At 25.4% G+C, this 57,671-nt stretch carries 49 protein-coding genes and 1 riboswitch (1 of these 50 running past the window's edge); of the genes, 9 read left to right on the forward strand and 40 right to left on the reverse strand.

From position 1 onward, the window contains the following. Nucleotides 1–213 precede the first annotated feature (213 nt). Together AZI32_RS02905 and AZI32_RS02910 are read right to left on the reverse strand one after the other, a co-directional pair. Nucleotides 214–1,041: a RelA/SpoT domain-containing protein gene (locus AZI32_RS02905; protein ID WP_061994489.1), complete on the reverse strand. Its 828-nt coding sequence runs from the start codon at nt 1,039–1,041 to the stop codon at nt 214–216. A gap of 125 nt (nt 1,042–1,166) precedes the next feature. Next, a complete protein-coding gene (locus AZI32_RS02910; RefSeq protein WP_061994407.1) occupies nt 1,167–1,841 on the reverse strand; it encodes a hypothetical protein in 675 nt (224 codons plus the stop codon). A 701-nt stretch (nt 1,842–2,542) separates the two neighbouring features. Here AZI32_RS02910 and AZI32_RS02915 point away from each other — a divergent pair. Both AZI32_RS02915 and AZI32_RS02920 read left to right on the forward strand, forming a co-directional pair. Next, nucleotides 2,543–3,946, forward strand: a complete 1,404-nt coding sequence (locus AZI32_RS02915; protein ID WP_061994408.1) for an alanine/glycine:cation symporter family protein — start codon at nt 2,543–2,545, stop codon at nt 3,944–3,946. Between the two features lie 560 nt (nt 3,947–4,506). Next, on the forward strand, nt 4,507–5,910 hold the full coding sequence (locus AZI32_RS02920; protein ID WP_061994409.1) for an alanine/glycine:cation symporter family protein: 1,404 nt from the start codon (nt 4,507–4,509) through the stop codon (nt 5,908–5,910). A gap of 173 nt (nt 5,911–6,083) precedes the next feature. On the opposite strand, the gene AZI32_RS02925 is transcribed toward AZI32_RS02920, so the two are convergent. The 17 genes from AZI32_RS02925 to AZI32_RS03005 all read right to left on the reverse strand — a co-directional run bounded on the left by AZI32_RS02925 (nt 6,084) and on the right by AZI32_RS03005 (nt 29,147). Further along, on the reverse strand, nt 6,084–7,559 hold the full coding sequence (locus tag AZI32_RS02925; protein ID WP_061994410.1) for a hypothetical protein: 1,476 nt from the start codon (nt 7,557–7,559) through the stop codon (nt 6,084–6,086). A gap of 356 nt (nt 7,560–7,915) precedes the next feature. Further along, nucleotides 7,916–8,746, reverse strand: coding sequence for an energy-coupling factor transporter transmembrane component T (locus AZI32_RS02930; protein ID WP_061994411.1), 831 nt, complete (start codon nt 8,744–8,746; stop codon nt 7,916–7,918). Further along, nucleotides 8,746–10,449: an ABC transporter ATP-binding protein gene (locus tag AZI32_RS02935; RefSeq protein ID WP_061994412.1), complete on the reverse strand. Its 1,704-nt coding sequence runs from the start codon at nt 10,447–10,449 to the stop codon at nt 8,746–8,748. Before AZI32_RS02935 ends, AZI32_RS02930 begins: the two co-directional genes overlap by 1 nt. 403 nt (nt 10,450–10,852) lie before the next feature. Further along, nucleotides 10,853–11,410 (reverse strand): ECF-type riboflavin transporter substrate-binding protein, encoded by a 558-nt coding sequence (locus AZI32_RS02940; RefSeq protein WP_061994413.1) that lies wholly within the window; start codon nt 11,408–11,410, stop codon nt 10,853–10,855. A 214-nt stretch (nt 11,411–11,624) separates the two neighbouring features. Beyond that, nucleotides 11,625–12,218: an energy-coupled thiamine transporter ThiT gene (gene thiT / locus AZI32_RS02945; RefSeq protein ID WP_061994414.1), complete on the reverse strand. Its 594-nt coding sequence runs from the start codon at nt 12,216–12,218 to the stop codon at nt 11,625–11,627. Nucleotides 12,219–12,316: 98 nt separating this feature from the next. Beyond that, nucleotides 12,317–12,976 carry a thiaminase II gene (tenA, locus tag AZI32_RS02950; protein ID WP_061994415.1) on the reverse strand — a complete coding sequence of 220 codons (660 nt, stop codon included), beginning with the start codon at nt 12,974–12,976 and terminating at the stop codon, nt 12,317–12,319. 120 nt (nt 12,977–13,096) lie between these two features. Then, nucleotides 13,097–13,198: riboswitch (TPP riboswitch) on the reverse strand. 446 nt (nt 13,199–13,644) lie between these two features. Then, entirely contained in the window at nt 13,645–14,298 is a 654-nt protein-coding gene (gene trmB, locus AZI32_RS02955) for a tRNA (guanosine(46)-N7)-methyltransferase TrmB (protein WP_061994416.1), read from the reverse strand. Between the two features lie 250 nt (nt 14,299–14,548). After that, nucleotides 14,549–16,054: a DUF1846 domain-containing protein gene (locus AZI32_RS02960; RefSeq protein ID WP_061994417.1), complete on the reverse strand. Its 1,506-nt coding sequence runs from the start codon at nt 16,052–16,054 to the stop codon at nt 14,549–14,551. 335 nt (nt 16,055–16,389) lie between these two features. Continuing rightward, on the reverse strand, nt 16,390–18,753 hold the full coding sequence (locus AZI32_RS02965) for an ATP-binding protein (protein WP_061994418.1): 2,364 nt from the start codon (nt 18,751–18,753) through the stop codon (nt 16,390–16,392). A 230-nt stretch (nt 18,754–18,983) separates the two neighbouring features. Beyond that, complete coding sequence (locus AZI32_RS02970; protein WP_061994419.1) at nt 18,984–19,751, reverse strand: APH(3') family aminoglycoside O-phosphotransferase; 768 nt, start codon at nt 19,749–19,751, stop codon at nt 18,984–18,986. A gap of 264 nt (nt 19,752–20,015) precedes the next feature. After that, nucleotides 20,016–22,358, reverse strand: coding sequence for an HAD-IC family P-type ATPase (locus AZI32_RS02975; protein ID WP_061994420.1), 2,343 nt, complete (start codon nt 22,356–22,358; stop codon nt 20,016–20,018). Between the two features lie 512 nt (nt 22,359–22,870). Continuing rightward, the gene (locus AZI32_RS02980; protein ID WP_061994421.1) at nt 22,871–23,530 is read right to left on the reverse strand and encodes a hypothetical protein; all 660 of its coding nucleotides are present in this window, start codon (nt 23,528–23,530) and stop codon (nt 22,871–22,873) included. A 28-nt stretch (nt 23,531–23,558) separates the two neighbouring features. Then, nucleotides 23,559–24,245 (reverse strand): NAD(P)H-hydrate epimerase, encoded by a 687-nt coding sequence (locus AZI32_RS02985; protein ID WP_061994422.1) that lies wholly within the window; start codon nt 24,243–24,245, stop codon nt 23,559–23,561. Nucleotides 24,246–24,417: 172 nt separating this feature from the next. After that, nucleotides 24,418–25,530 (reverse strand): GGDEF domain-containing protein, encoded by a 1,113-nt coding sequence (locus AZI32_RS02990; RefSeq protein ID WP_061994423.1) that lies wholly within the window; start codon nt 25,528–25,530, stop codon nt 24,418–24,420. 329 nt (nt 25,531–25,859) lie between these two features. After that, complete coding sequence (locus AZI32_RS02995) at nt 25,860–26,576, reverse strand: EcsC family protein (protein ID WP_061994424.1); 717 nt, start codon at nt 26,574–26,576, stop codon at nt 25,860–25,862. A gap of 227 nt (nt 26,577–26,803) precedes the next feature. Then, nucleotides 26,804–27,928 carry an SEC-C metal-binding domain-containing protein gene (locus AZI32_RS03000; RefSeq protein ID WP_061994425.1) on the reverse strand — a complete coding sequence of 375 codons (1,125 nt, stop codon included), beginning with the start codon at nt 27,926–27,928 and terminating at the stop codon, nt 26,804–26,806. Nucleotides 27,929–28,316: 388 nt separating this feature from the next. Next, nucleotides 28,317–29,147 (reverse strand): MerR family transcriptional regulator, encoded by an 831-nt coding sequence (locus tag AZI32_RS03005; protein ID WP_061994426.1) that lies wholly within the window; start codon nt 29,145–29,147, stop codon nt 28,317–28,319. A 110-nt stretch (nt 29,148–29,257) separates the two neighbouring features. On the opposite strand from AZI32_RS03005, the gene AZI32_RS03010 reads away from it, so the two are divergent. Continuing rightward, on the forward strand, nt 29,258–30,583 hold the full coding sequence (locus tag AZI32_RS03010) for an MATE family efflux transporter (protein WP_061994427.1): 1,326 nt from the start codon (nt 29,258–29,260) through the stop codon (nt 30,581–30,583). 125 nt (nt 30,584–30,708) lie between these two features. Here the strand turns inward: AZI32_RS03010 and AZI32_RS03015 are convergent, their stop codons facing one another. Together AZI32_RS03015 and AZI32_RS03020 are read right to left on the reverse strand one after the other, a co-directional pair. Further along, nucleotides 30,709–31,437, reverse strand: a complete 729-nt coding sequence (locus tag AZI32_RS03015; RefSeq protein ID WP_061994428.1) for an ABC transporter ATP-binding protein — start codon at nt 31,435–31,437, stop codon at nt 30,709–30,711. A gap of 16 nt (nt 31,438–31,453) precedes the next feature. Beyond that, on the reverse strand, nt 31,454–33,007 hold the full coding sequence (locus AZI32_RS03020; protein ID WP_061994429.1) for an ABC transporter permease/substrate-binding protein: 1,554 nt from the start codon (nt 33,005–33,007) through the stop codon (nt 31,454–31,456). Between the two features lie 199 nt (nt 33,008–33,206). On the opposite strand from AZI32_RS03020, the gene AZI32_RS03025 reads away from it, so the two are divergent. Then, a complete protein-coding gene (locus AZI32_RS03025; protein WP_061994430.1) occupies nt 33,207–34,049 on the forward strand; it encodes a patatin family protein in 843 nt (280 codons plus the stop codon). A gap of 102 nt (nt 34,050–34,151) precedes the next feature. Further along, a complete protein-coding gene (locus AZI32_RS03030; RefSeq protein ID WP_061994431.1) occupies nt 34,152–34,763 on the forward strand; it encodes a methyltransferase in 612 nt (203 codons plus the stop codon). An 83-nt stretch (nt 34,764–34,846) separates the two neighbouring features. Here the strand turns inward: AZI32_RS03030 and AZI32_RS03035 are convergent, their stop codons facing one another. From AZI32_RS03035 to AZI32_RS03065, 7 genes are all read right to left on the reverse strand, one after another. Next, nucleotides 34,847–36,337, reverse strand: a complete 1,491-nt coding sequence (locus AZI32_RS03035; RefSeq protein WP_061994432.1) for an STM4011 family radical SAM protein — start codon at nt 36,335–36,337, stop codon at nt 34,847–34,849. Beyond that, nucleotides 36,334–37,608, reverse strand: a complete 1,275-nt coding sequence (locus tag AZI32_RS03040) for an STM4012 family radical SAM protein (protein ID WP_061994433.1) — start codon at nt 37,606–37,608, stop codon at nt 36,334–36,336. The genes AZI32_RS03035 and AZI32_RS03040 overlap by 4 nt, the downstream gene beginning before the upstream one ends. A 30-nt stretch (nt 37,609–37,638) precedes the next feature. Further along, on the reverse strand, nt 37,639–38,496 hold the full coding sequence (locus AZI32_RS03045) for an STM4013/SEN3800 family hydrolase (protein ID WP_061994434.1): 858 nt from the start codon (nt 38,494–38,496) through the stop codon (nt 37,639–37,641). Continuing rightward, nucleotides 38,480–39,484, reverse strand: coding sequence for an STM4014 family protein (locus AZI32_RS03050; RefSeq protein WP_061994435.1), 1,005 nt, complete (start codon nt 39,482–39,484; stop codon nt 38,480–38,482). The genes AZI32_RS03045 and AZI32_RS03050 overlap by 17 nt, the downstream gene beginning before the upstream one ends. Before the next feature lie 7 nt (nt 39,485–39,491). Next, nucleotides 39,492–40,340 (reverse strand): STM4015 family protein, encoded by an 849-nt coding sequence (locus tag AZI32_RS03055; protein WP_061994436.1) that lies wholly within the window; start codon nt 40,338–40,340, stop codon nt 39,492–39,494. A 211-nt stretch (nt 40,341–40,551) separates the two neighbouring features. Further along, nucleotides 40,552–40,740, reverse strand: coding sequence for a hypothetical protein (locus AZI32_RS03060; RefSeq protein ID WP_061994437.1), 189 nt, complete (start codon nt 40,738–40,740; stop codon nt 40,552–40,554). Nucleotides 40,741–40,929: 189 nt separating this feature from the next. Continuing rightward, entirely contained in the window at nt 40,930–41,085 is a 156-nt protein-coding gene (locus AZI32_RS03065) for a zinc-ribbon domain-containing protein (RefSeq protein WP_061994438.1), read from the reverse strand. A 308-nt stretch (nt 41,086–41,393) separates the two neighbouring features. Here AZI32_RS03065 and AZI32_RS03070 point away from each other — a divergent pair, with 308 nt between their 5' ends. Further along, entirely contained in the window at nt 41,394–42,218 is an 825-nt protein-coding gene (locus tag AZI32_RS03070) for a TraX family protein (protein ID WP_061994439.1), read from the forward strand. 837 nt (nt 42,219–43,055) lie between these two features. Continuing rightward, a complete protein-coding gene (brnQ, locus tag AZI32_RS03075) occupies nt 43,056–44,342 on the forward strand; it encodes a branched-chain amino acid transport system II carrier protein (RefSeq protein WP_061994440.1) in 1,287 nt (428 codons plus the stop codon). Nucleotides 44,343–44,725: 383 nt separating this feature from the next. Here the strand turns inward: brnQ and AZI32_RS03080 are convergent, their stop codons facing one another. The 6 genes from AZI32_RS03080 to AZI32_RS03105 all read right to left on the reverse strand — a co-directional run bounded on the left by AZI32_RS03080 (nt 44,726) and on the right by AZI32_RS03105 (nt 50,313). Continuing rightward, entirely contained in the window at nt 44,726–45,112 is a 387-nt protein-coding gene (locus AZI32_RS03080; RefSeq protein ID WP_061994441.1) for a hypothetical protein, read from the reverse strand. 26 nt (nt 45,113–45,138) lie between these two features. Next, on the reverse strand, nt 45,139–45,804 hold the full coding sequence (locus AZI32_RS03085; RefSeq protein WP_061994490.1) for an ABC transporter ATP-binding protein: 666 nt from the start codon (nt 45,802–45,804) through the stop codon (nt 45,139–45,141). A gap of 4 nt (nt 45,805–45,808) precedes the next feature. Further along, the gene (locus AZI32_RS03090; protein ID WP_061994442.1) at nt 45,809–47,224 is read right to left on the reverse strand and encodes an ABC transporter permease; all 1,416 of its coding nucleotides are present in this window, start codon (nt 47,222–47,224) and stop codon (nt 45,809–45,811) included. Between the two features lie 363 nt (nt 47,225–47,587). Then, complete coding sequence (locus AZI32_RS03095; RefSeq protein ID WP_061994443.1) at nt 47,588–48,253, reverse strand: ATP-binding cassette domain-containing protein; 666 nt, start codon at nt 48,251–48,253, stop codon at nt 47,588–47,590. Nucleotides 48,254–48,484: 231 nt separating this feature from the next. Further along, nucleotides 48,485–49,654, reverse strand: coding sequence for a HAMP domain-containing sensor histidine kinase (locus AZI32_RS03100; protein WP_061994444.1), 1,170 nt, complete (start codon nt 49,652–49,654; stop codon nt 48,485–48,487). Continuing rightward, the gene (locus tag AZI32_RS03105) at nt 49,642–50,313 is read right to left on the reverse strand and encodes a response regulator transcription factor (RefSeq protein WP_061994445.1); all 672 of its coding nucleotides are present in this window, start codon (nt 50,311–50,313) and stop codon (nt 49,642–49,644) included. The genes AZI32_RS03100 and AZI32_RS03105 overlap by 13 nt, the downstream gene beginning before the upstream one ends. A gap of 420 nt (nt 50,314–50,733) precedes the next feature. Here AZI32_RS03105 and AZI32_RS03110 point away from each other — a divergent pair, with 420 nt between their 5' ends. Then, complete coding sequence (locus AZI32_RS03110) at nt 50,734–51,456, forward strand: hypothetical protein (RefSeq protein WP_061994446.1); 723 nt, start codon at nt 50,734–50,736, stop codon at nt 51,454–51,456. 123 nt (nt 51,457–51,579) lie between these two features. Here AZI32_RS03110 and AZI32_RS03115 read toward each other — a convergent pair whose 3' ends face one another. The 6 genes from AZI32_RS03115 to AZI32_RS03135 all read right to left on the reverse strand — a co-directional run bounded on the left by AZI32_RS03115 (nt 51,580) and on the right by AZI32_RS03135 (nt 56,659). Further along, entirely contained in the window at nt 51,580–52,188 is a 609-nt protein-coding gene (locus AZI32_RS03115) for a hypothetical protein (protein WP_061994447.1), read from the reverse strand. Nucleotides 52,189–52,284: 96 nt separating this feature from the next. Further along, a complete protein-coding gene (locus tag AZI32_RS03120; protein WP_061994448.1) occupies nt 52,285–54,720 on the reverse strand; it encodes an insulinase family protein in 2,436 nt (811 codons plus the stop codon). Beyond that, nucleotides 54,681–55,214 (reverse strand): insulinase family protein, encoded by a 534-nt coding sequence (locus AZI32_RS03125; protein ID WP_061994449.1) that lies wholly within the window; start codon nt 55,212–55,214, stop codon nt 54,681–54,683. Before AZI32_RS03125 ends, AZI32_RS03120 begins: the two co-directional genes overlap by 40 nt. A 412-nt stretch (nt 55,215–55,626) precedes the next feature. Beyond that, nucleotides 55,627–55,809: a hypothetical protein gene (locus AZI32_RS18255; RefSeq protein ID WP_157450830.1), complete on the reverse strand. Its 183-nt coding sequence runs from the start codon at nt 55,807–55,809 to the stop codon at nt 55,627–55,629. A gap of 94 nt (nt 55,810–55,903) precedes the next feature. Next, on the reverse strand, nt 55,904–56,239 hold the full coding sequence (locus tag AZI32_RS03130) for a hypothetical protein (RefSeq protein WP_061994450.1): 336 nt from the start codon (nt 56,237–56,239) through the stop codon (nt 55,904–55,906). Between the two features lie 3 nt (nt 56,240–56,242). Continuing rightward, complete coding sequence (locus AZI32_RS03135; protein ID WP_242865255.1) at nt 56,243–56,659, reverse strand: cupin domain-containing protein; 417 nt, start codon at nt 56,657–56,659, stop codon at nt 56,243–56,245. 495 nt (nt 56,660–57,154) lie between these two features. On the opposite strand from AZI32_RS03135, the gene AZI32_RS03140 reads away from it, so the two are divergent. Continuing rightward, nucleotides 57,155–57,671: the 5' portion of a Crp/Fnr family transcriptional regulator gene (locus AZI32_RS03140; RefSeq protein ID WP_061994451.1), read on the forward strand. Its footprint extends 140 nt past the window's final position; only the first 517 of its 657 coding nucleotides appear in the window; the start codon lies at nt 57,155–57,157; the stop codon falls past the right edge of the window.

Raw genomic sequence — 57,671 nt, forward strand, 5'->3', positions numbered from 1 at the left:
CCTCCACAAATTGACTTAGTAGTCGCACTGAATCATCTACTGGTATTATGCAATCAATATTTATTGGAAGTTTTAGTTGATAAAACTTCTGATTAACGGTATAATCTTTTTGTAAAATATTATTTTGTTGCATAAATATATTTTACTATAAATCTCAAGCTTATAGAGTTTGAGATTTATTTTTTTGCAAAAATAAAGCTGTGCACTAATTATTTAGTGCGACAGCCCCTTTTTTTCAAAAGAACAAATCTTTTCTTTCAATAGCTTAATTTCTTCTTCTTTTTCTTTTAAAACTTTATTATATTCACACTTTACGCTACCTAAATTATCATTTAATAAATTAATAAATGAAGCCATTTCATCAGCACTTCCAGCAATACGATTAAATAATAATAAATTTGCTTCTAATACCTTAGGTATTTCTTTATGTGAATACCTAAGCTGGTGATCTATTTCCCCATATCCTTCTTCAAATATAGTTCTTACTTGAATTTCTGCTATAACCTTTTGACTAGTTGGATAAAATTCTATCAAATAGTGCACTGATCTGTATCCTGATTTTCTTGAATGAATTTGTATTCCCAATTCTTCAAATCTACTTGTATCATCGCCCTCTCTAACATTAGCTGTCATTTCTGTAACTTTCCATGTATTAAGTATAAATTCATGTATACTTTCCCACTCTTGCTTAAATATATGTATAGCCCTAATTCCTATTAAATCATTTATTTCATCTTTATAATTTTCTATAGTGAATTTAAACCCTTCACCATACTTTTCTTTTCTATCTCTTGTTTTTCTAATAATTTTTTCTATTAATCTTTCTGTATTTTTAACTCTAGCCTTAACAGTATGAACATTACATGCACTTTTTACTATATTAGAAATAAATTCTGCTTGTGTTTCATAATTTTCTCTAGATTTCATAAAATCGTTATATATTTCATTTAAATCGTTCCAATCAATATTGTTATTTTCAATTTCCTCTACTGCAAAAGGGTACTTTTCAAAAAAAACTTTTTTATCAATGTTATTTTTCATAGACATAACACTCTCCTATATTCAATAATCCCAAAGAAGCTTCTACATTTATTATATATCAAATTTAAAATAATTAATTAATCTATTTTAATATCTAATAAAAAGTAGTCCTAAAATAGAACCAATTAAAATTCTACTTTAGGACCATTTGTACTCTTTCTATATACATTATAATTGCACATATAAATGTATTCCCTTATCATAATTTTATTTTCTATATTTAATATTATAGATTTTTCCTTTAAATTGTCATCCATACAATTTTCACAAAAATTATATACTTTTCTATTGGGAAATATTATATATTTAATTATATTTAAATCTAACTTTACGTAATTTCTAATAAAATATTTTTCATTTTTTAAACTCATAATTTTTTCATTGTCTAAATATATTCTAATTCCGGGATAGTACTTTAAATATTTAATATCTAAATCCTTTTCATCTTGTAAGTTAAGTATACTAACTTCTGATTTTGTTGAAAATTGATTATAGAAATTGAAATAATCTTTATCTTCCTTAAATTTATATAATATACTATTATTTAAAATTTTAATTTCATTTTTTAAAAGATGAATATAATCTTTTATTGTTAACGATCGGCATAAAAAACTATACTCTGTATTATCTTCACAATTAAATTTATAATGCATCTCATTTTTTATATCCTTAGAATTTTTTTTACTTTTTTCTTCTCCAAACTCCTTCATTAATTTATAGAATTTATTCATATTTTCAATATTTTCAAATATATAGTTATTCTTTTCAAAAAACTCTTCATTATTATTTAAAGATTCCAAATTTTACTCCCCCCAAATTACAATAAATTATCTCCACTCATTAATTTGATTTAAACACGTAAAATACCTTTATTTTTCTTTTAAATTTCTGTTAATTTATGTGTATATACATTTATGTTTACATTTTTCTATTTGTTAAAATTTAAATATAAATTATTTTAGTTATTTTATTGAAAATTGATTTTTTTCTGACTTTTTTGTATACTTATATACATATAATTACTTTTTGTTATTATTTTTATATTTTTTATATTTATTTCTATTTACTTTTTTATAAATTACAAAATCTATCTCTAAGTTTATATATTTAAGATTTTGATTTTCAAAAGAGTTATAAGGTTAAAATTATTTAATAGCTTTAAATTATTTTTATACAAAATGTAGTGTTGAATTTGAAGTTTTTCGAATCATGTCTCACTATTTTGGGTATCCAAGTCTTGGAACTAATAATTTTAAAATTTAATTTTAATTTTAATTAAGAATTATATTGATTATTACTCAATATGTTCGTAATACTAAAGTTACTTTTAACTCTTAATTCTTAAATTTAACTAATTATAACTGTACTCATTTTTTATCAATTAATACTAAAAATTTTATATTTAATTTAAAATCAGAGATTATAACCCTAAATAACAATCATATAAATTTTTTAATTATTATTCAATAGAGATTAATTTTAAACTTAAGGGGGAATTTAAGTGGAATCTTTTAATAACTTTATTGCAACAGCTAATAACTATCTTTGGGGATATGTACTAATAGCCCTTTTGTTAGTTCTTGGCATATATTTTTCTATAGGTACTAAGTTTGTTCAGTTTAGATATATAAAAGAAATGTTTATACTTCTTTTAAATGGAAGTAATAAGGATAAAAAGAAAGAAGGTAGTGTATCTTCCTTTCAATCCTTTTGTATAAGTACTGCTTCTAAAGTAGGTACTGGTAACATTGCAGGAGTTGCTATTGCTGTAGCTTTAGGTGGTCCAGGAGCAGTCTTTTGGATGTGGCTTATAGCATTAATTGGTGGTGCTTCTAGTTTTGTAGAATGTACATTAGCACAAATTTATAAAGTTAAGGATGGAAATACTTACAGAGGTGGTCCTGCCTATTATATGGAAAAAGGACTTAATAAAAGATGGATGGGAGTATTATTTTCAATACTTATTACTATTTCTTTCGGACTAATATTTAATTCTGTACAAGCTAATACAATTTCAGTGGCCTTTAATAGTGGATTTGGAATAAGTAAAACTGTTATAGGTATTATTCTTGTTGTTGTCACATCATTAGTAATATTTGGTGGGGTTACAAGAATTGCTAGAGTTTCTGAAATAATTGTACCTATTTTTGCCATAGCTTATATAGTTGTATCTCTTTTAGTCCTTATATTAAATATTACTCAGCTTCCAAATATCTTAAAAATAATTTTTCAAAATGCTTTTGGCTTAAAAGCAATTACATCTGGTGGATTAGGAGCTACTATAATGCAAGGTGTCAAAAGAGGTTTATTCTCTAATGAAGCAGGAATGGGTAGTTCTCCAAATGCTGCCGCTGCTGCTGAAGCATATCATCCAGTAGAGCAAGGTCTTGTTCAAACTCTAGGTGTTTTTGTTGATACTATAATAATTTGTAGTGCAACAGCATTTATAATTTTATCTTCTGGAACTTATGCTGATTCAAACCTTACCGGTATAGAATTAACACAACATGCACTTACTTCACAAATAGGTTCTTTTGGTAACTATTTTATAGCTATTTGTATTTTATTATTTGCTTTTAGTTCCATAATAGGTAATTACTATTACGGAGAATCTAATATAGAATTCATTAAAACTAATAAAATCGTCTTAACCATATATAGAATTTGTGTTGTTGGAATGGTTATGTTTGGTTCTTTAGTTAAAGTAGAATTTGTTTGGAATATAGCTGATTTTTTTATGGGTTTAATGGCAATAATAAATTTAATAGCTATATCATTTTTAGGTAAATATGCATTCTTAGCATTAAAAGATTATACAGCTCAGAAAAAAGCAGGTATTAAGAACCCTAAATTTAAAGCATCATCTATACCTGGATTAAAAAATGCCGATGAATGGGAAGATTAATTAATTATTTCTACTATAAAATATTATATAAATTAATCTCTAATGGATTTTCATAATATAAAAATGTCTTAAAATTTATTTTTATTATTTTAAGACATTTCCTTTTTTGTATATTTTTATTTTTAAATAAATTTCCAATTTATTGTTTTACCACTTTAAATCATATTAATGCATATAAAATTATAACCGTTCATATTTTTTTAACATTTCAATTGTAATTTTTATTCATAAACTCCATAAAATCCTCTTCTTTCTTTATTTAACGCACTATAGATACCATTTTAAAAACCTCTCTTTATTTTTTAATTTTTTGTTAACTGTTTATAAAAACTACTTATTTTTGAATTTTTCTTTAATTTAACTATCATTTTACTGTTAATTTGTTCTATTCTTATTTTGTTGAAAATTGACTTTTTTTAGTGTATTTCGTATTATTATTATATATTGAAAATTCATTACTTTATTTGGGTTATTTATTTAATATATAAAAAAACATAAATACGTTCATACTAAAATAATTCATAGAGATTAATTTTTATTTTTTACTGAGGAGGAATTTCATGGACTTTTTAAACAATTTAATTTCAACGACCAATACCTATCTTTGGGGATACATACTAATCGCACTTTTAATATTATCAGGCTTATACTTCTCTATAAAAACAAACTTTGTTCAATTTAGGTACATAAAAGAAATGTATAGACTTCTTGTTAGCAAGGATAGTAAAGCTGGCGGTAAAGATGGTAAAGTTTCTTCTTTCCAATCGTTTTGTATAAGTACAGCTTCTAAAGTTGGAACTGGAAACATAGCAGGAGTTGCTATCGCTGTTTCTTTAGGTGGCCCTGGTGCTGTATTTTGGATGTGGGTTATAGCTCTTATAGGAAGTGCTTCTGGTTTTGTAGAATGTACTTTAGCTCAAATCTATAAGGTTAAAGACGGTAAAGCATTCAGAGGTGGTCCTGCTTACTACATGGAAAAAGGACTTAACAAAAGATGGATGGGAATAATTTTCTCAATATTAATTACAATATCTTTTGGATTAATATTTAACTCAGTTCAAGCTAATACTATTACTGTTGCTTTCGATAGTGCTTTTGGAATAAGCAGAAACGTTTCTGGAATCATTATAGTTATTCTTACATCATTAGTAATTTTTGGTGGAGTTACAAGAATAGCTAGAGTTTCAGAAGTAATAGTTCCTATTTTTGCTATAGCTTATATAGCAGTTGCAATATTAGTACTTGTTTTAAATATTACTCAAGTGCCAGCAATATTAAAACTTATACTTGAAAATGCATTTGGGTTTAAATCACTAACTGCTGGTGGACTTGGTGCAACTATAATGCAAGGTATTAAAAGAGGATTATTCTCTAACGAAGCTGGTATGGGAAGTTCTCCAAATGCTGCTGCTGCTGCTGAAGCATCTCACCCAGTTGAACAAGGATTTGTTCAAACATTAGGAGTTTTTGTTGCTACTTTAATAATTTGTAGTGCTACAGCATTTATAATATTAGCATCTGGAACATATTCTGACACAAACCTTACTGGTATAGAATTAACACAACAAGCTTTAAGTTCTCAAATAGGACCATTTGGTAGTGTCTTTGTTACTGTATGTATTTTCTTATTTGCCTTTAGTTCTATAATCGGTAACTACTACTATGGACAATCTAACATAGAATTTATAAAAGCTAACAAAGTATTCTTAAATGTTTATAGAGCGTTAGTAGTTGCAATGGTTCTATTTGGATCATTAGTAAAAGTAGATTTTGTTTGGAACTTAGCTGATTTGTTCATGGGAATTATGGCTATTGTAAACTTAATAGCTATACTATTCTTAGGTAAATACGCTTTCTTAGCCTTAAAAGACTATGTTGCTCAGAAAAAAGCTGGTATTGAAACTCCAGTATTTAAAGCGTCATCTATACCTGGATTAAAAAATGCTGATGAATGGGAAAAGTAATTAAATTTTTCAATCATCTCACTAAATAATAGTAAAATTTAATTTTTAATTATTTATATTAATGTAGAACTTATAACTTTTTATCAATTAATCTCTAATGAATTATATAAACAAAAAGGTGCTTTAAAATAGTTTAAAGTACCTTTTTAAATTTAGCTATACAACTTTTAAACTTATTTCTCCTTTAACCCTTCACTTAATACATATTGAAAATCCCGTAACTCTTCTATTGATGGATAAGTTAATTTTAAATACATTGCCTTGTTTATAGTTTTTAGTGCATCTTCATATTGTGATACTAAATATTTAGCCTTTGCTACATTATATAAATATTCTATAGAATTATTTTTGGTTTTTATTAATTCATCGTAGTACTTTAAAACCTTTGTATAATAATATTTATTATACTTATTTATTTCAATAAGATTTCCTTTTATCCATTTATACATGCTTATTTCATAACCTGTTTTTTTCTTTTTATACCATAATACTATTTCATTCAATTTTTCTTTTTTAGTTTCCAAATTTACAACATCTATTTTATTAAAACATAGTATAGTATCCGGAATTAAACTACTTATTTTTTTATCTTTATATTCTAACAAATCCAGTCTACAAGTAAAGTTTCGTATTTTCCATCCTACTATTATATTTTTATTTTTTCTAGAACACACTTCTTTTATATTTAAATAACCTATATCATCCCCTTTTCCTTCATAATCATCTACAACCTCTAATCCATCTTGAGTAGACTTACATACTCCTATATGACCATATCCTTTATAATTATAAGCATATATAATTTCATCTTCTTTGTCATTATCTAAATCTAATTTAATAATGTCATTTTTACCACCAAATTTATTTAAAGAAATAATTTCTGATCCTTCTGGTATAATATCTTCTATATTTAGATAGATTTTACTCTCCCTTAAACTATTATATGTTTTTCCTGTTTTCATAATGGATTGATATATAACTTTCATTTTCCCATATTCATCTATATCTAATAATGTTTCTATAATTCCTAGCATATGTTCATTCGACGGTTCAATCATAATTTGTTGTATTAATAATGAGTTATAATTTTTTCCTACTTGTTTTACTGGATAAATAGCATTTATGGCAGATATATATGGAGCGTTATTACCTAAGGCTTTTCCATTCCTGCTATATATAAGATTTAAATATTCATCATTACTGTCACTAATATTTAAAACAAACTTTTTTTTAGTTTCCTCACAGAAAATTTCAATATTATAATTATCTAAATACCTAGCTTGAAATTCATATTTTTCATAAAAACTATTGTAATTAAAAATTTCTGTTAATGTTCCATCTTCATACTTATATACATATGCAATTAGATGTGCTACTTCTCCTCCTAAAACACCTCTTATCATAATCTCTTGTTTATCACTTTCAGTAACATTAATTAAGTCCAAATCTAAATCACAGCCTTTTATATTTAAATGCATAGTTTCTTCACTCATTCTTTTTTGCTGTATAACAACATCTACTGATTCATAGTAATTACTATCTTCTTCAAAAGGACATCCCATTAAAAGAACTAAATCCCCTTCACTTTTTCCTGTAACATAACCATTTTTTACAGAAATTATATTTTTATTGTATCTGTATAGGCCCATTTCTTCCTCCCAAATTATTCCTTATACTAAACAATATATTTAATATATATATTTTAGATACCAAATTAAGTTAAATTTTTACATAATATAAAACCTTCACAACGTTTTTATGCTGTGAAGGTTTTATATTTACTATTTATATAGGGAAACAAGCATGTGCGTAAAGCTACTCCATTTTATTTCAATAAAATATCTTTCTTTTAATTTATTAAATAACCTTAAAATATTTTCATACAAGATGCAGTGTTAAACTTTTACCTTTTAACTATTAACTAAATGCAGTTGTACTTATTTTTATCAACTAATACCAAAGACTTGATGAATAAACTTAAATATATCTTTTAAAATTTGAAATTCTATATAAATGGATTATAAAATCTGCTATTATTTTTTAGTGTAAAGTATAAAGATAAAATAAATAACCCTGTTACTACAATTAAAGCTATATAATCATTTTTTCTAAAATCTCTTGCATTATACCATGTACGTTTTTTCATTTTTCCAAAAGCTCTTAACTCCATAGCTGCACTTATAGTATCTATTCTATCTAAACTTGAAAATATTAAAGGCATAAGTATAGATGCTGAGTTTTTTATTCTTTTGCTTAACTTTTCTTTTTTAGACATATCTATTCCTCTTGCTTGTTGTGCAAAAGAAATATCTTTATAATCCCTTTGAATATCTGGTATATACCTTAACGCTATTGCAACTGAATAAGCTATACGATAGTTGACACCTATTTTATTTAAAGAAGCTGCAAATTCACTTGGATCTGTAGCTAGTATAAATAAAAGTGCTACTGGTATTACGGAAAAATACTTTATTGTTATATTAAATTGATAAAATAATTGTTCTAATGTTAAAGAATAATTACCTAGCATATGAAATAATACATGTTTAGTTTTGTATATTTCTACACCTTGATAAGGTGAGAATATAAATATAGCTATATTATTAAGTAATAGAAAAAATAATATGAAGTATATTATAATAGCTACATTTTTAAACTTCAATTTAGACATTTTAAAAATAACTATACTTAAAATAAACATTATTACTAAAACTCTAGTATCATACGTTAACATAGATGCTAAGGCCCATAATATAAAAAATATAAGTTTTGTAGCTCCCGTCAAGTTATGTATTATTGAGTCTTTATTTATATAAGACAGCATCGTATCACTCATTATTTTCTTCCACCCCTATCTTCTTCAATAAATCTTTCAATAAACTTTTTAGGATTATCTATATGCGATTTTAATGCCAATTTTTGCAAAGATGTTTCTTTAAGATTAGCTACCTTTATTATTCTATCATCAGTTAAAATATTCATTGATAAATCATCAGCAATCTTCTCTCCCTGTGATAAAACTATAGCTTTGTTGCTATACTCCAACATTAGATGCATATCATGAGTAATCATTATAATAGTTACTCCCTTTTTATTTAATTCTAATAAAAACTCCATAATTTCATTATAATGCTTAAAATCTTGTCCAGCAGTTGGCTCATCTAATATTATTATTTCTGGATTTAAAACTAAAATTGATGCTATTGTGACACGTTTCTTCTGTCCAAAACTTAATGCAGATATTGGCCAATTTCTGTACTCATATAATCCACAAATTTTTAAAGTTTTATATACTCTCTCTTCTATTTCTTCTTTATCTATTCCTCTGACCTTAAGTCCTAATGCAACCTCATCAAATATCATAGTTTTAGATATCATTTGATTGGGATTTTGCATTACCATACCTATTTTTTCTGCTCTTTCTTTTATTGTTCTCTTTTCTATATCCTCACCATCAAAAAATATTTTTCCACCAGTTGGCTTGTAAAATCCACATATAAGTTTAGAAATAGTTGACTTACCTGCTCCATTTTTTCCTACTATACTAACCATATCTCCTTTTAATATATTAAATGATACATCTTTTAATATTTGTTTTTCTTCATTATATTGAAATGAAACATTCTGAAGTTCTAGTATAGATTTATTTTTTTCTCTTTTCTTTTCATCTACTGAATTAAGGTACCAACTATTTAATTTTTCTTTACACTCATTTATATCTATTATTTCTACATTTTTAGCATTCATTTCCTCGGTAATATGACATCCTGCATATTTAAGAGCAGTTATATATAAAGGTTCTCTTATTCCATTTTTAATTAAAATGTTTGAAGCTAAGAGTTTATTTGGTGTGGTATCTTCTATTATTACACCATCATTCATAACTATTATTCTATCAATATCACAATGTAGTACATCTTCTAATCTATGTTCTATTATTAAAACTGTTTTATTAGTTTCCTTCTGTATTTTATCTATAAGTTCAATAGATGTTTTTCCTGATGCTGGATCTAAACTCGCTAAAGGCTCATCAAAGAGTAATATATCTACATCATCAACAATAGCCCCTGCTAATGTTACTCTTTGCTTTTGCCCACCAGATAAATTATGAGGTGATGAATATAAATGACTATTTATATCAACTAATTTAGCTACATATTCAACTTTATCTTTCATATCCTTTTGCATGACACAACAATTTTCTAATTTAAAGGCTATATCTTCTCCAACTGTTAGTCCAATAAATTGACTATCTGGATCTTGTAGTACTGTTCCAACCATTGTAGATATTTCAAAAATACTTAATTCATTGGCTTCTTTCCCTTTAATTTTTAAACTTCCTGTAGTTTCTGCTTTATATGAAAAAGGAATTAACCCATTTATACAATTTGAAAGTGTGCTTTTACCACATCCTGAAGGTCCTACTATAAGAACTTTTTCTCCTTCATATATAGTCAAATTTATATTTTTTAATGTAGGTCTAGCTTGAACTATATATTGAACTGAAAAATCCTTAAATTCTAAAATCGGTTTTTTCATATGCTGTCCTCCTTTTTAAATCTATACAATAACTATTCATTATTTATATATACCTGTATTATATAGGGAAACAAGTTCGCATTTAAATTTATTCAATAACTTTAAAATATTTTTATGCAAAATGTAGTGTTGAATTTTAAGAATTTCCGAGCATGTCTCACTATTTTGGGTATCCAAGTTTTGGAATCAGTAAATTTAAGAGTCAATTTGGAACCCTATAGAACTTCACAATTATATTTTTATTGCTTAACTAAAACAACAAATCCACTAAATGATATTTACACTGTTAAATAAAACCTTAACTTAAAAAAACTTTGTACCACAGTTTCATCATAAACTTTCTATTTTTACAACATATTGATTTTTTCAATTAAAATACCGGAGTTGTTTCTCCGGTATACTTTTAGTATTCTTTATCTAAACTGCCCTTTTGGGTTCTAGTTTTAGCATAATTTATTATAAGGATAGTACCTAATATTCCAACTGTAATAGTATTAGATGTTCCCCCTATAATTCCTTGTAAAAACACCTTATTAGAAGGCTCTGCATATATTAAAATATCTAAGCTTGGTGCAACTAATCCCCACGCTACAATATTTGATATAATTTGTACAATATTAAAAACAATAATCTGTTTTTTCCCAAAAATCCCTTCATTAATTTTAATTTTTTTACAACCTACTCCTATAATAAACCCCATAATAGCAGATGCTATAACCCAGCTTATCCAAGGTGAACCATAAAAAATTATATCTTTTAATCCATGGCCTATAAGACCGATTAAAAATCCTGCTAAAGGACCATACAGTAACGCCATCAACGCTAAAAATGCATACGCAGTTTCTATGTTTGTATTCGGTATACCTGTTGGTATTGACCCAAAACGACCTAATATCATAAATACGGCTGATCCAATTCCAACAGCTACAATTGTTTTAATTGGTAATGTATTACGTTTCATCTTTATCTCTCCAAACATTTAATACAATTAAAATTTCATAGCATTTTAAATTATAATTTCATAATTATACACCGTTAAATATAAAATTAAACAAGCTAAAAGTCAAGTGACATATTAAAATTAAGCATTAAAAAACTACCCTAAAAAATTTTATTTTAAGATAGTTTTCAATTTATTCATGAAAAATAGATTAAAATTTAAACATAAACTAAATTTATACTGGTTTAGCTATTTTACTAAATCTTTTTATTGGTAAAACTGCCATTAAACCAACTGTTAACAATCCCTCTACCCCTGAACTACTTATATTATAGACAAATGAATATAACCAAACGTTCATTCCTTCAGGTGCATATTGCCCAAAGAAGACTGCTCCTGATACTATATTTACAAATACACTTAGCGATACTGCCAGTAAACAGCCTCCAATTAAATTTAACTTTTTACTACTTCCAAAAGTGCCAGCAAGCCCTAGCGCCATTGTTGAAAGTACATAATCTAATAAAAACTGTGCTGGATGTACTACCGTTGCTCCATTTAACAGCTTTAAAAGCCCAAAAATCATACCACCTGTAAGCCCTACTCTTCTTCCATATAATATAGATAAAAGCATTACAGGTAACATAGAAAATAAACTAATTCCCCCACCTTGAGGATATTTTATAAATTGTATTAAATAAAGTACAAATGATATTGCACTAAACATAGCTGTGATAACCATAGTTCTTATATTGAATTTTTCTTTTCTTAAGTCTATAAAATACATAATCATTAAAATTACACTAAGTATTGTAACTAATATAACCATTAATATACTCCTTTTGATTTTAATATAAATATCAATCACTAATTAAATTTGAAAAGAAGAAAATTTTTTACTTATATACCAGCATAACATAACCAAATCTACATATCTTGATTTGCCATGTTCCAAAACTCCATTTCATAAAGGCTACATTTTACAAATATATCCTTTAGCCTTTCTTTTTCCTTTTCATTTAAATCATTACAAATTTTATTTACATATTCTAACCATATATTTGTAAAATCATTAAAATCTTTAGAAGAATATTCTTCAATCCAAGGCCTATAAAAGTTTTCTTCTAAATTATCTTTATAATTTTCTAACAAATACTTGCCTATATAATTATAACTCCAAGTGCATGGTAATGTTGCAATAGCTATTTCTTTTATATTCCCTGTTAATGCTATAGACTTCATATAACTTGTATAATTTATTGTAGCAATGTTATACTCCATTTTTTCAACATCCTCTATCTTATAACCATGATCTGTTAAATACTTTATATGAACTGCTGTTTCATCTTCCATAGTTCCCTTAGTTGAACTATAAAAAAACTTCATCTCTTCCATAGTATCCGCCTTTACAACCCCTACACAAAATACTTTCGCATATTCCTTAAGGTATAAATAATCTTGTATAAGATATTTCATAAATTTATTTTTATCCAATGTTCCATTAGCTAAATTACATATAAAAGGATGTTTTTTGTAGCCTTCCCATATCTCCTTTGAACTTGAATATAAATAATCTGTAAATTTCATAAAACTCCCCCTAATCTTAAAATTAAAAATTTTCCAAACACAACAAAAGCTATACCCAACTTGGATATAGCTTTTTATACTTAAATATAAAACTATAAAATTTGCACAAAACTAAAACTTCTCGTTTTAATAACGCTTTCCTACGCTGGTATTATCCAATTTCAGGTTCAAGGGTTAGTATATCAATACCTCTCAGCTTTAATAGCACCCCTAGCTAATTATATTATTCTCTTTTCAATATTTATTATAAAACAAATATATTAAAATATCTACATTTATACTAAATATTCTTAATTAATATTAATTCCTTTTTATCTATTATAGTGTTCCAAATTAAATTTTAAACTTATTTGTTTATCAAATGAGAAAACTCAAATTAATATTTTATCAATAACTAACAGATTATTTTAGTTAAAAGTTAAGAGTGAATAGTGAACAGTTGTGGTTATTACTACTCACTTCGTTCCTAGTAATTCTCAACGTATCTTTTTATAAATTTTCAAAGCAAATTATATTGATAGATTTTTTAAAATCATTTTCAGAAAGTGGTTGCCACTTTCATCCTAAATTCTTAATTCATAATTCATAATTCTTAACTAACTATATTTTTACTTATTTTTCTCAACTGATAACAAAAATTTATCACCGTACATTTATTATAAATTTTATTATAATGTTGCTATTAAAAACTTTGTTTTTATTCCTTGTGCTGTAAACATTTCTTCATGTTCTGTTACAACATTACCTTCAAAATCACTTTTATGTAGATCATAAGTTATGTACTTTATATTAAACTTGCACTCTTTAAAATACTCTAATGACTCTTCAAAAAGTTCATCATCATCAGTTTTAAACCATATTTCTCCGTTCTTTTTTAAAAAGGTTTTATATTTATTTAATTGTCTTGTATGTGTTAATCTTCTTTTTTTATGTTTTTCTTTTGGCCACGGATTACAAAAATTTATATATATTTTTTCAATCTCATCTTCTTCATTTAGCATCTCTTCAATAAGACCAATTTCCTGTGCCATAAGTTTTACATTATCAACTTTTCTTCCTTTTTCATCAACTGCATTTTCTATATTTCTTTTTGCTAAAACTAAAACTTCATCTTTTATATCTATAGCTATATAGTTAATATTTTTATTTTCTGCAGCATGTACAGCTATAAATGTACCTTTTCCGCAACCTAACTCTAAATATAAAGGTTGAACTTTTTTAAAACTTTCTTTCCATTTCCCTTTATGTTCACTAGGTTTAGTAACAAAGAAATCACAACTCTCTAATTCTGGTCTAGCCCACGGCTTTCTTCTCATTCTCATATTAAATCACTCCATATCTTACAATATATCTTCATATTTTTCATGTAAATCACTAGCCTTTATTATACATAAAGCCTTTAATTGTATCAATCATAGTTAAAACTTAACATATAATTTTAAACTATAAACTCTTAATATATAACTTTAGTTTAACTTTTATATCCCTATGTTGTCTTTAAACATAGTAAAAGGGCAATCCCTTTTATTATATTATTGTATTTTGAGATTGCCCTATAAAAATATATTCTATTTAATTGTAATAAAGATTTTCTGATGGATATTCTGGGTCACAAGTTATATCTATTCCAATTTTTCTAAATGTCTGCTCATCATTTTTGTTTAATATTGTAGTTGAATGTGCTTGACATCCTTTAAGCATTGGTAATTTTGCCATAGCAACTTGTGCCATAGGGTTTGTAGCTGCACAAATGCTAAGTGCTATTAATATTTCTTCACATGTTAATGCTGTGTTTTTACTACCTAATGTTTTAGACTTTAAGTTTATTATTGGTTCCAATATAACTGGTGATATTAAATGTATTTCATCTGATATATTAGCAAAATGTTTAATAGCATTTAATACTACTGCTGCTGTTGCATCCATAACATTTGAACTTTTACCTGTTAATATAGTTCCATCTTCAAGTTCTAAGGCTACTGCTGGACATATTTCATTTTTTGCACAGTTTTCTTTAAGTTTTGCTGAATGCTCTCTCGCTGGCATTACAACTTTTCTATCTTGCTCTTTTAAATTAAGTTCTTCCATTATAAGTTTTACTCTTTGGAACGTATCTTTATCTGCATAACCTTTTTTATAATCACATGCTGTTTTAAAGTATCTTCTAATAATTTCTTGCTGTGATGCATCTTTTACTACCTCATCATCAATTATTCCATATCCAACTCTATTAACGCCCATATCTGTTGGAGATTTATAGACAGCCTCTTCTCCAGTTATTTTTTCTATAATTCTTTTTAAAACTGGGAAACTTTCTATATCACGGTTATAGTTTACTGCTACTTTCCCATAAGCATCAAAATGGAATGAATCTATCATATTTACATCTTTTAAGTCTGCTGTAGCAGCCTCATAAGCTATATTAAGAGGGTGTTTTAGAGGTACATTCCAAACTGGGAATGTTTCAAACTTCGAATATCCTGCTACATTACCTCTTCTATACTCATGGTATAACTGGCTAAGACATGTTGCAAGCTTTCCACTTCCTGGTCCTGGTGCTGTAACAACTACTATTGGTTTACTTGTCTCTATGTACGGGTTTTGTCCATATCCTTCATCACTAACTATAGTATCTACATCTGTTGGATATCCTTTTGTAGATTTATGTTTATATACTTTTATTCCTCTACGTTCTAACTTATTTATAAATACTTTAGTTGCTGGTTGACCTTCATATCTAGTTATTACAACACTATTCACGTCTAGTTCATAAGATCTCAAATCATCTATTAGTCTTAAAACATCCATATCATATGTAATGCCAAAGTCACCTCTTATTTTGTTTCTTTCAATGTCCCCTGCATATACACAAATAACAACTTCAACTTTTTCTTTTAATTTATGTAATAATTTTATTTTTGCATTCTCATCAAAACCTGGCAAAACCCTTTTTGCATGTAAATCAAATAATAATTTTCCACCAAACTCAAGATATAGTTTGTCATAATTATTAACTCTTTCTAAAATATATTTTGATTGTTCTTCAAGATATTTCTTATGATCGAATCCTATTTTCATTTTTTCACCCTCACTTATTAAGACTTAATTTTTTTATTAATTTATGACCTTTATTTAAATTTTTAATTAATAATAGTGAGTATTTTATTTATAAATTACTCACTATATCAACTATTAATATTTAACTTTATTTATTTATAGTATCTGTCTTTTATTCTAAGTTTATGTTGTTTATTTAATTTATCATTACAAAGTTAGATGATACCACAAATTTTATAATATTGTATAGATAAAATTTTTAAAATACAGTGATTATATTAAAATATCTCTACTCTATATTGATTTTTTTCAATATACTATTGTTATACAAAATAATCCAAAGTAAATTTTGGTTTTTAATATAAATCATAAAATTCTACTGATACTTTTTCATTTACCGATTTTATACTATTATTCATTAATAACATATTCATTTCATCTTTGCAATTGCACTTTACAATAGGAAGTTTAATAATAAATTCACTACCTTCTTCTAATTCCTCATTTAAATAAACTTTGCCATCATGTAGAGCTATTAAAGATTTTACTAATGCTAATCCTATACCTGTCCCACTTTTTTCTTTGTTATAATTTTTATTACTTTGTGCAAATCTGTCAAATATATGCTCCCTAAATTCTTTTGGTATACCTATACCATCATCTTTAACTCGTATTATAACAAAATCATCCTCTTTGGAAATATACACCAATATATTTCCTTGTTCTTCTGTAAATTTTATGGCATTAGATAATAAATTTAAAATTACTTGTTCTAATTTATCTTTATCACTTTTTATCTCCAACTCTTCAAAGTCTGTATCAAATATAATGTTTATATTTTTTATATCAGCATAAGGAACTACTGACATTGTTACGTCCTCTATTAATTTAACTACATTATAATCTTTAAAATTCATTTTCATAAATCCACTTTCAATTTTAGTTATATCTAATAAATTATTTACAAGTTTAAGCATTCTATTACAATTTTCTCTTATAATACTCTCATATTTATCATAAGAACATAGAAAATCCTCTGTACTTAAATTTTTCTTATTATTTAAAAGTTGTACAGATGAATATATTATATTTATCGGCGTTCTAACTTCATGTGATAAATTAGAAAAAATTTCCGTCTTTATTCTATCATATTCTTTTATTTCATCATATTTTTCTTTTAAAATATCAACTTCATTTTTACAGCTAAGATCTCTAGAAACTATTATTTTTCCTATAGCCTGTCCTTCTTCGTTTAGCATATTACTTATTAAGGAATCTACTACAATCAATTTTTCTTGCTTAGTTAAGATTTTATGCTTAATCCAAATATGATTTTCATAATCTGAATCTAAAAATTTATTGTTACAAACTTTAAAATTAATTAGTTTGCTATAATGTTTATTATTAAGCTCATTCCTATCATAATCTAAAGTTTCTAAAACTGCATTATTAACATATGTTATTATTCCATTATTGTCTATTGTTATTATTAAGTCTTTAATATTTTCAGTTATTGTTGCTAATTTATTTTCGCTTATAACTAATCTTTTATGTGCTTCATATTCATCTGACATATCTACTAATGTACATACCATCCTATCAACATTATTATTAAGGTGAATCTTTTGTATGTCTAAGTTATGAACTTTTCCATCATTAAACAGCACTTTTTTATATAATCCATCCTTCTCGATTTTAAACTCTATTTCCTTTTTATCATTAAAAATAATATTTTTTTTCAACCTAAATTCAAGTTCTTTATTCTGTTCTTCTCTTGAACTAAACTTATTGCAGCTAGATTCTCTTATTTTTTTATTAGCATACACTATATTTTCATTTTCGTCATATACTACAATTTCGTTTCTTTGATTATATTCAGCCAGCTCATAAAATATCTTTAATTCTTTTTTTAATCTATCACTTTCTTTTTCTTTTATAATCATTTCAATGAATAATCCTAAAATAAGTGAATTAAAACCTAAAAAAGTTAATATATTGCAACTAATATATATATTTTCTATTTTAAATTTTATAAAATATAATAAATAAATTCTTTTTATTGTAAAAAAACCTAAACTTAAAATAATAATTGTATATATAAAATCTTTATTTTTTTCACTTTTTTTCGTAAGTAAAGTTAATATGAAAATATAGTAAATTATAAAAATGCAATTTATATTTAAATACAAATTTTGTTTAAACATATTATTATTAATTTTTGATAAATTTAATTCAAAATTATTTAGTAATATTGTTAATATTATTATTGTAATTATTGAAAAAATTTTATTGTTTTCCATTAATTTAATTAATTTATTCTGCTCTTTTTTAACTGTAAATGTAATTAATACTGTTCTTAAAATATATGCACCAATAATCAATGATAATCTTGCATTTAAATCATGGCTTTGATTATACAATTTAAAATTAATATATAATCTTTCCACTGTAAAACTTAAATAAAATAAAGATATTATAAAAAAATCACTTTTTTTATATGTATAATAATAAATCCAGCAACTAGCCATAGAAATAATAGCTAAAGTCCCATTTATTATTTTAAAATCATAGGCCGTAATATATTTATCTATTGGTAAATATTTAATATAAAATGCTCCTAAAAAACTTATAATAAGTAAAATTAATGCTATATACATAATTATTTTATTAATATCTAACCTGGATATTGTTTTCTTGTCTTCAGTTAACTCTAAATTCATAATAAACCTCATCTATAAAATTTTTACAATCTTATACCATAATAAACTAAGATGCCTAATTATTTTTTAATTTACCTCTTTAATATTATTATATTTCATGTGTTTTTTTTAGTCTACATTATTATGTATTTTTTTACAAATTAATTTAAATTTCGACCTTTATAAAAAAATACAACCTAGAGTTAAAAATTAACTTAGATTGTATTCTAGAATTGTACTACTGTATTCATCTAAAATAATTCATCTAATAAAATATAATAAGCAATTTTATTAGCATCATATTTATCCAAACCATATTCATCTAAAAATAATTTTACATAATGATCATCACCAAAATTAGTTCTTATACTTCTACATGCAATTCCTATATCTTGGTATCTATCGCCAATACCACCTCTTCCCCAATCTATAAAACCACTTATTTTTCCGTTATGTTGAATTATATTAGGTAGACAGTAATCTCCATGAACTAATACTAAATCTTCACATTCAGGCCTCATACTCTCTAATTTATTAGCAATCTCTATATAATTTTTATCCTTACTACAATTAAAATCCACAAGTTTTTGCTCTATATTTTTTCTTCCTTCTTTTAATTTAACATCTAAAGTTTGAAATATATTACAGTTTGTAATATCTATATCATGAATCATTCTTAATCCTTTAGCTAAATTTTTTATTATTAACTCTTTGTTACAACTTTTTCTTAGTAAATTCAGCGTATTTTCTCCCTTTATTTCTGACATTATTAAAATTTGATTATTACAATCACCTATATATAGTAATACTTCTGGAACATTTATCTTTCCTTTGAGCCAATCCAATAAATTCACTTCTTGCTTAAATACTTCATATTTACTTTTACATGTTTTCAAATAGGCATTTCTATTTTGCATATTAATTTTAAATACTTCAGCTTTAGAGCATCCAATACATACTTTTTCTATGTTATCCATATCTATCAAATCACAAATCTCCTTAGGTAAATTCAAATTCATAGACATTCTCCTTTTAAACAGATTATTTATAAAATAATAGTTCAAAAACTTGATTTATACTTTCTAAATAACTATTTTATATCCATAAAAATTTATTTTTATGGATATAAAAGAAAATAATAGAAGCAAATTACAACATATATTTTATGAAATTCAATACTGTCAGATTCTAGTAATAATTGTTTATTATTAGGTCCTGCCAACACAAGATTTCGTGAAATAGACAAGTAATTTGCTCTATTATTTAATAAATTTCCCTTTATTTTAACAAACCTGCGGCTTATTCATTATTTTTTTTACTATTTTAGGTATAAATATCATACCTAACGTTCCTATAATAGTTATTATAAGCATTCCATTAGCTTTTGTAGTAACAAATGGTGCTATATCAAAAAGATTTCTTACAAACGGTATAGTAAACGCCCCTATAAACAATAATACCATTCCAAACAATATCAATATTCTATATAGATTTAATGGCCTTGACACCTTAAATACAACAAATAAACTTAATGCAGTAAACACAACTAAAGATAATGATGAAGACTGTTTCATAGAAAGTCCACTATGAAAGCCCACAAGAAAAGCAATTGTAGTACTTATCCCTATCATCACCCCATTAGGTATTGATACTTGTAAAACTCTTTTTAAAAAATTCTTTTTAATTCTTTCTTTGTTAGGTGCTAACGCTAAGAAAAATGATGGTATTCCTATAGTTATACTCCCAATTAAAGTTAATTGAAATGGAGTAATAGGAAATGGTAATCTTAATAGAGAAAATGATATACACATAATTATAAAATATACTATTTTAGATAAGAAAAGTTCTGATACTTTTTCTAAATTATTTATAAGTTGACGTCCTTCTGTTACAACACTTGGTAATGAAGCAAAATCTGAATTCATAAGTACAAGTTGTGCCACAGCCTTTGTAGCATCTGCACCACTAGCCATAGCTATACCACAATCAGCTTCCTTTAATGCTAAAACATCATTAACTCCGTCCCCTGTCATAGCTACCGTATGATCATTAGATTTTAAAGCCTTAACTATTCTTCTCTTTTGATGAGGTGTCACTCTACCAAATACACATGTCGCTTCTACAACTTTAGCTAATTCTTCTTCACTTTCTGGAAGTAATCTAGAATCAATATATTTTTCTCCATTTTTAATTCCAACTTTCTTAGCTATAGCTGAAACAGTTATCGGATTATCTCCTGATATAATTTTTATTTTTACATTTTCTTTTTCAAAATAATCTATAGCTTCTTCAGCGTTATCTCTTATTATATCTTCAAGAAATACAAGCCCTACCCCCTGTACATTTCCATTTAAATTCTCATTTAAAATTTCTCCATTAAATTTTGCTAATAAAAGAATTCTTTTTCCAGCCTCTGCGGCACTTTTGACACATTTAGCTATATTTACATAACCTTCTTTTAAAATAACCTCTGGTGCACCTAATACCCATGCTCCTTCATCTTCAAATTCTACAGCTGTCCATTTTCTTTTAGATGAGAAAGGAATTTTACTTTTTACTTTCAAATTTGGATTTTCCTTAAATTTGTCAAGTATAGCCTTATTAGTCTGATTCCCACCTAAAAAACTATATGCTATTGCAGATGTATATTTTTCTACATCTTTTATATTATTTTCTTTTAATGCTATAATTTCACTTACTTTTAAATCACCTTTAGTAATTGTTCCTGTCTTATCTAAACATAACACGTCTACACGAGCTAAAACCTCTGTAGCTGGTAATTCCTGAACAAGAGTATGAAGTTTAGAAAGTCTTATAACTGCCACAACAAAAGTGGTGCTAGTTAATAAAATTAATCCTTCTGGAATCATTCCTATAATTCCTGTAACAGAACCAATTAATGCACTTTTCCAACTTTCATTTCCTGACATAAGTTGACTAGTGGTTAAAAGTACTCCTAATGGAAGTATCATCCACATTATTATTTTAAATATCTTTCCTGTAGATTTTTGAAGTTCAGAATTTATTAGTTTAAATTTTCTTGCTTCATTTGCAAGTTTTGCTGCATATGTTTCTTCTCCGACACAACGTGCTACTGCATAACACTGACCTGCTGTTACAACACTACCTGATAAAAGTTTACTCCCATTTTGCTTTAATATAGAATCTGATTCACCAGTAATCATAGATTCATCAACTTCCATTTCAACGTCTTGTATAACTTCACAGTCTACTAATATCTGATCTCCTGTCTTTAAAATCATTATGTCATCTATTACTATTTCATCTGCTGTAATATTTTTAGTTTTTCCATTTCTTATAACATATGCTCTTTTACTATTAATGACTGCTAACCTTTCTAATATTTTTTTTGCATGTATTTCTTGAAATGCACCTAATATTATATTTGCTATTACTATTACTATAAAAACAGCATCCTTAGGTGAACCTATTAAGATTAACAGCACTGCTAATGATATATTTAAAATATTATAGCTTGTTAATATATTAGCTCTTAAAATCTGAGCTAATGTTCGGGAAGGTGGTTTAGGAATATTATTAACCTTACCACGTTTAATTCTTTCTTCTACATCCTTGTCATTAAGTCCTTTTAGTTTTCCTTCCATAATATTTTAATCACCGCCTTTACTTTTGTTTTTATGATTTTAACCTTTGTATAAAGTTATAAGTTAACTTTTAAAACTATCCATTCAAAATCGTATTTAATAAGTATTGAACCATTGTCGAAAATACTTAAAATTCAATAAATAATTTCAAATAAAAATAGTTTTAGATTCTATGAACAATTTTATTTGAACTTCTATTTTAACTATAGCTTAAATAAATACTTTTAAACCTTTCAACTGATAATTGCTAAGATTTAAACTTGCCTTACTCTATTATACATTAGCATTATTAAATTAACCTTAAATTAACATGACATAATCTTAAAATTACATTACATTTTTGAAATATATCTCTATTTTAAATAAAATTCATAAAAAATAAAAACAAAATAACTTAAAAAGCCTAATTTTATACTTATAATCTTTATTAGACAATAAAATTTAATTATATTAATATAATTATCATTGCATAATTTTACAAATAAATATAGGGTTTAAAAAAACCCTATATTTTAATCTTCTATAATATCTTTTTTATCTTCTTTTTTTATCTCATTTTCCTTTTTCATATTACTTTCTTTTTTTATAGCCCTATTTGCCTTACTAAGTTCACTATTCGCCCTACTTTCTATATTATGAATAGATCTTTCTAATTTTAATTTTTGCTTAGAAACAAAATTATTAGGATATTTCACAGATTCAAGATATCCTAACTCTACTTTTAAATTTCCTTTAGTAGTATTTAATGAATGTATATTATCCATACTATTTTTAGCTTTAATTAAATTTTTAAGACTTTCGGAAACTATAACACCATCTTTTTCTTCATCACCACTTTTATTTTCTTTTTCTTTATTTTCTAGTTTTTCTTTTGTTTTTTCTAATTCTTTTTCTTTTTCTATCATAAGAGCTTGTTGCATTTGATCTTCTACTAACTTTATTTTAGCATCTAGCTCTTTATTTTTTTCAATTTTCTCTTCTGGTGTTAAATCTTGTTTTTGTAAATTTTCTTTTTGTTTTATTAAGTTTTCTTTAGCTTCTTGAAAATTGCTTATAATATCAGTTTTTTTAAATTTATTATTTTTATTTAAATTTAATTTTACATTCTCCTCATCCTTTTTAATTTGTGAAAACATAGTATTAGTTCTTGAAATTAGCCCTTCAACTCTCATTATTTCTACCCCCCAAAACATTTATATATTATAACATTTCTATAACTTTTTTAGGAATTCCTATATCAACCACCTTGATATTGCCACAAAATTCTGATATATCTTCCTTTAAAAATCCTACTTTTGGTAACTGCAATGTTATAGTTTCATCAGCTTTTATTGCTACGCCCATAACATCTCCATTATCACTATTTATTCCAGATGGAATATCTATAGCTATAGTATAAGCGGCACTTTTGTTGACCTCTAGAATTAAACTTTCATAAACACCTGTAATTTTCCTTTTCAACCCAGTTCCAAACATTCCATCAATAATTACATCTGCATAATTTAAAGTCTGTAATTGCTTTAAATCTGTATTTTCATTTATGAAGTTTAGTCCTATCTTATTATCGTCTAATTTATTTATATTCTTTATAATTTGAAAATTTTCTTTAAAATCATTACTTGCTTTATTTAAATTTCCTACTATAAATACTTCCACATTATAATTATGTAAATGCAAATGTCTTGATAATGCAAGTCCATCTCCACCATTATTGCCAACACCTGAAATTATAACTATATTTGAATTAGACATTTCTTTTAATTTTTCATCTACCTCATTAAATATTTTTATTGCTGCATTTTCCATAAGTATAATTCCACTTATACCTAATTGATTTATACAATAACTGTCTATTTCTCTCATTTTCTTTGAGTCAACGTACTTCATATTACTCCTTTCTTAAATATATTATTAATTGGACTTTAATCTTAATTTAATAGTTATTATTTAATTTATTATACATATAAAAATTATACTCTAATTATATGGTTATAAAGAAAAAATTTAAAGTCGATGTACTTATAAAGCCTTTAAATTTCAATCCTAAATAGCTATATAATCAATTACCTCTTTTAAAGCATTTATTTCTATACATTTCATTGTCTGCAAATGTTAAAATTTCAGTTACATTCTTACCATTTATCGGATAAATAGCTTTTCCTATACTAAATGAAATATTAATTTTTTCATTTATATCATTTTTTAAATATATTTTGTTTTTACATATTAGTTCAATAATATCTGAAATTTTTTCACATTTAGTAGTTATTATTGAGAATTCATCTCCACCTATCCTATATATTTGTCCATCCTTATTAATGTATTCTTTTAATACATCAATAAAATGTTTTAAGCATTTATCGCCAAAAATATGTCCATTATTATCATTTATACTTTTAAAATCATTTATATCTAAATAGAAAATTCCAAATTCAATGTCTTTTTTTATTAAACTTAAGATATCCTCTTCAAATTTTCTTCTACTATAAGCACTAGTTATATTATCTGTTTCCGCAGTAAAAATAGCTTCTTCTAATGATTTCATATTTTTAGTAAAAAAATATATTAATGGGTAAAAGATCAATGTACCCAAACAAAATATACTATAAATTATTACTCCATAAAAACAATTATGAAATATAATAAATCTAAATAGTAGAGTTAAAGAAATTACATATGAAAAAGGTACAAATGATATTAAATAACCTATTTTTGTTCTCAATGTCTTAATATTAGGCCTATATACTCTGGCAACATGAAATAAATTAAATAATAATATTATTATACCTATAAAGCTAAAACATAAATTATATATGATAACATTACCTTTGTTAACTCCATTTAAAATTATATAATCTTCACATAATATATGAATTGTTATTATTGATAAAGTAGCTACAAGTGATGAATAATATACAAAAGAGACTTCTCTAATTGATCCTTTATATATTCTATATTTCATAGGAAACAAAAAAATATATATGAACTGAGCTATAACAACACCGTTATCTAATTTGAAAACCGTTGATATTATAAAAAGAATTAACAAATATATAAGTGAAACTCCACAACTTTTTAAGTTTAATTTGGGTTTATTTTCATATAATGCTGATCTCATTAATAAGGTAGCAAAAACATATTGACCTATTAAATATAAAAATTGCTTTTCCATATTTTATTTCCTCTATCTTAAGTAACCTTAACATATTTGTATACTTAAATTTTATTCCCTTCTAAATATTCACTTAAAATTCAACATAATATTTACTTAAATTTTAGCATATAAATACATTTTAATCCAATAATTTGAATATATGTATTAAAAGTTCCGTTTTTCTTATAAGGTGTCAAGTTTACTTTTAAAATTACTTGTTCCAAAACTTGGATACCTAAAATAGAGGGGCTGTCGCAAAAAAATTATACTGTAAAAGCCAGTTTTTTTAATCTGCAACAGCCCCTTTATCTTAAACACTTTTAAATTATATAATATACAATTTTACTTTAAATAAGTAGTCTCATTCTATATGCTTGTATTGCAGTGTTACTCAATTTTTCTATAAGTTTATTATTTACATAAGCTCCTACAAAAGCTCCTACCCCTGGTATCATTTGTAATAATTTAGCAAGGTCTATATAATCTCTGTACTCTTGCTGAAATGTTTTCCAATCAAAAAAATTTATATCATCTGGTAACATATTACAATAATCTTCCCAAATTTCCATAGTATAAAAGACTTTATTTACATGATTTTTACTTGAAAAAGCCAGCTGGAATATATTTAGTATATACAATCTCTCTTTATAATCCTTAACGTCAAAGCCATAAATAGCAGCAATATCATAAAGAAGCTTTATTTTTATTCCTAATAATAATGGAAAATCAGCAATTCCTAACGCTATCCCCCCGGCGCCAGTTCCAGCACCTTCTATAATTGCTGTATTTTTATAAACTTTAGTTTTTTCTTCAACTAAATCTTCCCTTTCCTTTAAAGACAAACCTAAATAAGGATTTTTAGTAATATATTTTGAGCCAAATAAAACTGCTTGAGTCATATTTTTTATTGTACTAGTCATAAACTCATGATATTTATTGGGCAATATTCCATTAAACTTATTTTGAACTCCTTTAGTAGCCTTTTCAAATATAGATGGTCCTTTTCTCATTTCCTTTTTCCATTTTTCAAGCTCACTTAATGCCACTTGATTATAAAATTCCATAATGTTTTCAACTCCACACTTTATAATTTTAACATATAATACTATATTAATTATTGACCACTTTCCACTTTAGAAGTTATACACTTTTTTCAGAATTAAATCATTCATATCTTAAATTTTTTAAATTGCTATGTAAGTTATATTATCCAATTTTTTCATTATCCATTCCTAAATAAAAATAAAAAGCATCCTCATAATAAATTGAGATGCTTTTTGTTTTTATAAATTTATTTTCCACAACATTTTTTGTACTTTTTGCCACTTCCGCATATACAAGGTTCATTTCTTCCAACTATCTTTTTATTAGCATTAACATTTAACTTTGTTAAAGATAATTCTTTTGGAGTAAAACCTTTGTTGCTCCATTTTCTTGAATTATTAGAAACATTCGCTACTAATTTTACAATCTCATCTAATTGTTTTCTATTTTTTATTTCTATTTTTCTTCTATCTAACTCAAAAAGAACTCTTTGAATATCAAAATCAGAATCTACTAGTCCCATGCATATATCTTCAAAAGTTTCTTCTGCAAGCTCAGTATTCATACATATTTCACTTAAATAATTTTTTAATTTTATATGATCCTCTGTTAATTCCACATAATCTTCATCTGCGTATTTAAGTAATTCTTCATTAGGTAAAATTTTATATTCTTTGCCTTCTCTAAGTTCTTGTAATGTTTCATATTCTCCTTCATTAACCAATAATGCTTGGTGTATAATTTTTTCATCATCGAACTCAATCATACCTACATTACCAGCAAACTTACCTAATATATCTAAAAATTCTTCTTCATCTAATTTTTCATCATTATTATCGTTAAAAATATTCATAAAAAATTCTATTTCAAATATTCCATATAAATTAGAAAATGCTAATAAATACTCTTGCACATTTCTATATCTTTCTTGTTTTACCGCTAACTTTTCAAAGTTGATTTTTTCAGTAAGATGTTTTATTTCAGTTGGCATAACTATATATACTTTATTTTCCGAAATATATGTAAAAGCCATTCCTATATTATATAGAAATATATAATTTTCAACTGGCATAGTTGTACATTCTATATACTTCTCATTTCTAAGTTCCTGAAGTAATTTCATCCCATGAGCATCTACTGGAACCAAATCTTCTTGCAATATATTAGCATCTTGAATCTTACTACATAACTCATCTACTAACATATCTTTCTTCATTTTATGTCTACCAACAATTTCATATATTCCAGCTAAGTCAGTTAAATTATTTTTTGTAAGATCACTTAAGCATTCTTTTAAAGAAAATTTCAATTCTTTTTTTATAGCTAATTCTTTATTAGCTTCAATTATGTAATTAATTAATTCTTGATTCATATTTGAACTCTCTCCCAAAATAAAATTTTAAATTTAAACTATAATACCGTTCATATAGTCTTTCAATATAGGTTTTCAAATTCTAGTTTCAACTTATACATCTATGAATTTTTAAATTAGTAATATCTAATAAATTCATCTTATACTAAAATCATAACAGAATCTTATAATGATAAGTTAAATATAGATTATCTACTCCTATGTTCACATATTATCTATTATACTTTTTTATACTTTTTTATGCAAATTAGCTTATAAAATTTAAAATTACATCATTATTTTTAAATTTAATTTGCATATGCTCATTTTTATTTATATATATATTAAATTTAAATTAAAAAGGATAATCATTTTGTAAAACTTTAAATTTATAATTCCACACCTTATATTATATTTTTTCAACTCTAATCATAATTTCAGTTAAATATTCTTTTTCATTTTTAAGTGCAAAGAAATCCAATAATGTATTTTCATAAGAATCTCCAATTATTCTATAATTATTCTCTTTAACAAACTTTAAAATTTTTTCATAAGATTTATATGTACTTTCATAATCACCTTTATGATTTATGCATACATATTTTCCACTAGGTTTTATAAATAATTTGTTATTATTAATTTTATTATCTAATTTTATAAATAATTTACTTAAAGTATTAATTTTTTTGTTTTCCACATCACTTTTTCTTACTATTGCGCCTATTGGATATCCATCATATATATTATTTTCGTCACAATATTTAACAAAATTAATAACATCCATCATTATTTCATTTTGAGAAGAACTACTTAAATCTGATAATATTAAATACTCCTCTTCACACTTTTTTATATAAACTTTATTATTCTCAAATTCTTTCATGCCTTTTTGAGCAACACCTATTTTATTTGTTAGATTATAAATCATTTTTTCTAATTTCTTAATTTTTAGTGTAGCCTTACTTTTCTCATCTTTTAAAAGCCTTATATATTCTTGTGGAGTCCTATTATATAAATATTTCTTTATTTCATCTAATGAAACATCAAGTTCTCTTAATTCTAATAATATAGTAAACGTATCATATTGACTTAAACTGTAAAGTCTATAATTATTTTCATCTCTATATTCTGGTGAAAAAATACCTATTTTATCATAAAAAATGAGAGTTTTTCTTTGAACCCCGCATAATTTAGCAAACTCGCTTACAGTAAAATATTTATCTTTAACATTATTGCCCATGTTCCCTCCTTAATCCTATAATAAAACCTTTAATATATTTTTCTTGACTGTATAGTTACTATACACTTTATAATTACTTTTATCAATTAATTATATAAGGAGGAGTTTTAATGGAAGCTACTTTTACTAAGAAATTTACTTTCATTGAGTTTTTAAGATTTGTATCTCCAGCAATTATATCTATGATATTTATATCATTATATACAATTGTAGATGGAGTGTTTGTATCAATACTCATAGGCTCTGATGCACTTGCAAGTATCAATATAACATTGCCTATAATAAATTTAATTTTTGGTATATCCATTATGTTTGGAACTGGCGGTAGTGCTCTTGTAGCTATAAATCTTGGTGAAAATAAACTCAAAAAAGCCAATGAAGCTTTTTCACTAATTTTTCTAGTTGCTTCTATAATTGGTATTATTCTAGGCTTAATAGGTTATATATTTATAGAAGATATTTCCGTGATTTTAGGTGCTACTGATAATCTATTGCCATATTGTATTTCTTATGGAAGAATAATATTCATGTTTTCACCATTTTTCGTTGTAAAATCTATGTTTGAATTTTTTGTACGAACTGATGGTAATTTCAATTTCAGCTTATTACTTTCTATTGTCGGTGGTATTATAAATATAATTTTGGATTATGTTCTTATAAAATACTTTAACCTTGGTATAGCTGGTGCAGCAATTGCAACTTCTGTTGGAGTGTTTATATCTACATTAATGGGATTTAGTTATTTCTTTACCCAAAAATCTAAACTTAAATTTACAAAAACTAAATTTAACTTAAACCTTATAAAAAACACTATGTTAAATGGCTCTTCTGAGATGGTTACCGAACTTTCAACTGGTTTTGTAACATTATTGTTTAATATGCTTACTCTTAAATATGCTGGTGAAAATGGTGTTGCAGCATTAACAATAATTTTATATGCTCATTTCCTTTTAGTATCTACATATCTAGGTTTTTCATCCGGTATATCCCCACTTATAAGTTTTAACTATGGGGCGAAAAATGAATATAAATTAAAAGAAACCTTTAATTACTCTAAAATTTTTATTTCAATATCTTCTATAATTATATTTCTATCATCATTAATTTTTGGAAAATACATAGTGAGAATATTTGTGCCTTATTCTAGTCCAGTTTTCATACTTGCTATACATGGACTAAAATTGTTTTCTATTGCATTTTTATTTGTAGGAATTAATATTTTTGCATCTGCAATGTTTACAGCCTTTTCTAACGGAAAAGTATCTGCAATAATTTCATTTGCTAGAACCTTTCTCTTTGCACTTATATTTGGATTTATACTTCCATATTTCTTAGGAATAGATGGTGTTTGGTTAAGTATTCCACTTTCAGAGATTATAACAACTTTCATTTCTATACATTACATAAAAAAGTACAAAAAACAATATACTATTTAATCATATTTTTACATATAAAAAAAATATTAATTTGCAAAAAGACTTCAGCATAGAACTAAATTATGCTGAAGTCTTAAAATATACATAATTACTATTTTAAATTAAAATTCATACTACTCTTTAAATTAATAAGCTATTAATTTTTTTACAAACTCACTATTAGGGTTGCATTTTATTTCATCACTAGTTCCTATCTGCTCTATTTTTCCATCATTCATTATTATTATCTTACTACCTAATTTTAATGCTTCATTTATATCATGAGTTATAAAAAAAATGGTTATTCCTAATTGTTTTTGTATTTTTAATAATTCATCTTGCAAAACATGTCTTGTTATTTCATCTACTGCACCAAATGGCTCATCCATTAATAATATATATGGATTTGATGCTAACGCCCTTGCTATACCTACTCGTTGTTTCTGCCCCCCACTTAATTGAGAAGGATATCTAGTTATTAATTCTTCTTCAAGCTGAACAGTATTCATAAGTTCTTTTACTTTTTCTAAAGAATTATCTTTTTTATTTTTATTTAAATCTAAAACAAAAGATATGTTTTTTTCTACTGTCATATGAGGAAATAAGCCAATGCTTTGAATTACATATCCAATATTTTTTCTAAGTTCTATCAAATTTGTATCTTTTAAATTTTTACCATCAACGATTATTTTTCCATCATCTGGAGTTATAAGCCCATTTATTAATTTTAATGCAGTTGTTTTCCCACTTCCTGATCCACCTATAACCGTTACAAACTCACCTTTGTATATATCTAAATTTAAATTTTTCAGCACAATTTTATCATCATATATCTTACTAACATTACAAAAACTTATTAATGGTTTACTCTTCATACTTCATAACTCTCTCCTACTTAATTATTCCTTTTTCTATTAAAAACTCTTTTGCAACTTGAAAATCTTCTTTTTTCTCTACTTCTACTTTATAGTTCATATTTATAATTTCCTTTTCTGTTATAGTATTATTTAATAAATTTAACACTTCTATAAGCTCTGGATATTTTTTCAAAGTCTCTTCTCTTATTATTGTCCCTGCTAAATAGTTAGGGAAGAATCTCTTATCATCCTTTAAAACCAAATAATTTTCATTTACAAGCTGCCCATCTGTAGTTGAGGCCATTATTACATCTATTTTATTAGATGAAAGTGCTTTATATTTTAATCCCATGTCTAAATCTAAAGTATCTTTAAAATTAAAATTATATAGTTTCGCTAATGAATTATAGCCATCTTCCCTCTCATAAAAATCATATTCTGCCCCTATGACTAACTTATCACTTATTGTTGCTAAATCAGAATAGGTTTTTAAATTATATTTTTCAGCTAATTCCTTATTAACCACTATTGCATAATTACTATCATATCCATATAAATTAAACCAATTTAAATCATACTTTTCTTTGTATTCTTTTTTTAGTTCTTCATATGTGTTTTCACTCTGACTTTTTTTCTTTAATACATACTCCCATGATGTACCTGTGTATTCTGGATAAATATCAACCTCTCCCTTTACTATAGCGGGATGAATATTAGCTGTTCCCCCACCTATACCTTTTTTAATTTCAACTTTTATTGATGTTTTCTCTTCAATAAGTTGTGCCATAATTTCAGTTAAAATATACTGTTCAGTCATTGGTTTTGATGCAATTATTATAGTTTCTTTTCTGCTAAAACTTGCCCCTATAAATATGATTATAACTAATAAAATGCTTATAACCCCAATATGTTTTTTTGTCCCCATCACCTTTCTTTTAACTTTGCCTTTTGTAAATCTTATATTTATATCTTTTTGAATACAAGACATAATTGAATCTATGGTCAAAGCTATAAGTGCAATAAGTAAACTTCCAGCAAAAGTCATTGTTGGATTATTAGTTGTAATTCCTCTCCATATAGCAACTCCTAACCCCCCTGCCCCTATAAAAGATGCAATACCACAAAGTGCTATGGTCATAACTACCATATTTCTAAATCCAGCAAAAATTACTGGTAGAGCAAGTGGTAGTTTTATCTTATAAAGCAGTTCCCTTTTAGTTGCACCCATACCTTTTCCTGCTTCTATAACATCCTTATCTACATTTTCAATACCTGTATAAGTATTAGTAATTATAGGTAACAATCCATATAATGATAATGTAATTATAGCTGTAACATTTCCAACTCCAGAAAAAGAAACTAAAAATCCTAAAATTGCTATTGATGGGATTGTATATAAAAAATTTGTAATTCCTTTTATGGGATTAGACAATCTTTTATTTTCACATACTATTACCCCTAAAAAAATACCTATTATTGTAGAAATCACAACAGCTACAAAAGATAATACTAAATGCTGAATAACTAACTCTAGAAAAAAGTCTATCCGCTCAATATATAGTTTTAAAACTTCTCTAATAAAATTCATTTTTTTCTCCTAAACAAATGGCTTCACTTTAATATATTTATTTTTCAAAAAATATATTACATTTTTTTAACTTAGTTATATTTATATAAACGCTACTTATATACAATAATACTTATTTAAAATAATTTTAGCGTTTGTATATTAGCTATATAAGGTATATAATTTTTTATATGTTTTCTATAATGGAAAGGAGATATTTATGGCTAGTTTAATATTAGAAGGTGGAACTTTTAGACCTATATTTAGTTCAGGTGCAATGGATGCACTTTTAGATAACGATATTATTTTTCCTTATTGTATAGGAGTATCTGCTGGAATTACACATGGTGTTTCTTATTTATCTAAGCAAAGGGGAAGAAACCTTGACGTATTAAAATCCTATAGAAATGATAAAAGATATTTAGGGTTCAGAAACTTTTTTAAATGTAAAAGTGCTTTTGGATTAGATTTTGCCTTTGATGAAATCCCTAACAAACTAAATCCATTTGATATGGACACTTTCTTAAAATATGAAGGAACAGCCTTAGTAGGTGTTACTAATGCTAAAACTGGTAAAACAGAGTACTTAGATGCAAAAAATTTAGATGCTAAATGTACTATGTTAAGAGCAACTTGTGCTATACCATTTTTATTTCCACCAATAAAAATAAATGAAAATTATTATTATGACGGCGGAATATGTGATCCAATACCTATAAAAAAAGCTATTAAAGATGGTAATGAAAAGCATTTAATAATACTTACTAGACCTAAGGGATATGTAAAAGAATTTTCCAAGAAAAATTTAATGGCTTCAAAGGTTTTAAAAAGAAAGTACCCAAATTTGTGTAAGCCTATTCTAACAAGACATAATTTATACAATGAAACTGTAAAATATTGTGAAGAGTTGGAGCAACAAGGTAAGGCAATAATAATAAGACCTAAATCTAATCAAGCTATTGATAGTTTTGAAAAAAACATAGATGTACTAACTGAAGGTTACAATAATGGTTATAACCAAACAATAGAACAGTTAGATGAAATTAAAAAGCTACTTTTATAGTATTAAATGTTATATTTAGGGTATTATACTTAATTAAGAATTGAGAATTTATGATTATTCAAAATAACATATGTTTTATCCTGTAAAACAGAAAGGACTATAATGAATGATCAAACTTTTGAAAAACTACTTAATATAAGAACTTCTGGCGAACAAAAGGAATACTATGAATCTCTTCACTACAATAGATATGAGCCAACATCATATTATGCACTTGAAGCACTTTCTAAAGAATATGATTTTAAAAGTGATGATAGAGTAATTGACTTCGGATGTGGTAAAGGAAGACTTAACTTTTATTTAAATTACTTTTTTGATTGTTATGTAACGGGAATTGAAATGAATAAATTCTTTTATCAAGAAGCTCTTGATAATAAAAAAGAATATTTAAAAGAGCATAATAGAAACTGTAAAAAAACAAATTTTTTAAACTGTTATGCTGAAAATTATGAAGTTAATCCAAAGGATAATAAATTTTACTTTTTCAACCCTTTTTCTATGCAAATATTTATGAAAGTCATATTAAATATTTTGATTTCTGTAGAAGAATATAACCGCGAGGTAGAAATTATACTTTATTATCCTTCTCAAGACTATATCTATTATCTTGAAAACTTCACCCCTTTCACATTAAAAAAAGAAGTTAAGTTACATGGGTTATATGCTCTTGATGTTCGCGAAAGATTTTCAATTTATCAATTTAAATTATTATAAATTTAAAGAGCTATTCTAAATGGAGTTATATTTTAGAATAGCTCTTTAAAACTTTAAATTCATTCTATTTATATAGTTTTTTATTAAATAATATAAGGCAATTGAGCTACTTTTAACCTATACCTTGCCTCTTCTATTAATTCTTTTGATGCCCCTGTCTCTGCAACGGAATGATATATTCCTTTAATCATGGATAAATCATTATTAGAGTTACCTATTACCATAACTTTTTCTTTATCTAACTTTAACTTTTCACATATTACCGATAAACCACTTAATTTATTTACACCATTATTGACTATACTTAATGTTCCATGATTATGTATAATATTATAATAACCACTATTATTCATATGTTTTATTATCTTGCTATCTATTTTACCCCTTATCAATATCTTATATGGTCTATCTTTATAGCTATAAATCTTATATTCATTACACAAATTAGGTGTTTTTAACAAATAGTTATAAACTTCATAGTTATTAGTTTTTTCTACTATATGTGCACCATTTGCAAAACTTCCACCTGATAATAACCTTTTTATCTTCTTACACTTCTTCATGGCTTTTTCATAGGGTAATTCTGTGTTCAAATAAATTAAAGCTATTTTACTTAAATATTCTAAAGCTAATATATCTTCATTTTTTATTTTTCCATCTTTGCTTACTAATGTTCCATCTACGTCTAAAAATATTGCTTTTATATCTAGTCTTTTAGGTACCCTTACTAATTCATCTTTATTAAAAAAATCCAACTTTTTCAAACCTTTTAAATGTGAATAAGATAAATAACAATCGCATCTTCCTTTTAAACAACTTGTCTCTTTTTTAATAGTATCATTACTATATAAATTTCCTAATGTTTTACGTACTTTATTGCATGGATAAATATCCCCTTTAAAATCTATAAAAAAATGTTCTTTTCCACCTATACATTTTCTTTTATTTAAATAATTTTTTACTTCTAAATCAAACATAGGATCTATGTCATTAAATATACTTATTTCTTCTTCTGTATATTTTCTATTAAGTCCATCCATACTGTTAATCCATAAATAAACTTCTACAGGTAAACTCTTTCTTAATTTTTTTATGATTTGAATATCTTTTGGATTTCCAACTACACCTACGCTTAAATTTATTTTTTTACGTAAATATTTTATTTTTTCTACAAATTCATCTACTGTTGTCATCTCTGGATGATATGTACACCATAAAGTTATTTTATCTAAATTCACATTTTCTTTTTCTAATTCGTGAATAAAGGATTGAACATTAAGGCTTAAGTTAGTTTGACATCCTATTTTTCTAATTTTTTTTATTCTACAAAGTTTTGCAATTCCTTTAACATAGTAGTTATGTATAAGAGCTTCACCGTAAGGTGCTATTAAAACACTAACATTTTCTTTGAAATTTATATTTGATATTTTATTTAAAAAATTACACCATTTGTCTTTATCTCGTTCTATTTCCTTAATACTATATTTTCTTTTAGAAAATGGACAATAACTACAATTATAATTACAAGATTTTAGTTCTCCACGATAGGTAATTTCAGTAGCATGTTCTATCATTTTTTCATCCTTTCTCTAACTATATCAGAAATCCAAAATGGTAAAATTACATCAGAATATTTTATGCCTTTTTTAGTAAGTCTTAATATTTCTCCTTCTAGTTCAATAAGTTTTTCTTTAAAAAGTTCTTCAAATATTGGATAAGCTTTTAACAAATCTTTATTAAATATTTTCTTATATTCCTTTAAATCTAAGCCTTTATAATACCCCAAATTTTTAATAATAAACCTACGTTCTACTTCTTCAAAATTCAACTCATATCCCTTTAATCCTTTAAAAGAATTATCTTTATCTACATAATTACTTAAAACTTCTTTACAATCATTTCTTTTTGAAGTATACGGCTCACAAAAATGTAGGTTTCCTATATAACTTCTTCCACCACATCCAACTGATAGCATTTGCTCAAAACCACAGCTAAGATTATTTTCATTTACTCTTTTTACAAAGCGTCGCATAGATGTTTGAATATAACCATTTTTATTTAATTCTTTTACTGCTATATCATACATTTCATGTTGAAAGTCATAATTCAAATTCATCCTTCCAAATATCTTTGTATCTTCCCTTATATAAAGGGGATAAATAAATATTTCTTCCGGTTTATACCTTAAAGCTTCATTAATAGAATAGATTAATGATCCTTTTGTTTGACCTTCTATTCCATAAATCAAATCTATATTAACTGCATCAAATTCAAGATTTATTATTTTATCTAAAGCTTTGTAACAACTTTCTTTTTTATGATTTCTATAAATACATTTCAATTCATCTTCTACAAAAGACTGTATTCCTATACTTATACGGTTAAGCCCTCTATTTTTAAGATATAAAAGTTTATCTAAGTCAGTTTGATTTGGCGAAGTTTCTATAACAAAGTTAGCTTCATCTGTTTTTATAGAAAGATTTTCTTCTAAAGTTTTAAAAATCCTTTCCATCTGTTCTATAGAAAGTATGAGTGGCGTTCCTCCACCTAATATTAGATTTGTAAACTTAATATGATTTTCACATAATTTATTGCCATATTGAATTATCTGATTACATACAGTATCTATATATTTTTCTAATAAAACTTCACTTGTGTTAGGTATTGAAAATAAATTACAATATCCACATTTGCTTTCACAAAATGGAACATGTATGTAAAGAGTAAGATTTTCATCTTTTAAATTTGAAATAGCATTTAAAATTTTTTCTTCTTCTATTTCATAATAAGCATTTTTATGGGGATAACTATACATGTACTGATAATATATCGGTGATTTATCCAAAATACTCACCTTCTTTCTTCGTTTTTTACATTAAAGGAAAAAATGTTTATATGGAACTGTGTATACTATTTCATGGGATACACAGTGAAATTCATATCCATCTTCTCCATAACATGTTCCATGATCTGAACATAAAATGACAAAAGTTTTTCCTCTTTCCCTAAATATATCAAATAATCTTTCTATCCTATTATCTACATATTTAAGTGCTGCAGCATGAGTGTCTTTATTATCTTGTTTTGCACCATCTAAATAAAAATTATTTGGATAATGTATAGCATCAATATTCACATACATAAATATCCTTTTATTATTTTCTACTTCTTTTACTTTTCTTTCTATAAAATCTAATTGATTATCAAAACTGTTTTTTATATGACAACTAAATGATGGATGCCAATAACTTTTTTCAAAATATGAAGGTAATACCTTTCCTATATCGGAACGTTTATTAAAAAAGGCAACCCCACCAATACACATGGTATGATATCCAACTTTAGATAATCCCTCTATAAAAGTAGAACCTTCGAATGCAAATGCCCCTTTAGGAGTTGCATTTCCTAAACCTATATTTTTAGGGAAAAAGAGACTTTCTCTTTCCATAATAGGAGTAGGCTCTGCTGGACTTGGTAAGAAACCTGAAAACATAGCATGATGTGAAGGATATGTAAAATTTCCTGGTGCATGACATTTTTTCCACTGCCCATATTTGTTTATATAAGGTGTTGTACCCTTGTCCTGTTCTTCCTTTGCCACATCATATCTTAATGTATCCAGACACACAAATAAAATATCATGTGTTCCTACAACTTCATTCATATTTATTTCCGGCTCTTTATCTATATTTCCTATAGCTCCCATAGGTACCTCATTATTTAACTGATTCATCTTTGCATATCATTCCTCTCATCTGTGATTTGTATATTTTATTTTCATTAAATATATCCTTATAAATCACATCCCCTTGTCCATTAATTTCTATTATCATAGGGTTTCCCTTTGGTGTAATTAAAATATCAATTCCAGCACTATTAAGCCCCTTAAAGCATTGCATGGCTCTAAAACATAAGTTTTCTATTTTATCTTTAATTTCTTTTGATAGTTTAATGTCTTCAATATCTATTCCACAATTATTAAGATGTAAATTAGTAATTGGTGTTTTACTTCCTCTACCTACAATAAAATCAATTTTTCCATATTGGTACACTACTCTTAAATCATAGCTTAATCCATTATGTATTGATTTTGGTATCCACTTTTCAACTATTATTTCTTCTTTCAAAAGCAAATTTAAAATCATGCTTATTTTATTTTGATCTGTAATCTTTCTCATTTTTTTCGTATTGCAAATTTCATTTTTATAATCTATTTCCATAGATGTATACACTATCTCTTTATTCATCTTTGGATTATACCTGTATGCTAAAACACCAGCTGCCCCTGAACCATACCTAGGCTTAATGAATATTTCATAAACCTTTTTATTCTGAACAAATTCTCTTAAATCATCTAAAGATTTAATATTACTTTCAATAATAGGTGTTGTAGCAATACCATTTTTCATAAGTATATTTTTACATTTAAATTTATCTAAAGTATTGTATATTTGTAATGGACTATTTAAAAAGGTTACGCCCTTTATATTTTCTAATAACATTAATTTGTTCTTATAATCATTTATAAGCTTAGGTAATTTATTAATTTTATATTCTTTATGAATAGGCGGATCAACTTTTATAAAACTTACTTTATGTAAATCTTCTTTTTCCCAATTCTCCCAAGGCAAAAATTTAATAGTATAACCTAACTCAATTGCTGCTTTTAAAAAAAATTCAGTACGCTTACTTAATTTTTCTCCAATTAATAAGAATTCCATATCGATCTTACTCTGTTAGCATAGGCCAATTTCCATACTCTTCATCAACCTCTTCTTGTTCATCTAAATCTATTTTTATTGGCAATTTGTTTAATTCATTCATTAATTCATCTGATAGAAAATGGTAATGTAAATCTAAAAATTTTAGGTGGTTTATCTTATCTTTATTCTCTAGTAAAATATTACCACCTATATCTGATAATGTTCCATTAGAAAAATTTAAAGTTTCTAATTGTTTTATTATGTTACTTTCTATAACTACTTTTACTATATCATCTTGAATCTCGCTATTCCCTATACCTAAATACTTTAAACTTTTTAAAGACTCATTTTCAACTACTTTTTTTATGTCTTCTAACGCTCCATCAAATCCATAATTATCTACACCTATATATATATTTAATTTTTCTAAACCTGGTAAATTACTATTTCCTATTTGATTTAATACTAATTTAGGAATTCCTCCACAAATAATTTCTAAGGATTTAAGGTTTTTATGTTCTATATTGCCTAAAGACAATCCTTGACTTCCTTTTATAGTTAATTTTCTAAGATTAGGCAATGCATCCCATATTCTACTATAATCACCTTGTTCTATCCAAGATACTTCACACTCTTCATAATCCATATCACCTATGAAAAGACTTTCTATATGAGCAAATTTTTCTTTATTATCTACAATCATATCTAATATAGCTTGTACATCATTATCATAAGATTCTCCCCAACATCCAACTATAACTTCTTTTAAATTATTCAAATCTGAATCTTCTAAAATTTCAGCAGCTAACGTCTTTGCATCCTTATCTCCATCTTCATAGTCCTCATAATCATAAAAATATTTTTTACTATCCATATGTCTACTCCTTTTTATAATATTACTTTATTTTCGTTATATTATAACATTTATTTACACTTTTTACATCTTATCATTATAATTACTCATATTTAAATTGCAATTATTAAATTTTTTAATATTTTTTTAAATAAATAAAAAAAATGAACCTTTTTAAAATAGGGTTAAACCCATATTTCAAGAAAGTCCATTCTCTTACAAAATTTTTTTATTAATCTCTAGATATATCTATACCACCTAAAAGAATATGAGCAACACCTGCACCAACTAAAAGTGCTCCTGCCATATTTTTGTAATCATTTTTTCTAAATTTATGCCTTTTACTTTGTTTTGTATCTAAAATAACACCTGTTGCTGTAACTACTGTTCCTAAAGCTACTGGTAAAACACCTTTTCTCATCCTAATTCCTCCTATTTAAATAAATATTTAATATTATTTTATCCTTATTTTTAAATAGAATACATACTATAAAATTCCCAAAATAGAAGTTTAATTTAGATGTTAATTTAAATAACAAATAACTTAATTTAAAGCATAAAAAAACTGTTCTAAAATAAAATTTTAGAACAGTTGATTTACAATATAAAACTATCTTCTATTGTTTTGTTGTTTTTTAGCTCTTCTGCAATCTTGACATCTTACAGGCTCGTTATCGAATCCTTTTTCTTTGTAGAATTCTTGCTCTCCTACTGTGAATACGAATTCTTGTCCGCAATCTTTGCATAATATTGTCTTATCTGTCATAATAATTCCTCCTAAATTAAAAGATTTCAATTTGATACAATAATCTCCAATTCATGAGAAACTATTTACCTAAACTAAACTCTTTATTTCTTTATTTTTTTTAGCTCTTACGCTATTTTTCTATAATACCACAGTTTTTTATATATTGCAATATAATTTAATAATTTTTTTTATTTTTTTAAATTTTACGGATTCTAGTCTTTAAATAAAGCTTTATTATTAAGCTTTATTTAAGATTTAATTTATAATCAATTAATCTCTAAACCTTATAATTTTACTATCAACTTAAAAAGAAAGGATGTATGTTTATGAACTTAACAACACTAAATAAAAAAGGCATTACTATGACCCAGCTTAAATTAATTGGTATAATTTTTATGATTTTTGATCACATACATGAATTTTTTAATTTTGCTCCAACATGGTTCAATTGTATTGGAAGGCTTGTAGCTCCAATGTTTTTGTTTTCTTTAGCAGAAGGTATGTATTATACTTCTAATAGAAAAAAATATTTATCAAGATTATATATAGCCTCAGTTTTAATGGCTATAGGAAATACACTTGTAATGAAATTATTTCCTTCCCCAACAGATTCATCTATGATTATAATAAATAATATTTTTGCAACACTATTCTTAACTGGGATATACATAGTATTTGTAGATAAATTTAAACTTGGAATTAAAAACAAAAGTTCTAAAATTATAGTTCAAAGTATTTTACTAATGTTACTTCCTTTATTGCTATCAGCATTATCTTTAATGATTATGAGTAATGAAAATATTCCTTTAATTATTTTTCAAATCATCATGATATTTATTCCTAACCCAATGTTAGTTGAAGGCGGTATAATATTTATTATAATTGGAGTTATGCTTTACATATTTAGAAGTAATAGAACAAAAGAAGTATTAATTTTTATAATAATATCCTTAGCTTCATTGTTTATGGGATCTGGATTTAATTTTCACGTAACATTTGTTGAAAATTATCAATGGATGATGATATTTGCATCAATATTCATGTTTCTTTATAATAATAAAAAGGGTACTGGCTATAAAAAGTTTTTCTATATATTCTACCCTTTACATATATACATACTTTATATCTTGTCTATATTGTTAACCAAATAATATTATTGTATAAAATTTAATATATATAAGGCCTATATTAAGATAAAATCCATCTTAATACAGGCCTTTTCATTTTTATAAATATTAATCTATTATTTAAATATTACCTCTTATATAGGGAAACAAGCTCAAATTTAAATTTATTCAACAACCTTAAAATATTTTTACACAAGATGTAGTGTTGAATTCTAAGTGATTCGGATCATGTCTCACTATTTTAGGTATCCAAGTTTTGGAATGGATAATTTTAAAAGTCAACTTGGAACCATATAAAAATATATAGTTTAAATTATTAGAAGACTACCTATTAACAATACTTTCTATATATCTAATATGTTTCTTAGTTTTTTTAATATATTGTTAATTAGAACTTAATTTATGAAATTATTAAGTCTAAATTGAAAACTTTTTTATTTTTTATAAAATTTTATTGCATTTTAAAAGTTACCAATGTATAATGATTTTTAAATAAACATGACTTTTAGATAATAAGGAGTTTTTAATATGATAAATAATATAAACTTAACCAGTGTACTACAACTTAATATGTATTACTTTAGCTACTTTAGTTAGGTTTGTATTTATGATATACGGTAATCATAGGTACAAACATGCAATGTTTTGTATCTATGATGGCTAAAGTTAATTTGTTATGCAAGGCCACATAGATAAATACTATGTGGTTTTTTTATCCTAGGCACTTAAAGGCCACATAGTGAATGCTGTGTGGTCTTTTTTATATAATTTTTTATTTATATTAAACTTTATCATTTGATAAAGTTATAATTTAAAAATCATTTTTGAAACCCTATATTAATAAAGAAAGAGGTAAAAAATATGAAAAAATTTAGAGATATAATAATTGTTGGTTTTGCAATGTTTTCAATTTACTTTGGTGCAGGCAATTTAATTTTCCCTCCATACATAGGCATGACTTCTGGTAGTGGTTGGTTAATAAGTTTTTTAGGGTTCATTTTTGCAGACGTAGGAATAATACTTTTATCTATAATTGCAGTAGCTAAATCTGGTTCTTTTCAAGCTGTAGTTGGACGAGCGGGTAAAAAATTTGGTATTAGCTTGGAGTTTATAATGATGCTTTGCTTAGGTCCTATACTAGTCATTCCACGAACTGCAGCAACAACTTTTGAAATGAGCATAGCACCAGTGTTTAATTTAAATCCTATTATCTTTTCAATATTATTCTTTGCTCTAACACTAATTCTAACAATAAGACCTACTAAAGTTATTGATATAATAGGTAAATTTCTAACTCCAGTATTATTAATTACTTTAGCTTTCTTAATAATAAAAGGAATAATTTCTCCTATTGGAGCACTAAATAATAACATTGACTCAAGTAGTTTATTTGTAACAGGACTTACTCAGGGATACCAAACTATGGACGCCCTTGGGACTGGTGGAATTACAATGCTTATAATGGCTTCGTTTTTAAGCAAGGGTTACAAAGATAAAACAGAAACCATAAATCTTACTATAAAATCAGCAACAGTAGCAGGCATAGGATTAATCCTAGTTTATGGCGGATTAGCATACTTAGGCGCTACAGTTTCATCTATTTATGATAAAAATATATCTCAAACTGCATTATTAATTAATATAATCAAAAATTTATTAGGCAATAATGGAATATTAATATTAGGTGTAATTGTTGCATTCGCATGTCTTACTACAGCCATAGGTTTAACATCTGTAACAAGTAAATATTTTGAAGATATAAGTAATAAAAAATTCAAATATGAGCATATAGTTATTTTCATTTGTACATTTAGCGCAATAGTTGCTAATTTCGGAGTTGACAAGATAATTTCTATTTCAGTTCCTATATTAACAGTTATCTATCCTATTTCAATTGCTTTAGTATTAATGAATTGTTTTAGAAAAGTATTTACTAAAAATACAATTTATAAAGGTGTTGCCTATGCAACTCTTTTAACTAGTTTACTTACAGTAATAGATAGCTCAGTTGTTACAATATCATTTATTCATAAATTACCTTTTGCAGCCCTTGGCTTTGATTGGGTATTACCAGCTATTATAGGTGGAATTATTGGTTACTTTGTAAACAGCAATGACTCTGATGTTTGCTTAACAGAAGCTGAATAGTAAAATCATAATAAAAGGGGCTATCGCAAAATAATTATACTGTAAAAGCCAGGTTTTTTGAACCTGGCTTTTGTTATAAAAAACATTTATTAATATTTCTGAATTCAAAAGATGATAAGAAAATTTTCAAATAAGTTATTCATTAAAAATAGAATTAGAAAATCTTATAAATTTGTGTTTTATTTTATATTTTTCCCAATAGCCCTTTAAATTTTTTCTTGCCATTAATCATATATTAAGAAAATTACATGTAAAAAAGGGAGCATATCCCTCTAACCTTTAGTTAGTTTTGTGACAGCCCCTTTATATATTTATGATAAATTTATTTAATGCAAATTTAAAATGGAAATTGATGAGTATATCTAATACTATTGTAATTTTAATTATATATCTATTTCTCTTAGAAGTTCATCTATTTCATCATCCATTCCATCTTGTTTACATTTATTCTCTAATAATACTTCTGTTTCTAAATATTTATTGTCTACTCTTCTTATACCGTTACTCTCAAATAAATAACTAAAATTTTTAATAATATATCCTAATGTAAACAAAGATATTCCGTAAAATGCATATGGAGTTATAGACGTTAAATAAAAATTAATAACTTCTACTATTTGTTTACTGGGATCAAATCCTTGTAAAACTAAGTTTGATATATGTCTATAAGATGCGTATATATTAAATATTGAGAACAAAACCATAACTACTGCACATATATTTAACATAAGTACCACTTTTACAGTTTTATTCATTTTAAATGATTTCATAATTACCTCCAAATCCAAAACTACTGTTATTTTATAAATGCTAATTTTCCAGATTTTAATCCCCAAATCTCATCAACGTAAGTACATACTTTTTTAGAATGAGTTACTATAATAACACATTTATTATGCTGATGGGATAATGATACTAAAATATCCATAATTTTTTCTTCTGTCTCACTATCTAGGTTTCCTGTTGGTTCATCTGCAATTATTATATCTGGATTATGCGCAAGCGCTCTAGCTATTCCTATACGTTGTTGCTCCCCACCGGATAAATTTAAAATTTTTCTATTAGCTATATCAATATCAATTCCTACATCTTTCAATAAATTATATACATAATTATTTTTATTTTTTTCCTTAACATTACTTATATTCATAGATAGTAATATATTTTCTTTAGCAGTTGCATTTAAAATTAAATTATATCCTTGAAATATTACTCCTATATCCTTTGCTCTATACAAATCTCTATCTATTTTCTTTAAACTTTCACCATTATATAATACTTCACCTGTTTTACAGGTATCAAGCCCTGATATTAAAGATAACAAAGTACTTTTCCCTGCTCCAGATTTTCCGACTATACCATAAACTTTTCCTTTTTCAAAATTTATATTTATATTACTAAAAACGTCTTTTTTTCCACCTTCATATATATAACTTACATCTTTTAAACTTAATAAATTCATATTTTTAATTCCTTTCTGATAATATTTTTCTTGGTTCATATCTCATTATATATAAAATACCTATACTAATAGATACTACTCCAAGCAATAAGGCTATTAATGTGATTCCTAAAATAGCTTCACTACTTAAAAATACATCTAATTTTTCTATTGGCGGTGCCGAATTTGTTGCCCCCATAGCTATGGATACCATTCCTTGAGAAACTTCTTTCTGAGCATCTAACTGCCCTTGTAGAAGTATATTTGAAATAGGTTGTGCAGAAAATCCTCCTATGGTTAATCCTGCTATTAATGAAATTCCAATCATAAATAATGTTTCAAATATTAAACCTAAGGCTACTTTTCCTTTTTTCATTCCCATAGCTCTTAAAACTCCAATTTCATATTTTCTTTCACGAATGCTTAAAATTGAAATTAAAATTAATATACTACCACCAAAACCTAAAACTAAAAACATAAATATACTAGACACCTTTTTTAAACCTTCTATAGGTTTAACAATATTATTATACGTAGTAGCATCTGTTGATACTTCAAGTGTGTCACTTAACCCTTTTTTATGTGCCTCATCATTAAATGCATCTAATAAATCTGGGTTTTTCAAATAATATTGTGCATCTAAGTTAATTAAATCTGTATCTTTTTTTACTTTATTGTTATATGATTTTAAAGTATCATATGTTGTAATAATTTCATTTTTCCTATTCATTATAGGATGCTTAAATGCATAATTTTCAGATTTTGATCCATCATAATATATTCCTGAAATAGTTAATTCTAATGGCTCAAAGTTATCTGGATCATCAGGGTTTTTAACCTTAAAATTATCTCCAACCTTTAAATTATTTAATTTTGCAAAATCTTCACTTATCATAACTTCGCCATTTTTTTCTGGCATTTTTCCATCAGTAATTTTTCTTGTACCATTATTAAATTCTTCTATACCAGCTTTATTAAGTCCACCTAAAATATTTAAATAACCATCTTTAGCGTTTTCCGATCTTTTAGTTCCTCCCATTGTAACAAAATTACCTGAGTTACCCTCATCTTTCCTTTTTTCAACTTCATCCTGATCTAATGCTTTAATCTTCTCACTATAACCTAAATAAGAAGAACTAAATATTGTTTCTTTAAGATGCTCAGACTGTGAAAGTTTTTCTTTAAGATCATTGGAAGGGCTATCATTAAAGCTTTCCATATCACCATTTTTCATTTTTTCTTGCATTTTTTCTTGATTTGGTTGAATAAATACTTCTGATCCAAACTTGTTTTTATAACCATTTATCATCTCATTGGAAGCTGTGTTTATTATAACTGAAATAGCTGTACAGGACAGTATTGCTATAGTTATTATTCCAATCAAGAGATTTCTTCCTTTATTTCTTGTTAAATTTTTTATAGCATTTTTAAAAATATACATCTTGAACTCTCCTTTTCTAAACTTTGATTGTAAACAAAGTATACCAAACTGATTGTTTACTCAATGTTAACCTTATTGCTTATTATAAAGTTTCAAATTGAACTTATAATTTATTCACTTATCAAATAAGAAAATTTAAGATTAATATTTTTCTTCTAGTTAACAGCTTTCTTTAATTAAATGCAGTTATACTTATTGTTATCCCTTTAGAAAAAACAAATACAACTAAAGTAATTGAAAATTACGAAAAAGGATAGTCTATAAAATTTAAACTACCCTTAATTTTCTTATTTAATTGTTACACTTATTCTTATAAATTTTTAATCATTTTATCTTTTTATTCTTTATAAAGTAAATATTAATCTATTTTATAAATAATAGCTTTCCAGATTTCAATCCCCAAACTTCATCAACGAACATGCATACCTTCTTGGAATCAGTGGCTATAATAACACATTTATTACGTTGATGAGCTAATGATACTAAAATATTCATAATTTTTTCTTCTGTATCACTATCTAGATTCTCTGTTGGTTCATCTGCAATTATTATATCTGGATTATTTGCTAACGCCCTAGCTATACTTACATATTGTTGTTCCCCACCAGATAAATTAAAAATTTTTTTATTAGCTGTATAAATATCAATTCCTACATCTTTCAATAAGTTATATACATAATTATTTTTATTTTTTTTCTTAATATTGCTTATATTCATAGATATTAATATATTTTCTTTAGCAGTTGCATTTAAAAGTAAATTATGACTTTGAAATATTACTCCTATATATTTTGCTCTATACAATTCTTTATCTATTTTCTTTAAGCTTTTACCATTATATGATACTTCACCTGTTTTACAGGTATCAATTCCTGACATTAAAGATACCAAAGTACTTTTTCCTTCTCCAGATTTTCCAACTATACCATAAACTCTTCCTTTTTTGAAATTTATATTTATATTATTAAAAACATAATTTTTTTCACCTTCATATATATAACTTACATCTTTTAAACTCAATAAACTCATATTGATAATTCCTTTCTAATAATTTTTTCTTGATTCATATTTCATTATATATATAATTCCTATACCAATAGATATTAATCCAAATAACAGACTATCAATTTTAAAAATAATTTCACTAATTAAAAATGCATCTAACTTTTTCTACTGGTGGTGATTAACTTATTGTCTTCATAACTGCCAATATCATTGCTTTTAGAACCTATTTTTAAGCATTTCAACAAATTTTTCAATTTATATCTTATTAATTTCTTTACATTCAGAAAAAGATAAATAAAAGCAAGATCCTTTATTTATTTCACTATCTACCATTATAACTCCATCACATAAATCACATACATGGGATACTAAACTTAATCCAATTCCATATCCATCTTTATTTAATTCATTAATTCTGTATTTATTATCAAATATCTTTTCTACAAAATTTTTATCCATACCTATACCATTATCTTTTACAGTAACAATAACGCTATTGTTCTTATTCTTTACAGATACTTTTATAGGTTTTCCTTCTCCATATTTTACTGCATTATCAATCAAGTTGCTTATTGCACGATATATCCACCTTTCCTTTGCTAAAATTTCAGTATTACTTTCATCGTTAAAGTCAAAATCAATATATTGGTATGTTTTTTTATATGTATCACAAATTCTTGCACATATTAATGCAACATCTACTTTCGTCATACCATTATCAACCTTTAAGTCACTCAAAGTTAAAACATCATCAATACTATCTGTAAGATTATCCATAAATTTAAGATATTCTTCATTTCCATCAATCTCTATTTTAGTTCTTAATATAGCTATAGCATTTTTTTGCTCATGAGATAGATACGAATTTAATCTTTTATACTCATCTAAATTTTGTTTAAATTTATCTTCTATATTTTCATATGCTATCCCAAAAGCCCTGCTTACCAAAGCTGGATCGAAATCATTCTCTGGCATTTTAAGCTTTTTTATAATATTTTCAATTTCTCTATCATGAATTTTACTTAAAATTATCCATAATAAAAAAGATGCTACAATAAAAATAGAAAAAAACATTAAAATAGTACTTATTATATCTTCCAATCCACTTTTTACATATACCTTTCCAATTTGAGCAACATTAGTAACTAATTCTTCTGATACCATAACTGCTCTTTCATCATAGTCATTTCCATATACATCCATACTATTTTGTAATATTCCTTTGTACGGTATTCTATAATAATTATCTTTACTTAATTCTATATTAGAACTTAAAGCTAATACTTTAATATTTTTCATACTTGTATTATTTTCTAAATTATTAAAACTGTTTTTCACTCCATAAATTCCATAAACAAAAACTAATGTTAATATTAATGAATATACAATTATAACTAACCCACTTTTTAAATTTACTCTACGCATAAAACATATCCCTTTCCTCTAATATTAACTAAAACATCTTTCCCATATGCATTATTTAATTTCTTTTTAAGCCTTGCAATATGTACTCTTAACACAGATGAAAAAGGATCGAAACTTTCATCATATATATGCTCTGCTATTTCTTCACTTGATACAATAGCTGGATTCCTATAACAAATATATTCTAAAATATCAAATTCTTTAATTGCTAAAATAACAGGTTTATTTTTTATTTCAACGGTTCTAGTGATTGGATTAAGTTTAAGTTCTCCTATATTTATAATAGGATTAGTTCTACCATGAAATCTTCTAATTACAGCTTGAATTCTAGCTCTTAACTCTAATAATTGAAAAGGTTTTGTTATATAATCATCTGCTCCAGTATCTAATCCTAACGCTAACTGTGATGTTTCATCTCTTGCAGTAATTATAATTACTGGAGTGCTAACCATTGTTTTACGTAAATATTTTAATATTTCTAATCCATCTATATCCGGTAAATTTAAATCTAAAAGTATTGCATCATATTCATTTACACTAGCTTTTTCTTCACCATCTTCTCCAGTGTTAGAAACATCAATTATAAATCCCATTTTTTCAAGGCCAATTTTCATAGAATTAGCTAATTCTATATTATCTTCTATAATTAATAAGCGCATATTTTTTATCTCCTTATACCTTCTTTAATTTTTCAATCTCACATATAGAATTTTTTCGACTTATATCTTTATAAATAAAAAAATTTATAATTATAAAATTATATCATAATTAATGTTTATCGAAAGTTAACTTCCTATTCACTATTACATTTAATTAATATAATTATTTTTTAAAGTAAATATAAATATTAATACTAATTATTTTATATAAAATTTGTAAATTTTTTTATTTACACTTTTAATAATTTATTTATCTTATTCATATTTTATTAATTAAATTTAAATAAAATATTATATATATTATTCAAAGTATTCTTAATTAACATTTTTTTAACATTGAAAAAATTTTTGTCAATGTTATAATATATTTGAATTTATGTAAAGGAAGTACTATACATTAAATTACAGAGGGGGAAAATTATGAAAACAAAAAAAATAGCATTAATGTTAGTTCTATCTACAAGTATCCTATTTGGAGCAGTAGGTTGTTCAAAGCCTACTGAAAATTCCAATAAATCCAAACAAGAATCAACAACACAAAACACTTCTAAAAATTCCACAGAAAATACAAAATCTACAACAAAAGAAAATAGCGATAATTCTAAAAAAGATGGAGACGACTCTTCATCTAACGAAAAAGCTTCAAGTAATTCGAAATTAGGTGATACATATACAGGCACAAAAAATATACAAGATTTAAAGCAATATGATAAAATATGTGATGACTTTAATAAAATACCTTATGTAAAAGGTGAATATAAAGAACTAGAATTTGCGCTTGATTTATTAACAGCATATTTTAATGGTGATGCTACTGCTTATGACTATATGATAAGTACTGAATACAATTCTAGTACTGGTGAAAATGATTTCGTACCTATAAACGATAAAGATAAGAAAAACTTAGAAAAAGCTTTAGCAACTACAAAAATCCAACTTGAGCTAAAAGATGGACAAGGTATAAATATAGAACCTGCTAAAGCTGAATTTATAGGTCCTGACTTATCAACAAAAACAGGAGTTTCATTTTCTTTAAAAATAAACTTATATCCAGAAGGAAATAGTGAAGGTTATTGGAATACAGTTGGAGTATCTGTCTTTGAAAAAGATGGTAAGCTTACTGGCCATATATCCGGTCTGTAGATAATTTATTTACATAAAAAAGAAAAAGGTACTGCACCAAAATAAAATTAAAAAACTTTATTTTGATACAGTACCTTTTTTCTATGTTCTATTATTTAGATTTATACTGATTTCAACGTTAGCTTAACTATTTTCTATAATATCATTATCTGATACAATTTCTATAGTATCATCTTTATTAATATTATCCATTTGTTTGTTATATTCTTTTATACCCTTTGCAATTAAATTTTTACTTTTTGATGACTCTTTAACTTCAACCATAGTATATTTTAATGCTCTTTGAGCTGTACCCATATCACCTTTTACTGTTGCCTCTTTATACACTGAATATGCAGTTTCCCCAATTTTTCCGTGAGATGATGCTGAAATAAGTCCTTTCATAACGTCTTTGTTTATTACATGAGAAGTTTCATTATTTTCTTCTTCTATTTTTCGTTCTTTACCCTCCTTATCTTCTGCTTTTTTAATTTCTGGCTTTTCATTTAATTTTATAGTTTTTTCTTCCATCAATTGTTTTTCAATTTCTTCAAGCTTTTCTTTAAGTTCTCTAATTGATTTGTCCTTAATTTCTTTAGATGATTTACTTTCTTCAATCTTTTTCATTTGTTCTTCTAACTTCATCTTCTGCTTTTCTAAAGGACTCACAGGTTTATTAGAAAAGTTATTTTTTCCTTTTTCCATAGGTCCCATAGAGTTTAAAATTGAATTTAATGTTCCACTAATTCTCATATATATCCCCTTCTATCAATAAACACCTATTTACTAACATCTTCGATAAACAAATTAAAAAGTTAATGCTGAAGGTTACAAAGAACTATATTATTTTTATAATACTTTCATTATATTGTTAAATATTTTTTCATTTTCTCTAATTTTCATTTCATTTCCTACTACACAGCAATAATTTTCTTCTATTCCTTTTTTAATCATTTGTGCGTAGGATTTTATATCTTCAATAGTTGTACTTAAAATTTCATTTTTTTCATTTTGAATGTCCTTATAGGTTATATTACAAATATAGTTGGCAACTGCCCTCTCTCCTTTTTTATCTGGAGTTAATGGCTTATATACCTTACCTACTGTTCCAATTATAAAATTTTCCATATCCTCTTTGCTAAAACTTATATTTTCTAAAAACTTATACGCTTCATTATATACATCTATTGTTTTTATAAGATTTGGATCACGATAAGAGAAAAATGCTAAATTTCCATCTTGGTTTATAACCATATAACAACCATACGCTCCACCGTGAAGTCTTACATTTTGATATAAATATTCACTTTCAATTATATTTTGAAGCACTCTCATTTTTCCTGAATAACTATAACCAAGTTTTAGAAAATTAAATCCTTTAGATACATATTGTACATTACTAGCAGTTATTAACCCTTCTATATCTTTACCTTGGTTATATACAACTTTAGAAACTTTATATTCTTTGTTTTTTATATTGTCTAAAATTACATTTATATTTGAAAGTAACTTTTTACTTTCTGCACCCTCTGAAACTATTGATATAATTAAATTATTTCTATTAAATATACATTCATAAACCTTTTTAAGATTATTTTGGATTTCTTCAAATTTATTTTCAAAATTACTTTCTAAGTCACATATAAATTCATAATAAGAAACACCATTAACCCTGTCTTTATAATCTTGAGCATAAGAAAATTTAGCAAAAATTCTATTCATTGAAATTTCATGGCCTGAATTTATAATTCTCATTTTAAGTTTTGACTTCACTTCTTTAACTATTTGTTTAATCCTACTTACATCATCAAATTTAGTAGTAGTTATGATTTCTTTAATCAAATGTAATAATTCAGGAATATTTTCTGAGATTACTTTTGACTTAATAGTAAATTTAGGATGATATACTATAATATTATCTTTTTCAGTATAAATTTCATTTTCAAAAGTTATTCCACCTGTATTTTTATAAATTTTCGTAATCAATTGAGAATAAGTTCTCTTTTTAGTATCAAGTTCTCCTAAAACCTCTCCTAAAAGACCTAAATAAGGTATATACTTTTCTTCAATAAATTTTGCATCAAATAACAAATTTACATATGCTATTTTATTTGTATAAATATTATGATTTAATACCGTTATACCTTTCTTTTTTAATACCTCTTGTGGAATTATTTCTACCTTTTTAGATATTTCTTGCATAGATAATTTCGGTATAGTTTTCTTTTCTTCTTCTGTATCAATCCTACTTTGATTCTCTTTTAATAGTTCATTTTTTTCCACAAGTTTCTTCAATTCTTTTTCTGATAAAGATTTTTTATAACTTTCAAGTTTTTCTTCCAAAGCTTTATTCTTCATATTCTCTAATCCTTTTTTAGGATTTAAAACTACTAGTGAACAATGGGTATTATTAACCATATTCTTTTCAATAAATTTTTCAAAATATCTATCTTTTATTTCCTCTTTTAAGCTCTTTAAATTTTTTTCATATTTTAGGTGAACAAGAGGATTACCATCATATATCCAACTATTTAAAACTTTTTCATTATATTGAATACCTTTATTGGCAATTCTCCATGGATCTGCCTCACGAAGATTAAATTCAACTGTATTTATAGCTGCTTTTAACATATCATTATCAATACCATTTTCCACTAAATTTTTAAGGGTATTTAAAACAATCTCTTTAAATTTTTCCTTTTTGCTTTTATGTGTATTTTTCACTACTACTGGAAATAGCATTTGTTTTGTTGGATCCATATTCATATCATCAATAGTTATCACACAATCTCCTATTTCTGCTTCAAGCAATGATTTCTTTATAGGCGATGCAGAGGATTCAATAAGCATATTATAAAGTATTTCTTTTGTTAGATATGCTTTTGAATTACTTGTCTCTTCAAATACAAAATTCAAAGCTAATAGAGCTTTATTCTTTTCACTTTCATCTTCACTAATAGAATATTCTGACTCTTTTTCAGCTATTTTCTCAAAAGTATTAACAGATTCTATATGTGATGGAACTTCTATTTTATCAAATTCCATAAGATAATTTTCATTTATGAACTGAAGGCATTTTTCTAAATCCTGATCTCCATATAAGAAAATATAGCTGTTAGATGGATGATAAAATTTACTATGAAACTTTTCAAAATTATCCTGTGTCAAATTAGGTATATCTTCTGGATCTCCACCTGAAACAAAGGCATAGGTAGTGTTTGGAAATACAGATTTATATATTTCATTTATAATAACTTCCTCTGGAGAAGATAATGCTCCTTGCATCTCACTATACCTTTATAAGATAACTTATTTGTTTTTGAATCAAGCTCATATCTCCAACCTTCTTGACGTAATATATCATGATTTTCATATATTCTCGGATGTAAGACTGCATCTAAATACACATCCATCAAATTCATAAAATCTTTATGATTTCTACTGGAAATCGGATATACAGTTTTATCTGTATAAGTCATGGCATTTAAAAATGTCTTCAAAGAACTTTTCTCCACATCGCCACAAGGATCTTTAGTCTTAAATTTTTTAGAACCACAAAGAACAGAATGCTCTAAAATATGCGCAACCCCTGTACTATCTGTTGGTGTTGTTCTAAATCCAATAGAAAATAATTTATTATCATCCCTATTCTCTAAATGTAGAAGTCTTGCCCCACTTTTAATATGTTCAAATCTTCTAGCTATGGATTGAATTTCATCAATTTTTTCTTCTTCTAATAATTTAAATCCATGATAAATTTCATTGCTCTTAAATTTCATTAATTTTCCCCCCAATTTTTAAAATTTTAAACCTATAGTTTCCCCCTTTTTAAATAAAAAAATCATAGATATAACTTATATAAAACTAAGCTATCTATGACTTTATATTTCTATAAAATATAAAAAGTCATAGAGCATAAACAACCCTATGACTTAAAACATCAAAATAAACATTCTAAAAAAATACTATAAAGGCCGCCTCTAGCATTATCAATTTTTTCACATTTGAATTTATTATTTTTTTCATTTGTAACGACCCCCTTTAAATATTTTAATAGATTTACTTTATCATTTTTTTCCTTATATGTAAATATAAATGATACTTGCCTTATCTACTTTTTAAATTAATCATTCATCATAAAAACTTTAATAAGCTTTAGCTTAAATTTACACAATAGTGCTTTAATATTATTTATAGCGTATATGAAACTTTATTATTCTCATCAATTATTAATAATGATTTTGCCGGCATTTTGTTACCTTCAACAGTTGCCTCATTTGTTGAAAAATTTATTATTACTTTTAAATTTTCTCCATATTGAGTCATTTGAACTAATTTATCCTCTGATAGTATTTTTATGTTTTTCCCATTCATATTTATCTAAATGATATAGTAGTAATACAAAAAAGACTATATAAAAGTTTTATATTTAACTCCTTATATAGCCTCAATGTATTTTTTATAACTTTTATGATTTTACTAATATATTAAATAGCTTTACATCTGTTAATGCTTCTATTCCATAATTTATTTCAGATTCCATGGCTATTATATCACCTGTATTTATTATAACTTCATCATTTTCTTTATATAGAATTTTAGCACTACCTTCAATCATCACAAATAATGTTTCCATATTATAATACTCTTTATCAATACTTTCACCTTTTGCAAAAGAGAAAAAACGTATCTCTGTATTGTCGTTATCTATTAAGGCTTTACTTGCTATTTTATTTCCTGTATGTTTTATCATGTCAGTCATAGCTATAGCTTCAAATGGTTTTATATTTCTTAAATATTTCATTTTTTAATCCTCCTTAACAACTACTAAAAGCATTTTCATATCCTCTTTAGCTGTTACTTGATGTTGAATATTTGCTGGCATAACCACCATTTGTCCCTTAGTAGCTTCCATTATTTCATCACCTATTTTTACTGTAGCTACTCCATGATGTATATATATTAATGCATCACCTTTAGCTGCATGAGGACCTACACCTTCTCCTTTACCAAAAGCTAATGCTGTTATACCAACACCTTTTTTTTGTGCCATAGTTACAGTTTCTATTTGTCCTTCACTACAGCTTACTAAACTATCAAAATCTATACTTTTAGCTTTCTCAACATTTTTTATTAATTCTTGCATTTTTCCTATCTCCTTTACATTTAATGCATTTTTATTAATATCTATTTTCTTTAAGTTTTTTAATTCATATTTAGTCATATTTATACCTTCTTTCTAAAAACTATATCTAGTTTTAATAAATTATTTATTAAAAACTTATTTATAAACTCCTATAAAGTTTTTTCAATTTTTCACAGACTATCGTTTTAAATCTTTTCATTATTACTTTTTAACACTATAATTTGGAACTTTCAGGCTTAACTTTACGCCTATGATTCTTTTCCTATATAGGGTTCCAAGTTGACTTTTAAAATTATCCATTCCAAAACTTGGATACCCAAAATAGTGAGACATGCTCTGAATCGCTTAGAATTCAACACTACATTTTGTATAAAAATATTTTAAGGTTATTGAATAAATTTAAATTGGAGCTTGTTTCCCTATACCTTTAACAATATTATTCTAAAAATATTTGCATATAATAAATTTAAATATTTTTCACTTGTATCTTTTGATAACATTATAGATAATATACTTAAAATGAAATAGACACTTATGTTTCTTTTTGTAAAATAGTTTTAAAAGGGAGGTACTATGTACTTAAATGAATTAATTAAACACAAATTTTTTACTGATTTTTCACTTAACCAATTAAAATATTATATAGACTCAAATTTAATAACTTTTAAACAATATAAAAAAGGTCACATACTACATAGCGAATGTGAACCATGTTTTAATTTAGATATTATTATATCAGGAAATCTTAACTGTTATGATTTATGTGAGGATGGAAATGCTTTAACAATGCTTAACTTCCACAAAGACGATATTATAGGTGGAAATTTATTATTTTCAGATCGAACCTTTTATCCCCTTAATATTCATTGTAAAACTGATTGTTTAATAGCACACTTAAGCAAAGAAGTAGTTTCTAAACTCCTTATTGAAAATAATACTTTTATGATAGAGTTCATAAAAGCTATTTCTAATAATTCATTAAATTTAAATAAAAAAATGATTATTTTTTCAAGAAAAAATTTAAGAGAAGGAATTATTGAATTTCTTAAAACACAATCTAAAAAACAAAACTCTAACATGATAAAACTTC

It is taken from the genome of Clostridium sp. ATCC 25772 (genome assembly GCF_001573875.1).
Taxonomy (GTDB): domain Bacteria; phylum Bacillota; class Clostridia; order Clostridiales; family Clostridiaceae; genus Clostridium_J; species Clostridium_J senegalense.

Bases quoted from the DNA above. Each gene is read 5' to 3' on its own strand.
- AZI32_RS03050 (WP_061994435.1), bottom strand. From the start codon at position 39,484: ATGGAATTCTTATTAATTGGAGAAAAATTAAGTAAGCGTACTGAATTT.
- AZI32_RS03105 (WP_061994445.1), bottom strand. From the start codon at position 50,313: ATGCGCTTATTAATTATAGAAGATAATATAGAATTAGCTAATTCTATG.
- AZI32_RS03100 (WP_061994444.1), bottom strand. From the start codon at position 49,654: ATGCGTAGAGTAAATTTAAAAAGTGGGTTAGTTATAATTGTATATTCA.
- AZI32_RS03005 (WP_061994426.1), bottom strand. From the start codon at position 29,147: ATGGGCAATAATGTTAAAGATAAATATTTTACTGTAAGCGAGTTTGCT.
- AZI32_RS02990 (WP_061994423.1), bottom strand. From the start codon at position 25,530: ATGGAAAAGCAATTTTTATATTTAATAGGTCAATATGTTTTTGCTACC.
- AZI32_RS02930 (WP_061994411.1), bottom strand. From the start codon at position 8,746: ATGAGTGATACGATGCTGTCTTATATAAATAAAGACTCAATAATACAT.
- AZI32_RS03070 (WP_061994439.1), top strand. From the start codon at position 41,394: ATGAACTTAACAACACTAAATAAAAAAGGCATTACTATGACCCAGCTT.
- AZI32_RS03030 (WP_061994431.1), top strand. From the start codon at position 34,152: ATGAATGATCAAACTTTTGAAAAACTACTTAATATAAGAACTTCTGGC.
- AZI32_RS02965 (WP_061994418.1), bottom strand. From the start codon at position 18,753: ATGAATTTAGAGTTAACTGAAGACAAGAAAACAATATCCAGGTTAGAT.
- AZI32_RS03055 (WP_061994436.1), bottom strand. From the start codon at position 40,340: ATGGATAGTAAAAAATATTTTTATGATTATGAGGACTATGAAGATGGA.
- AZI32_RS03090 (WP_061994442.1), bottom strand. From the start codon at position 47,224: ATGTATATTTTTAAAAATGCTATAAAAAATTTAACAAGAAATAAAGGA.
- AZI32_RS02920 (WP_061994409.1), top strand. From the start codon at position 4,507: ATGGACTTTTTAAACAATTTAATTTCAACGACCAATACCTATCTTTGG.
- AZI32_RS03025 (WP_061994430.1), top strand. From the start codon at position 33,207: ATGGCTAGTTTAATATTAGAAGGTGGAACTTTTAGACCTATATTTAGT.
- AZI32_RS03120 (WP_061994448.1), bottom strand. From the start codon at position 54,720: ATGCAAGGAGCATTATCTTCTCCAGAGGAAGTTATTATAAATGAAATA.
- AZI32_RS02905 (WP_061994489.1), bottom strand. From the start codon at position 1,041: ATGAAAAATAACATTGATAAAAAAGTTTTTTTTGAAAAGTACCCTTTT.
- AZI32_RS03060 (WP_061994437.1), bottom strand. From the start codon at position 40,740: ATGAGAAAAGGTGTTTTACCAGTAGCTTTAGGAACAGTAGTTACAGCA.
- brnQ (WP_061994440.1), top strand. From the start codon at position 43,056: ATGAAAAAATTTAGAGATATAATAATTGTTGGTTTTGCAATGTTTTCA.
- AZI32_RS03065 (WP_061994438.1), bottom strand. From the start codon at position 41,085: ATGACAGATAAGACAATATTATGCAAAGATTGCGGACAAGAATTCGTA.
- AZI32_RS03125 (WP_061994449.1), bottom strand. From the start codon at position 55,214: ATGAAATTTAAGAGCAATGAAATTTATCATGGATTTAAATTATTAGAA.
- AZI32_RS02925 (WP_061994410.1), bottom strand. From the start codon at position 7,559: ATGGGCCTATACAGATACAATAAAAATATAATTTCTGTAAAAAATGGT.
- AZI32_RS02995 (WP_061994424.1), bottom strand. From the start codon at position 26,576: ATGGAATTTTATAATCAAGTGGCATTAAGTGAGCTTGAAAAATGGAAA.
- AZI32_RS02980 (WP_061994421.1), bottom strand. From the start codon at position 23,530: ATGAGAGTTGAAGGGCTAATTTCAAGAACTAATACTATGTTTTCACAA.
- AZI32_RS03085 (WP_061994490.1), bottom strand. From the start codon at position 45,804: ATGAATTTATTAAGTTTAAAAGATGTAAGTTATATATATGAAGGTGGA.
- AZI32_RS02970 (WP_061994419.1), bottom strand. From the start codon at position 19,751: ATGAATTTGAATTTACCTAAGGAGATTTGTGATTTGATAGATATGGAT.
- AZI32_RS03095 (WP_061994443.1), bottom strand. From the start codon at position 48,253: ATGAGTTTATTGAGTTTAAAAGATGTAAGTTATATATATGAAGGTGAA.
- AZI32_RS02960 (WP_061994417.1), bottom strand. From the start codon at position 16,054: ATGAAAATAGGATTCGATCATAAGAAATATCTTGAAGAACAATCAAAA.
- trmB (WP_061994416.1), bottom strand. From the start codon at position 14,298: ATGAGAATGAGAAGAAAGCCGTGGGCTAGACCAGAATTAGAGAGTTGT.
- AZI32_RS03010 (WP_061994427.1), top strand. From the start codon at position 29,258: ATGGAAGCTACTTTTACTAAGAAATTTACTTTCATTGAGTTTTTAAGA.
- AZI32_RS03000 (WP_061994425.1), bottom strand. From the start codon at position 27,928: ATGAATCAAGAATTAATTAATTACATAATTGAAGCTAATAAAGAATTA.
- AZI32_RS02935 (WP_061994412.1), bottom strand. From the start codon at position 10,449: ATGAAAAAACCGATTTTAGAATTTAAGGATTTTTCAGTTCAATATATA.
- AZI32_RS03135 (WP_242865255.1), bottom strand. From the start codon at position 56,659: ATGACTAAATATGAATTAAAAAACTTAAAGAAAATAGATATTAATAAA.
- AZI32_RS18255 (WP_157450830.1), bottom strand. From the start codon at position 55,809: ATGAATGGGAAAAACATAAAAATACTATCAGAGGATAAATTAGTTCAA.
- AZI32_RS03045 (WP_061994434.1), bottom strand. From the start codon at position 38,496: ATGAATCAGTTAAATAATGAGGTACCTATGGGAGCTATAGGAAATATA.
- AZI32_RS03080 (WP_061994441.1), bottom strand. From the start codon at position 45,112: ATGAAATCATTTAAAATGAATAAAACTGTAAAAGTGGTACTTATGTTA.
- AZI32_RS02940 (WP_061994413.1), bottom strand. From the start codon at position 11,410: ATGAAACGTAATACATTACCAATTAAAACAATTGTAGCTGTTGGAATT.
- AZI32_RS03020 (WP_061994429.1), bottom strand. From the start codon at position 33,007: ATGAATTTTATTAGAGAAGTTTTAAAACTATATATTGAGCGGATAGAC.
- AZI32_RS03035 (WP_061994432.1), bottom strand. From the start codon at position 36,337: ATGATAGAACATGCTACTGAAATTACCTATCGTGGAGAACTAAAATCT.
- AZI32_RS02985 (WP_061994422.1), bottom strand. From the start codon at position 24,245: ATGAAGTACGTTGACTCAAAGAAAATGAGAGAAATAGACAGTTATTGT.
- AZI32_RS02975 (WP_061994420.1), bottom strand. From the start codon at position 22,358: ATGGAAGGAAAACTAAAAGGACTTAATGACAAGGATGTAGAAGAAAGA.
- AZI32_RS03130 (WP_061994450.1), bottom strand. From the start codon at position 56,239: ATGAAATATTTAAGAAATATAAAACCATTTGAAGCTATAGCTATGACT.
- AZI32_RS03015 (WP_061994428.1), bottom strand. From the start codon at position 31,437: ATGAAGAGTAAACCATTAATAAGTTTTTGTAATGTTAGTAAGATATAT.
- AZI32_RS03115 (WP_061994447.1), bottom strand. From the start codon at position 52,188: ATGAGAATTAGTGGAACATTAAATTCAATTTTAAACTCTATGGGACCT.
- thiT (WP_061994414.1), bottom strand. From the start codon at position 12,218: ATGGTTATATTAGTTACAATACTTAGTGTAATTTTAATGATTATGTAT.
- tenA (WP_061994415.1), bottom strand. From the start codon at position 12,976: ATGAAATTTACAGATTATTTATATTCAAGTTCAAAGGAGATATGGGAA.
- AZI32_RS03110 (WP_061994446.1), top strand. From the start codon at position 50,734: ATGAAAACAAAAAAAATAGCATTAATGTTAGTTCTATCTACAAGTATC.